This window comes from Curtobacterium sp. UNCCL17, from assembly GCF_000686685.1.
Lineage (GTDB): Bacteria > Actinomycetota > Actinomycetes > Actinomycetales > Microbacteriaceae > Curtobacterium > Curtobacterium flaccumfaciens.
Genome location: NZ_JMLI01000021.1, coordinates 1 through 56,480 on the forward strand (window position 1 = coordinate 1; position 56,480 = coordinate 56,480).

A 56,480-nucleotide genomic window follows, 5' to 3' on the forward strand; every position below is an offset into this window, starting at 1 on the left:
TGACCGTGTCGTCGTCCTCAGCGTTCACCGTGCGACCATCCGGAGCGATCCCGACCGCGCGGTCGGAGAACACGATGCTTCCGCGATCGATGTCGGCCTGCGTGAGGGCATGGTCCGGCACCGTGCACTCGACGCTGTCCGTCGGTGCGAGCTCGTCCTGCGGGCAGCTGACCCCTGCGCCCACCAGACCCGGCATCGTGACCGCCACGTCGTGCAGCGTGACGTTCCCGATGTTCGTTGCGGACAACCGCAGCTCGACCGGGAGGCCCGGAACCGGCATGTCAGTCGCTTCGAGAGTCGCAGATACTGAGGTCCCGATCGCCGGAGCGGACGCCGTGGTCGGCTGCGAAGCGGAGTCCGTGGCTTCGACCTCTGCGCCGAGGGGCGATCGTGCGGTAGCACCGACCTCGTCATCGATGTGCCCCCGGTCGATGTCCGCCTGGACGACACGACGGGACGGCGTGGCACAGTCCGTCGACGCGCCAGGGGCGAGGTCGTGAGCCTCGCAGACGACGACACCGTTGGTGCCCTCGACCTCGAGCCCGGTCACGGGGAGCGCCCCTGCATTGGTGACGCGCTGTGCGAACGCGATTCCTTCACCGAGATCGGCCACCGCGTCGCTGCTTCCGCTGAGGACGGGACGGTCCTCGACGACGAGCTCGTTCTGCTCGGGCAGGAACGTGATGCTCGCGGTCTCGGGCAGGTCGATCCCGGTGTGGTCGTTCACCGTGTCGGCACCGATCGAGTAGGTACCCGCCGTTGTCGACGTCACGTCGACCGTGACCGTGCAGGAAGCTGCCCCAGCGGCGAGCCCACCCGAGACAGTGACCGTCGAAGAGCCCCCGTCCGCCGCGACGTCGGCTTGTGCGCAGGTGGTCTCGGCACGCGGGTCGGCCGACAGCACGAGGTGGTCCGGCAACGTGTCCGAGAAGGACCAGCCCGACTTCGCACCGTTCTCGGACGTGTTCTGCACGGTGAACGTCAACCGTGCGGACTCGCCGACGAACGGAGTGGTCCCGTCGAATGCGTTCGCGAGACGCGGTGTGGCGTCGTACATCGTGACACCGTCGATCGCTCCGTCGTTCCCCGAGTAGTTCCCCTGCCGGTTCCGCATCGTCCAGCCGACCGCATCGTTCGAGACCAGCAGCGCTGCATCAGCAACGAAGTGCCCCCCGCGGACCTGGTGCCCACCGACCGAGTACGCCTTGGTCCCCGCAGTGGTGCACGGGTCGATCGCGGAATCGGTGACGGGACGCTCTCGCCCGCCGTCGACGAGGGAGAACACGAGCGACGGGTGGGCGAAACCGCTGCACGCCGACGCGGCGGCATCGACTCCGAAGGAGATGAACCGGTCGGTGCCGCCGATCGGAACGTCGCGCACTGACCCGACTTGCACACTCCCCGGCGTGGTGGACCGGTCCCAGGTCCAAGCGCTGACGGCGTGGTTCGTGCGTGGGTCCCCACCGTTGATCTGGCCGAGCACGTAGGCGAGTTCGCCCACACTCCCCTGGTCGCTGTGACAGGTCGGCGCGGTCGGCGCGACGAAGTTCGTGATGATGCCGTTGCACTGCGCCGCGCTGACCCACTCGGGGTCTGCGCGGTACTTGACACCGTTCAGCCCCACGTACTGGGTGAGGAGCATCGTGGAGGAACCGACTCCCTGCTCGAAGCCCTCGCTGAAGATCACCTTCGGAGCAGAGCCGCTCGCGGACTTCGCGCCGTCCGCAGCCGGTGGGACAGCTCCGGCTCGCGGCAGTTGCACCTCGGCATGCGCGCCGGCGGCGGTCAGCGACAGTCCGGCCGTGATGGTCGCAGCGACGGCCAACAACGCCGACCACCGTTTCCAGGCTCCAGCGCCCTGTGGCGATGTCATCGGTCTCCTTCAGGTCTTCGTCCGCGCATGCGCTCGGACGGGGGCTCGCGGACGATCGATGGATAGTCCATGCAACATTTTACATTCCTTATTGCAAGACGCAATTCCGCCGAGGCGGACCGCCCTGGTGACGATCGGGTGAACAGAACCGTTCCGCGGTGAACGACGGGAAAACTGCCGCGCGGGCGACCCTAGGGTTGCCCTGGGCGGGGCCAAAGCGGCTCTGATCAGGGTTTTCTGTGAATCGCTACAGGATGGGGTCATCGGTGCCGATGTCGGTTCGTGCCACGACGGCAGTGGTCGTCGGCGCGCTCGGAGCGCTCGTGGGGACCGCGATCGTCGCGCCGCACCTGGTCCCCTCGTCGGCGCCGCACACGGCGGCGGCCTCCGTGCAGGCCGGCACCGACGCCTGCGGTGCGGGGTGGCCGGCGAGTCCGGACCGCGCCCTTGCCGGCCCGCAGACGTTCCGGATCCACAATACGTCCGTCGCCGGGATCGAGGTGCAGCTGGTCGACCCCACGAGCGGCGCGGTCTACCTCGACGCAGAGGGGCTGGGGGCGGGCGCGACGCACGACTACGGCGTCCGACTCCCGCGCGGCCAGTACCGCTTCCGTTGCCTGCCCGCCGACGCGAACCCGAGCACCGGACCGGTCGTCCACCTGCGCGGTGCCGCCCACGTCAGCGACGAGACCCCGGGGATCGTCCCGGTCACCCGCGACGACCTGATCCCCGCTGCGAAGTCCTACGGCACCTGGATCGAGAGCCGCCTGCCGGCGCTGCTCGACGACGTGCGTGCGCTCGACGCCGACGTCCGTGCAGGCGACGTCCGGGCGGCGCAGCGGGACTGGCTGGTCGGTCACCGCGAGTACGAGCAGCTCGGAGCCGCCTACGGGGCGTTCGGCGACGACGACACCGCGATCGACGGCGTCCCCGCAGCCGGACGGACCGCGCTCGACGACCAGCACCTGGCCGGGTTCCACCGTGTCGAGGCACTGCTGTGGTCGGGCGGCCCCAGCAGCCGTGCCGTCGCGCCGGCCGACGCCCTGGTCGCCGCGGTCGCGCACCTGCGCCGGACGTTCCCCACCCAGCGGGTCGACCCGCTCGACGTCGGCCTGCGCGCGCACGAGATCCTCGAGAACGCGCTGCGCTTCGAGGCGACCGGGGCCACCGACGCCGGCAGCCACACGGCTCTGGCCACGATCGACGCGAACATCAGCGGGACGGAACACGCGCTCGAGCCGCTCCGGCCGATCCTGCGGAGCCGCTACCCGGGGTTGCCGGCCACCGATCGTGCGCTGGCGACCCTGCGCGCCGACGTCGGACGGCGCCGACGGACCGACGGCAGCTGGGACACCCTCGACGGTCTCGGCCGCACCGACCGCGAGCACCTCGACGCCGACCTCGACGCCGCACTCGAGCGGCTCGCTCCCGTCGCCGCCATCTGCGACCCGAGGAGGACCTCGTGACCGAACGACCGCAGCACCAGGGCCCGCAGGGGCACCAGATCCAGCAGGACCCCCGGCGCCGGCAGCACCCACGCGGGATGGACGCGGCGACGTACCGACGGATGGCCGATGCGCACGCCAGCCTCGGGCTGTCCGCCGACGGCAGCGCGTGCCCGGCCGGTGGTCCGGACGACCGGAAACCGTCGACCCCGGGAACCCGCGGGCTCGGCCGTCGCGCGTTCCTGACCAGCGCGGTCGGGGCCGGTGCCGGAGCCGCCGCGGCGGCAGCGAGCCTGACCGCCGGGGGCAGGATGGGCCTCCAGGCAGCAGCCGCGACCACCGGCGGTGCCGACGCGGCCTCGTACGCGTTCCACGGCGCCCACCAGGCCGGGATCACCACACCGGCGCAGCGACAGTCGGCGTTCCTGGCGTTCGACGTGACCGCGGCCAGCCGCGGGGACCTGGCCGGCCTGCTCCGGACGATCACCGAGCGGGCCCGTTTCCTCACCCGCGGCGGCACGCCCGCCGACGTCGGGATCACCGCGCCGCCGGCCGACTCCGGTGTGCTCGGACCGGAGGTCGCGGCCGACGGGCTCACCGTGACGGCGAGCGTGGGCGCCTCGCTGTTCGACCACCGGTACGGCCTCTCGGGGCAGCGCCCGGCGCGGTTGCGGACGATGGAGGACTTCCCGAACGACGACCTCGACCGGTCGGTCTCGGACGGCGACCTGCTGCTGCAGGTGTGCGCGCACAACACCGACACCGTCCTGCACGCCGTCCGCGACATCGCCCGGGCCACCCGCGGCGGCATGCAGGTGCGCTGGCGGCAGGACGGTTTCGCCTCGCCGCCGCGCCCCTCCGGCACACCGCGCAACCTGCTCGGGTTCAAGGACGGCACGGGCAACCCCTCCACCGCCGACCGAAGCGTGATGGACGACCTGGTCTGGACCCGCGGCGGACAGGACGGCGAACCCGACTGGGTCACCGGGGGCAGCTACCACGTCGTGCGGACCATCCGGATGTTCGTCGAGTTCTGGGACCGCGTCTCGCTGCACGAGCAGGAGAACATGATCGGCCGCCACCGCGACTCCGGTGCCCCGCTCACCCGCAGCGGCGAGTTCGACGACCCGCGGTACCAGGACGACCCGACCGGTGACGTGATCCAGATGGACGCGCACATCCGGTTGGCGAACCCGCGCACGGCCGAAGCCCGTGCGCAGCAGATGCTCCGACGCCCGTACAACTACGACAACGGCACCGACACGAACGGCGACCTCGACATGGGCCTGTTGTTCGCCTGTTTCCAGGCCGACCTGGAACGGCAGTTCGTCGCCGTGCAGAAGCGCCTGGTCGACGAGCCCCTCGTCGACTACGTGTCGCCGGTCGGTGGCGGCTACTTCTTCGCCCTGCCCGGGGTCCGCCACGCGGACGACTGGCTGGGCCGTCGACTGTTCGCACGCACCTGACCGGGCCCGCCGGCCCCACTGCTTCCCCATCCCCACCGTCCCGACCAGTGAGAGGTTCCTCGTGTTCCGACCTTCCGAACGACGCATCCAACAGGGCGCGCTCGCCATCATGGCCCTGGCGGCCGTCGCGGGGACGGCCATCGCCATCCCGCAGTCGGCGTCAGCCGCGGACAACTCCCTGCGGACCACCACCCCCGTCAAGCACGTCGTCGTGATGTACGACGAGAACGTGTCGTTCGACCACTACTTCGGCACCTACCCGAAGGCCGCGAACACCGACGGCACCCGTTTCACCGCGGTGCGTGGCACGCCGACGGTGAACACGCTCGCGTCCTCCGGCACCCTCACGAAGAACCCGAACGCCTACGCACCGTCACGGTTGACGCCCGCTCAGGCGCTCACCTGTGACCAGAACCACAACTACCTTCCCGAGCAGAAGGCCGTCGCCGGTGGCGCCATGGACAAGTTCGTCGAGAGCACCTCGGTGGACACCTGCACGGGCCTGTACGGATCGCCGGGCCTGACGATGGACTACTACGACGGCAACACGACCACCGGGCTGTGGAACTACGCCCAGAACTACGCGATGAGCGACAACGCCTGGGACACCGGCTTCGGCCCCTCCACCCCCGGAGCGCTCAACCTGATCAGCGGCAACACCCACGGCGGCACGGGCGTGGACTCGGTCACCGGCGCCACGGTGCCGATCTCGACCTCCGTCGTCGCGAAGGACGCCGCGGGCCAGGGCACCGTCACGGCCGACCCGGACCCCGCCTACGACGACTGCTCCGACAAGGACCGCACGTCGACGTCGAACCTGGTGAAGATGTCGGGCAAGAACATCGGCGACCTGCTCAACGCGAAGGGCGTCACCTGGGGCTGGTTCCAGGGCGGCTTCACCCCGACGACGGCGTACGCGGGCACCGGCACCCTCGCCAAGTGCGACGCCACCACGACGAACGTGGGCGGGTCGGTCAGCAACGACTACTCGCCGCACCACAACCCGTTCGCGTACTACGCGTCGACGTCGAACCCGCACCACCTCGCGCCGACGAGCGACCGCATGATCGGCTCCACCGACCGGGCGAACCACCAGTACGACCTGTCCTCGTTCGACACGGCCCTCGCCGAGCACCGGATGCCAGCCGTGTCGTTCCTCAAGGCCCCCGAAGCCCAGGACGGGCACGCCGCCTACTCCGACCCGCTCGACGAGCAGAAGTTCCTGACGTCGAAGATCAACGAGATCGAGCGGTCGCCGGAGTGGTCGAGCACGGCCATCGTCATCAACTACGACGACTCGGACGGCTGGTACGACCACGTCGCGCCCACCATCCTGAACGGCTCGACGGACTCTTCGAACGACACCAAGGTCTGCACCTCGGCCGCGACCAAGGTCGGTGTCGCCGGCGGGTACCTCGACCGGTGCGGCCCCTCGCAGCGGCTGCCGTACCTGGTCATCTCGCCGTTCGCCAAGCAGAACCACGTCGACCACACCGCCATCGAGCAGACCTCGACCACGAAGTTCATCGAGGACAACTGGTCGACCGGGCGGATCGGTGACCAGTCGTTCGACGCTCGGGCGGGGTCCCTCCGGGGCATGTTCGACTTCACGCACCCGCAGCACCGCGAGGTGCTCCTGAACACGACGACGGGTGCGGTCTCGCGGATCGTGTCGACGGCCGTCACTCCGAAGCCGACCCCCAAGCCCACGACGAAGCCGCACGCGGGGACCGGCAGTGGGACGGGCTCCAGCGCGGGATCCGGGGGCGGGGCCGGTACGGGTTCGGGTGCGGGTACCGGCAGCGGCACGGGTGGCGGGGCGGCGCCGGCCTCGAGCGCCTCGGCCGGAGCCGCGGGCGCGGGGCAGACCGTTGCCGCCGACCCGTCCGCGACCGATCCGTCCGCGAAGCGCCTGGCCTTCACCGGCGTGCAGCTCACCGGGGTCACGATCGCCGCGATCGTGTTCCTGATGGCCGGCGTCGCACTGGTCGTCATCCGTCGTCGACAGCTCCGCCGTCGGGCCGACTGACACGGAGCGTCGGGCCGACTGACACGCAGCGTCGGGCCGACCGACACGGAACCGAACGGTGCCCCGGAGCGTCCTGTGCTCCGGGGCACCGTCGCGTCCACGCGCTGCCGCCCAGCGCCCGTCGGTGCAGCGCCCGTCGGTGCAGCGTCCGTCGTCGCCGCGTCCGTCATCGCGCCGTGCGTCGGATCCGTTCCCTCAGACCACGTCGGCCCGGAGGCGCGGCTCGCCTCCCGGCACCACGACCGCCCGCATCGGCGGCACCGTCCGCCACCGCTTCGCGAGCCGACGGGGCCGGTCGTCGTACCAGGCGATGACCCCGCCGGCCACGATGCCGAAGGCGAGCACCCCGAACGAGAACAGCCCGATCAGACCGAGCAGGGTCAGCTTCCCGAAGTCGCCCGGGTCGGTGGTCGCCGTGAACCCGATCGACCCGAAGTCCCAGAAGGCATGCAGCAGCACCGGGGCGAGCAGCGACCCGGTCAGCCGACGCGCGACGTACAGCGTCGACCCGAACGACGCCGCGAACACGACCTGGACCAGCGTCGGCCCGATGCCGGCACCGGCGAGCGCGTTGAGCAGGTGCAGCAGCCCGAACAGCGCGCACGACAGGGCCCACACCCCCATCTCCGGCAGGCGCCGCCGCAGCCCCACGAGCAGGGTGCCGCGGGCCATCAGCTCCTCGAAGACCCCGACGAACAGCACCCCGACGGCGAGCAGCAGGAAGTAGTGCGCGGGCAGCGCCGTCCAGTCGATCAGGGGCAGCCGGACGACGCACACCACCAGCACGAGGATCGGCGCGACCATCGTCCACCGGAGTCGCGTCCGGACCGGGTCGACCGTGGCTATCCGCCACCAGCCGAGCGCCGTGACGAACAGGGCGAGTGCCGCGACGGCGATGCCCTCGGGGATGACGAGGGCGTGCACGACGCTGTCGACCGTCTGCCCGAGGGTCGCGTAGTCGTCGCTCGGCCGTGACCGCCAGGCGCTGATCGCCGCGAACACCACGATCGGCGCGAGCCCGAGCAGCAGCGACGGGGGCACCGGCCAGCGGCGGCGAGGGGCTCGGACTGGGGCGGTGGTGGTCATCTGCTGGTTGTACCAGGCGGGACGTACGATTGGCGGTATGCGCCTGCCCTCCCTGTCCACCATGGCAGAGGACTACGTCAAGCTCATCTGGAAGGCCAGCGAGCGCGGCGGACCCGGCTTGGCGACGCGCGACATCGCGGCGTCCCTGAAGGTGTCGGCGTCGACGGTGTCGGGCAACCTCAAGAAGCTCGACCGCGACGGCCTGATCGAGCACACCCCGTACTACGGCGTCGTGCTCACCCCGCTCGGGCAGCAGGTCGCGGTGGCGATGGTCCGGCGGCACCGGCTGATCGAGACGTTCCTGGTGGAGCGGCTCGGCTACTCGTGGGACGAGGTCCACACCGAGGCCGAGGCCCTGGAGCACGCCGTGTCGGAGCAGTTCCTCGACCGGGTCGACGCGGACCTCGGCCACCCGACGCACGACCCCCACGGCGACCCGATCCCCGGTGCGGACGGCATCGTGCCGGACTCCCCCGGCACCCTCCTCGGTGCGATCGAGCCGGGAGCGTGCGGCACCGTCGACCGTGTCTCGGACGACGACCCCTCGCTGCTGCGGTACTTCGACGAGCTCGGGGTGGGGCTGGGCACGCACCTGCGGGTCGAGCGGGTGCGGGACTACGCCGGCGTCATCGCGGTGTCGCGGCGGGCCACCGACGGCTCAGAGTCCCTGGTCGACCTTCCTGCCGCGGCGGCGTCGTCCATCTGGCTCGCGCCCGACGGCGACTGACCGCGCTGCGAGGGCTGGCCGGCTGGCGTGCGCGGGCTGGCCGGTCACGACACCCCGCTCACGTCCGCCGACTGGTCACGCTCCGTCGCCCGGGAGCCCCGCAGGCAACGGTTCGCGACCACCCGGCGCCCCGCCCACGGGGTGTCGTGACCGCACCGCGGCCCGCGAACGCGCGTGGCGTCGGACGGGAGGCCCGGCGCCCCGCCGCCACGCGCCTCCCGTCCGGCGCCCCACCGGTCAAAACACCCCGCTCACGTCCGTCGACTGGTCACGTTCTGCCGCCCGGGAGCCCCGCAGGCGACGGTTCGCGACCACCCGGCGCCCAGCGCACGGGGTGTCATGACCGCACCGCGGCCCGCGAACGCGCGTGGCGTCGGACGGGAGGCCCGTTGCCCCGCCGCCACGCGCCTCCCGTCCGGCGCCCCACCGGTCACGACACCTCGCTCACCTTCCCCCACCGGTCACGAACTGTCGCCCGGGAGCCTCGCAACCGACGGTTCGCGACCGCTCGGGACCCCACCCACGGGGTGTCGTGACCGCGCGACGCGCCCACCCCACGACCGTGACGGCGACGCATCGTGACCACCCGGCGCTCCCGGCCGGGCGCGCCCGCCGGCCCTACCCCTTGACGGACCGCGTCCGGCCGAGGGCGACCTCGCGCCGGGCGCGTTCGAGGGCGAGCGCAGATGCGGCGTCCGGGTCGTGCAGCAGTCGTTCGGTCTCGCGCACGTGCTCCCGGACGGCCTCGGTCCCCCGCTCGGCGGCCGAGGCGAGGACGGGTCCGACGGTGTCCTCGCCGAGGCCCACCAGGGCACGGGACAGGCTGAGCCGACGCTCGCGGTCGCCGATGCCGAGCTGCACCGCGAGGGTCCGCGCGAGCGACGCCCGCTCGTCGTCCGGCACCAGTGCGACGGCCGTCCGCCAGGCCGCGCGGAGCACCTCGTCGTCGTGGTCCTCGAGCAGCGGCCGTACCGCGGGCCACGCGTCCGGGTCACCGATCTTCGACAGGGTGTGGAGCGCCTGGCTGCGGGCCTGCGGCTCGGGGCGCTCGAGCTCGGGCAGCACGCGGGCCACGACGTCGTCGGCGGGGTGCCGGGTGAGTGCCCACGTCAGCATGTCGCGGACGAAGAAGTCCGACTCGACGGCGCACTGCGCGACGAGCACCTCGAGGTCCGCGGGGTCCGGGGTGGTCCCCGCGGCCATCACGGCCTGCAGCCGGGCGGAGGATCGCGGGTCGGCGAGGGCGTCGGTGAGCGTGGTCATCCCTCCATCGAAGCCCCTCGCGCCGGGGCCGTGTCAAGCATCGGGGCATAGCGTCGGGAGACGTGCGGTCCGCTCCCACCGCACCCACGACCACGAAAGGACCTCCGCATGCCCCGCACCGGTACCAGTGACCTGCACGTGTTCCCCCTCGCCCTCGGCGGCAACGTCTTCGGGTGGACGGCGGACGAGTCGACCTCGCACCAGGTCCTCGACGCCTACACCGCGGCCGGTGGCGACTTCATCGACACCGCGGACGTCTACTCGGCCTGGGCGCCGGGCAACTCGGGCGGTGAGTCCGAGCGGGTCATCGGTTCGTGGCTCCGTGCCTCGGGCAAGCGGGACGACGTCGTCATCGCGACGAAGGGCTCGCAGCACCCGGAGTTCCAGGGCCTCGCCGCGGACACCGTTGCCGCCGCCGCCCGCGCCAGCCTCGAGCGCCTCGGCACCGACCGGATCGACCTGTACTACGCCCACTTCGACGACCAGTCGACCCCGCTCGAGGAGACCGTCCGCGCCTTCGACCAACTCGTGCAGGACGGCCTGGTCCGCTACACCGCGATCTCGAACTACTCGAAGGACCGCGCCGCGGAGTGGATCCGCATCGCGACGGAGAACGGCCTTGCCCAGCCCGTCGCCATCCAGCCGCACTACAACCTGGTCACCCGCCAGCCGTACGAGGCGGAGATCGCGCCGCTCGCGCACGAGCACGGACTCGGCGTCGTGCCGTACTTCTCGCTCGCGGCGGGGTTCCTGACCGGCAAGTACCGCTCGAAGGACGACTTCGCCGGCAAGGACCGTGAGGGCCAGGTGTCCGGGTACTTCACCGACGAGGGGCTCGCCGTCGTGGACGCGCTGTCCTCGATCGCCGACGCGCACGGCTCCGAGATCGCCACCGTCGCACTCGCCTGGCTGCAGGCGCAGCCCGACGTCGTCGCGCCGATCGCGAGCGCCCGGAACACCGAGCAGCTGCCGGCACTGCTGGCCTCGGCGGAACTCGAGCTCAGCGACGACGAGCTGCAGACGCTGTCCGACGTGTCGGCGAAGGTGCCCGCGAGCGCCTGACACCCGCGCGCTGTCGAGCGACGCCGGCGGTCGCGGGCGGACGCAGACGCGGACGCGGACGCGAAACGACGATGTCGCTGTCGTACGACGTCGACATCGTCGTTCCGCGTCGGACCCCCCGCCCGCGCCCGCGCCCCCGAGCGACCCGCGCCTACGCCCCCGGCGCCAACGACCCGGTCAGCGGCTGCCCCGACGAGCGCGTCACGAAGCACGAGATGAACCGGTCACCCTGGTCCCACGTCGCCTGGTCCGGCGCGTAGGAACCCTGCACCTGCACGTCGCCCACGGCAGTGGCGGCCGAGGCGTTCAGCGCCGCGTCGGACTGGCACTGGTCGGCCGCCTGGGTCGCGAGGGCCTCGGTACCCGGGTAGGTGTCGCCCTGGACCGGGAGTCGTGCGGTGAGCTGCCCGATGTGCGGCGTCGCGCAGTCCACCACCGTGAAGGTCTGCGACCACGCGTTCGTGAACGGCGACAGGCACTCCCCGCCGGCCAGGTCGGTCCACGGGTGCTCGCCGGGCAACGCCGGCGTCGTGGCGAACTGCAGCGTGGCGGCGGGCGCGGCGGCCTCGCTCGACTGCGAGGCCGCCGCTGACGGCGCAGCGCTCGGTGTCGCCGGCGCCGAAGCGGCCGCCGGCGACTTCGTCGGCACGGCCTGGTCGGCGATGTTGTTGCCGAGGATCCACTTCGACAGCAGGAACACCAGCACGATGAGCACGAGGATCAGCGCGATCGACCCGTAGATCAGCAGCTGCTTGCCGCGCTTGCCCTCGTTCCGCAGCCGCGCGAAGCCCTCGTTGATGAAGTTGTCGCGTTCGCCGGACGGCCGGTCCGGACCGCCGGCGGGCCGTCCGGCCGCAGCGGGCGCGGGGGCAGCAGGAGCGGCGGCAGCAGCAGGCACGGCAGCCGACGGCATCATCCGCGTCCCGGTGTCCTCGGGGTCGTAGCCGGTGCCACCGAGCTGCCCGACCGCCTCGGTGCCGAACAGGTCCTTGATGGCGCTCGTGTCACTGGTCTCGCGGCCGTCCCACTCGGACTGGTCCAGGTCGTCCGGCGCCGCGGCGGGCAGGGACTCCGGCTGCGGACCGGTGTCGTTCCCACGCAGTCCCAGAACGGCGTCGAGGTCCTGCCCCACCGACGGCGGCAGGTGCGCCGGGTACTCCTGTGCACCGGTGGGTTCGACCAGCGGAGGTGCCACGGTCGGCGGAACGGTCGCGTCGGGCTCGGACCACCAGGGGGTCCCGGCCGCCGGCATCGCGGTGGTCGGGGCGTCGGCCTGGAGGCCCTCGGTCGCGTCCGGCACGTCGTCTCCGGCGGGCCGACGGGGTGCGTCCACTGCCTCGGTCGCCTCCGACGGAGCACCAGCGGCAGCGGCAGCACCAGCGGTATCGGCATCCGGCACGGCAGCCGGAGCAGCCGTGTCCGACACGGGCGCTGCCGGGACCGCCGGGGGCACCACCGTCGGCACGGGGACCGCCGGCGGCACCGGGTAGGTCCACGGTGCCTGCGGCAGCCCGGAGGCCGGGGTGTCGACCTCGCCGGCGACGACCTCTTCCTCGTCGTCGGACTCGTCGGCGAGCGACCAGGACCCGGCGGACAGCGCCGTGGTGTCGAACGAGTCGGTGGTCAGCGTCGCCGGGACCTCGCCGGGCTCGTCGTCACCGATCGCCCAGTCGAACGGCCGGTCGTGCGCGCCGGTCTGCGTGGGGACCGGCCCGGTGCTGGTGATGCGCAGCAGGTCGGTGAAGGTCGGTGGTTCCTCGGTCGGGGGCAGCACGTTCTCGACGCCGAGGGGCTGGGGTGCAGCGGGAGCAGCGGGCGGCACGGACTCCGGGTGGTTCCCGGTCGCGCGGCCGAGCCAGTCGACGTCGGCGCGGCCCTCACCGAACGGGTCGACGCGGCGACGCTCGTCCTCGATGGCCTTCGACGCGGCGGCACGTTCGTCCCGGTGGGTCTGCGCCGTCGGCAGCACGATCGACGACGGGTGCGGCGCGGTGGAGTCCGGCGGGGCGTCGGCGGCGGCGGGGATCCGGTCGTGCAGTGTGGAGCGTTCGTGCTCGACGACGGCGTCGGGGTTCTCGGAGGGTGCGAGCAACTCGGGCGGCATCGAGATGGCCTGCGTCGCGCCGTCGTCGAGCGCCGGGGCAGCAGGCTCGGGCGCCACAGGAGCAGCAGCCTCAGCCTCAGCCTCAGCCTCAGCCTCAGCCTCAGCCTCGGCCTCAGCAGGCTCCGCCTCGCCCTCGGCCACGAAGGGCTCCGGCAGCGGCGCGCCCGTCTCGCGGGCGGTGCGCTCCGCCTCGCGGCGCTCCCGTCGCGACGGCCAGTCCTCCTCGCCGCGCGGAGCACCGAAGATGTCCGCAGCGCTGCGGAGACCGTGGAACGGAGCGTCCGAGCCGGACGCACGCCGAGCCTCCAGGCCGTCGTCCCCGTCTGCCGGGCCGGCGGTGCCGTCGGGTTCGCGTGCGTCGTCCGGACGCTCCTCGGTCACGCGGTCAGCCCCAGATCAGCCAACCCGATGGCCGCGAAGTACGGGTAGCCGGCCGCCTCGATCGTCTCCTTGGCACCGGTGTCCCGGTCGACGACCACCGCGACGGCGGCGACGATCGCGCCCTCGCGCTCGAGCGCCTCGGCCGCCTTGAGCGGCGAGCCGCCGGTGGTGGAGGTGTCCTCGAGCACGACGACGCGCTTGCCCTTGAGGTCCGGCCCCTCGACCTGCTTGCCGCGGCCGTGGTCCTTCGGCTCCTTGCGGACGACGAAGGCGTCGTAGGTCAGCCCCTGGGCGGCGGCCTGGTGCAGGACGGCGCTGGCGATGGGGTCGGCGCCCATGGTGAGGCCGCCGACGGCGGAGACGTCCGGCACCTGCTGCACGAGCTCGGTCATGACCTGCCCGATCAGCGGCGCGACGCGGTGGTCCAGGCTGACCTTCCGCAGGTCGATGTAGTACGTCGCCTTCTTCCCGCTGGTCAGGGTGAAGTCGCCGTGGAACACCGCTTCGGAGGAGATGTACTGGATCAACTGTTCGCGCGCGTCGGTCACAGCCCACAAGGGTAGTCGGTCGGACCCGCAACGCGCTCCCCCAGCCTGTGGGCCGCGGGGTGCCGGCACCGAGGCGGCCTCGGTACGCTCCGGGGCATGTCCCGAGCACCGCGCCGCCCCGCCGTGGAGCCGGCTCCGTCCGGCGACCGGCGGCCCGGTGAGGTCGCCGTCACGATCGGACGGGAGGCCCTGGGCGGCCTGGTCGCGCTGGCCCTGGCCGTCGTCGCCCTGCGCCACGTCATCGCGACGGAGCGGGTCGCGTTGCTCTGGTACGACGGCGACTCGGTACTGCTGCCGCTCGTCCAGCGCTCGCTGCAGGCCGGCCAACCGTTCGAGTGGGCCATGTCGCCCGCGCTGTTCTTCTTCCCCGAGCTGCCCGTGTACCTGTTCTGCTCGCTGGTGACCGCCACGCCGCAGCAGGCCCTGGCGCTGAACGGGGCGCTCGTGCTCCTCGCCATCTACGCCCTGGTGCGGGCGGCCGCGAACGAGCTGATGCCGTCCGCCGGGCGCCCCGCCCGGATCGCGGTGTCGGCCGGGGCGCTCGGTCTGGTCACCCTGCTGGTGCTGACCGAGTCGTCGGCGACGGCCACGTCGCTCGAGCTGGCGTCCCTGCTGCTCACCACGACCTACTACTACGGCGCCGTGCTGGCGATGCTCGGCACCGCGGTGCTCGTGCTGCGGGCGGTGCGCCTCGGCCGGGCGTCGGTGCCCCTGCTCGTGGCGCTCGGACTCGTCGCCGCGTGCACGACCGCGTCGAACCCGCTGTACGTGCCGTGGTCCGCCGCTCCCGTCGTCGTCACCCTCGGGCTCCTCGTGCTGGCGCGGCGAGTGCCGTGGCGTCCGGCCGCGCTGCTCGCCGGTGCCGTCACGGTCGGATCGGTCGTCGGGTACCTGGTGCGGATCCCGCTCCGGCCGTTCGTCTCCCTCGACCCGGCGACGTACGTGCAGCCGTCGCGGGCCGGGGAGACCCTGCGGTTCTTCGCGGCGCTGACCGACGATCGGGCGGGCACGGCACCGGGCGATCTCGGGCTCCTGCTGCTGTTCGCCGGGGTGCTCGTCACCGTCGGCGGCACGGTCTGGGCCTGGCGGGTCCGCACCGCACGCACCGTGCTGGTCGCGACCCTGCTGCCCCTGGTGACCGTCGTCGCCGTGTCCGTCGGGGTCGTCGTCGCCGGGTCCGAGACCCCGCGCTACCTGCAGCCGATCGTGACCGCACCGCTGCTCGCACTCGTCGCCGTGGCCGAGCTCACCCGCACCGCGGTCCGCCGCACCCGCGTGCACCGCCCGCACCGCGGGGTCCGGGCCGGGGTGGCGGTCGCGATGGCCGCCGTGCTCGCGACCGGGATCGCCGTGGCCCCCGGTACCGCCCACGCCGTGGCGACCGCGCGGTACCCGGCGGCGGCGTGCCTGGACCGCTGGGCCGACGGACGCCAGGTGACCGGCGTCGGGCAGTTCTGGACCGTCCGGCCCCTCGCCACCTACGCGTCGAGGAACATCGGGCTGCTGCAGGTCCGGGACACCTTCGAGACGTACCCCTGGCTCGTCGACCTCGGGGCCTACCGTGACGCCGACCCGAGCTTCGTGGTGGTCGGGTCGCACGACCTCTGGACCACCGCGGTCGAGGACTCCCTCGGGCCCCCGGCGACGATCACCCACTGCACCGGGTTCGACGTCTACGACTACGCCGGCACCGCGGGGCAGGCCATCCTGCGGCGCGACGTCGTCGGGAGCGCCGACGTCATCCGACGCGACCGCGGCTTCTGATGCACTGCTGAAGTTGTCCACAGCGGCGCGTTGCCGTCCGATGCTCGCTGTACGGATGTATAGGCTCGTGCTCGATGTCTCGCCCCACCAGCCCCCGCGCCCACCGTGTCCCCGTGCGCCTGCGCCTCGCCGTCACCGGTCTGGCGCTCGCGGGCCTCGTCGGCACGGTCATCGCCGACGTTCCGGCCGCGCAGGCGGTGACCTACCCCACGTGGGACGAAGTGGAGTCCGCCCGCGGCAAGGAATCCGCGAAGCAGGGGCAGATCACCGAGATCCGGGGCATCATCAGCGAGCTCGACGCCAAGGTCGACGCTGCCGAGGCCAAGGCCAAGAAGCTCGGTGACGTGTTCTACAAGGCGCAGCGCAAGGCCCAGACCGCGGCCGAGAAGGAACAGCAGCTCCGCGCCGACGCGAAGGAGCACGCGAAGGTCGCCGACCAGAGCGCCGCGCAGGCCGGGCAGTTCGCCGCGCAGATGTCCCGCTCCGGGGGTGCCGACGTCACCACCTCGGTGATCACCCAGGGCGAAGACGCCAGTGATCTGCTGTACAACCTCGGTGCGCTGAGCAAGCTCTCCGAGCAGGCCGAGCGTGTCCAGGCCGCCGCGAGCGCCGACGCCGCCGTCGCCAGCTCGCTCGAGGCGCAGGCCGACCGCGCCGCCGAAGCGCTGGGCGACCTCGCTGCCGAGGCCGAAGACCGTATGCAGGAAGCCCAGGCGGCATCCGACGCCGTGCAGGCCGCCTACGACGAGCAGCAGTCCAACAAGGCCCGACTCGACGCCCAGCTCGCGACCCTGACCTCCGGCCGCGTCCGGACCGAAGCCGAGTTCGCCAAGGGTGAGCGCATCCGCAAGGCGGCGGAGGAGAAGGCTGCGCGCGAAGCGGCACAGCGCGCGGCCGCGGCGGCGGCGGCGGCGGCGGCGGCAGCAGCAGCAGCCGCGAACTCCGGCGGGGGCTCGTCGTCGGGTGGCGGCTCGACCGGGAGCAGCGGCTCGGGCGGCGGCGGTTCCGTCGGCGCGGGCTCCGGGACCGGCTGGGTCCGCCCGGCCAGCGGCTACGTCATCAGCCCCTACGGGTACCGCGTGCACCCGATCACCGGCGTCGTCACCATGCACGAGGGCACCGACCTGGCGAGCGGCTGCTCCACGCCCATCGTCGCGGCCTCGGCCGGCACCGTCGACTACGTCGGCTGGTACGGCGGGTACGGCAACTACGTCCGGATCAGCCACGGCAACGGCGTGCAGACCGCCTACGGGCACATCGTCAACGGTGGCTTCCGGGTCGCCCAGGGCCAGCGAGTCGCGGCGGGACAGCTCATCGCGCTCGTCGGCTCCACCGGGGCGTCGACCGGCTGCCACAGCCACGTCGAGGTGCACATCAACGGCGCCACCACCGACCCGGTGCCCTTCATGGGTGCACGCGGAGTTGCCTTCTAGCCAGCCCGCTCACCAGACCGCCGTCCACTCCCAGTGGGCGGCGGTTTGTTGTTTCCCACAAGCGCATCGTTGTCATTTCGTACTGCACCGCTGAAATGCTACGTTTCCCCCATCGACCAGTTCGGATGGTGGGGGGACGATGGGGATCGAGTTCGACGACGCAGCCGCGTCGCGGTTGGCCGACTGCGCAGCCGAGGTGGCGCTCTCGCTGCGTGCCAGCGCCCAACCACGACGGAACAACGCCGAGGCCGCACTGCACGACTTCGACGGCGCCTACTCGCGGCTGTTCGAGGCCGCTCGGGTGACGGAGTCACGAGACCGAACCCGGTTGGCGACGGCGCTCGATTCCCTGGTCGAACAGGTCCGGACCGTGCAGCGGCAGGCGGACACCGAACGCGAGCGGTTGGCGGACGTCGCCGCGTGGCGGCAGCGCGAAGCCGACCGTGACCTGGTGCGCGCCGGTGGCGGGCTCCCGCTGCAACCCGTGCTCGACTGGAGCAGCTCGGTGTTCGACCCTGAACCATCGGGCAGGCCGCAGCGACCTTCTCCGGTGTCCGCGGTGTTCAGCGCGCGCTCCCGGCAGCGCACCGGTGGCCGGTCCGGAGGAAGGAGCGGGGCAGATCCCGCTCGGCTGCGGAAGTTCGCTGCGGTGGCCCGGGTGCAGGACTCCTCGACGGAGCAGGATCTCGTGCGTGTGCGCAACGCGTGGACTGTGTTCCGCAACCGTTGCAGCTGGGTCCCGGTCGACGGGGCGTCCTTGCCAGGCGGTTTCGCGGACTACCTTGCCGAGAACGCCGACGACGCGTCGTGGATCGATCGGATCGCGAGCGCGTTCAGCGCCGCTGGCGGCGGTTCCCTCGCGAACGCTGCGCTCGACGTCGCCGGTACCTCCAGACTGCCACTCGGGCTGCAGCGGCTGCTCGATCCCTCCCTGACCCCGGCTGAGGTCGCAGCGGCCTGGGCCGCGCTCGGCTTCACCGACGCCGACGTCCGGGCGTTGCCCCTGTCCACGCAGCTGCAGTTCGCAGGACTCGACGGCGTCCCGGCAGCGCAGCGCAACATCGCGTCCAGGGCCGTCCTCTCGGCCGCGGTACGAGACCCGGAGCGGCTGTACCGGCTGATGGGGCTGCCGTACACCTACGGTGCGGTGAGCCTGGACGAGTTCCGGAAGCAGGTCATTGCGCTTCGGGACGGGCTTGATCGTGCTGATCAGCTTGCGGCTGGCCTCAAGGCACCATCGGTATCGGTCGCACAGCTCGTCGGTTTCGGCCTGTCGAACGGAGCGCTCGTCGCCGCAGTCGTCCTCGGCGACCTGGACACCGCGTCGAACGTGACGGTCAACGTCCCCGGCGCGACAACTGGCGTCGAGAGCATGGACGAAAAGGTCCGGGCCGCCAACAGCCTCCTGACCGCCGCGGGCAGAAAGGGAACCGGCGAAGATTCCTTCGCGATCGTGTCCTGGATCGGGTACCGCGCACCGGGTGCCGTCGAGGTCCCCAGCCAGGCGCGTGCGACCGCTGGCGGGGCGAACCTCGCCTCGTTCCTCGACGGCATCCACGACAGCCGCGGTAGCGCGCCGCGGTCGCTGACCGTCCTCGGGCACTCCTACGGGTCCACCACCGCGGCCGAAGCGCTCGCGCAGACTCGGTACCGGGTCGGCTCGCTCGTCACGTACGGCTCCGTCGGATTCACCGACACCACGACTCCCGAGCATCTCAACGTTGACCACGTGTACGCGACCGAGGGGTCCGCTGACCACACAGCGATCCTCGGCCGGATCGGACGCACCGATCCACGCGACCTTCCGGACGTCGAAACGTTCGGCGCTGATGATTCCCCTGGCGGCAGCGCCGTCACCGGACACGACATGTACCCGGACAGCGGCGTCGGCTATCTCTCCCGCGACGCCACGTCGCAGCAGACCATCGCCAAGATCATCGCGACGGGGAAGCCATGATGAACACCATGCAATCGACGCTCCGCACCATGACGATGGCAGTCCTGACCCTGGGACTGCTGACCGGGTGCGCAGCAGGAGGAACCCAGATGCCCACCGACGCAGCCGGCCTCACCCAGCACGAGGTCGCCGAGATGTCCCTGCACCAAGAGTTCGACGCCTACCGCGACCGCTACGAACACATGCAGCGGCTCCTGAAAGCCGCGCAACTCCAAGTCCACGACGGCGAATGGGAATGGGACAGCGGCGACGTCGTCCCGCAGATCGGCGGCGACGGCGTAGCCCCGTTGCACGGTTCGGACACGAAGAACAGCTACGACATGCGGAGCGGGCGGCTCTGGTCCCCGCCCGGCGCCACCGGCCAACAACGGGACCTGCAACCGATGATCGACTACTTCACCGAGCAGGGGTGGGACAACGAGCAACGCACGGCCGCCGGCGACCACGAGGTCTGGGCCACCACCGGTGACGGCTGGCAGATCATCTACTCGGCACAGACGAACGGCCGGTACACGCTCGAGGTCTACAGCGAACCCTTTTGGACGAACGACGCACGCGCTCTCTCGACGGCCATCTACGGACGCTCGACCGTCAAGTTCCCTGATCAGTCCCTCCCCGGCGTCTACCCAAACTTCCCACAGTGGGACGACCCCATCGTCAACAAGCCGAAGATCTGAACCGATGCTCCGAACCATCACGACGGCAGTCCTGACTCTGGGACTGCTGACCGGGTGCGCAGCAGGAGGAACCGAGATGCCCACCGACGCAGCTGGCCAGACCCAGGACGAAGTCGCGGAGATGTCTCTCCACCAGGAGTACGACGCTTACCGCGACCACTACGAACACATGCAGCGGCTCCTGGAAGCCGCGCAACTCCAGGTCCACGAAGGCGAATGGGAGTGGAGTGGCGGCGACCGTGTCCCGTTGATCGGCGGCGACGGCGTCGCAGCTCTGCCCGGGTCCGACACGAAGAACAGTTACGACATGCGCAGTGGACGGCTCTGGTCCCCGCCCGGCGCGACCGGCCAGGAGCGCGACCTGCAACCGATGATCGACTACTTCACGGACCAGGGGTGGGCCATCGAGCAACGCGACATCACCGGCGACCACGAGGTCTGGGGGTTCACCGGGGACGGCTGGCAGCTCATCTACACAGCGCAGACGAACGGGAGGTACTCACTCGAGATCTACAGCGAACCTTTCTGGACCAACGATGCAGATGCACTCTCCGAGGCAGTCGGAGGACGAAACGACGCGGCCTACCCCGATCGCTCCCTCCCGGGCGTCTACCCCGCGTTCCCGTCCTGGGAATCTCCGATCGTCAGCCCACCCAAGATCTGATGCTCCGCACCATCACGACGGCAGCTCTGGCCCTTGGACTGCTGGCGGGATGCGCGGTCGGAGGAGACCAGATGCCCACCGACGCAGCCGGCCTCACCCAGCACGAGGTCGCCGAGATGTCCCTGCACCAAGAGTTCGACGCCTACCGCGACCACTACGAACACATGCAGCAACTCCTGCGGGACGCACAACTCCAGGTCCACGACGGCGAATGGGAATGGGACAGTGGCGACGACATCCCACAGATCGGCGGCGACGGCGTTGCCCCGTTACCGGGTTCGGACACGAAGAACAGCTACGACATGCGGAGCGGGCGGCTCTGGTCCCCGCCCGGCGCCAGCGGCCAACAGCGGGACCTCCAACCGATGATCGACTACTTCACCGAGCAGGGCTGGGACATCGAGCAACGCACGGTCACCGGCGACCACGAGGTCTGGGCCACCACCGGCGACGGCTGGCAGATCATCTACTCGGCGCAGACGAACGGCCGGTACACGCTCGAGGTCTACAGCGAACCCTTCTGGACCAACGACGCACACAAGCTCCGGCGAGCGGTGGCAGGACGCTCCCAGGCCGACTTCCCTGATCGGTCTCTCCCCGGCATCTACCCGGACTTCCCCCAATGGGACGACCCCATCATCAACCAGCCGAAGATCTGATCGGATCGAGCACCACGACGGCTCCGCTTCAGCTCGTCGCAGGTCCCACGTCGTCCACGTCGATGTTCCACAGCGCCCGGTACCACGCTGTCCGCTCCGGGTCGTCCGGCAGCCCGTACGCCCGGTGGAACAACGGCTCCCACCCGGGTCCGTAGTTCCAGCCGAGGGCCATCGTCGCCACCGCGATGTCGGCCCAGCGGTCCGCGACGCCCATCGCATCCAGGTCGACGTGCCCGCTCCACCGCCGATCCGCACCGATCAACGTGTTCGGCGTGCACGGGTCACCGTGACAGACGACGATGCGGTCGGCAGGCGGCTCCGAACCGAGACCGCCCGGGCCGCGGCCGGCGTCGGCGTCGACGTCGACGACCGCCGAACGCGCGCGATCGAGCCGGTCCGCGGTCGCCCACGTGAACGGACAGTCGTCGACGGGCAACGAGTCGTGCAGCGCGCGCAGCCCCTCGCCCACCGCGACCACCGCGGTCCGGGGTTCGTCGTGCCAGCGCGGGTCGACGGCGCTCCACCCGGGCACGGCGCGGGTGTGCAGCCAGACGCCGTCGTCGTCGGTGCCGTGGTCGAGCACCTCGGGGACCCGGGCGTACCGGGACGCCCACGTCAGCCGCGCGGCCTCGCCGCTGATCCACGACCCGTAGGCGTGCGGCAGGACCTTCACGAACTCCTCGGCCTGCGCATCCGGTCCGATGCGGAACGTCATCCCGCCGATCTGGTTGTGCCAGACGAGCGCGACCTCACGCCCTCGCGCGACCTCGGTGACGATGCGCGGCACCGGGACCGTCTCGCCCGGCCGGGGCAGTCCACCGATCGAGCGCACCACGGTGATGCTCAGTGCACGCGGTCCGGGCGGGAGGACCCCGACCCACCGCGGGCGATCTCGAGCAGCACGGGCAGGCGTTCGCCGAGCAGGGCGTCCAGGTCGGCGACGACGGCCTCGACCCGTTCGGTGATCTCGCGCGGCGCGGCCCCTCGGCGCGGACGGACCCGCACCCGGATCGCGCGGCCTCCGCGGACCCGGTAGACATCGACGGCGAGCGACCCGACCTGCGGCATGTCGCCGATGGCCGAGGAGAGCGCGTGCTGCACGGCGGTGGACTCGATGCGCACCGAGCCGGCGACGCCGTCGGCCGAACCGTCGCTGTCCACGATGGTGCCCTCGCGGCCACCACCGAGGGTCGTCAGCACGACGAGGGCGAGCACACCGAGCACGACGCCACCGCCGAGCACGCAGGTCCACGCGAACACCGAGTCGTCACGCGATGCCCCGGTGCCGAGTCCGGCGAGGGCATCGCCGACCGTGCGCCACCACGAGGCGACGAGGGGCAGGCCCTGGGCGGTCTGCACCAGGATCGCCGCCACCCCGGCGACGAGCAGGACGAGCCCGAGCACGACGAGCGCCGTCCGGCCGAGCCCACGGTTCGTGGCGTTCATCCGTCCACCCGCCCGGTCGGCTGCACCCGGACCCGCGCGGCCAGCGGCGGCTGCGCGTCGATGGCGGCGAACTCCCGCTCGACGGCCTCGGTCGCGGCGACCGCGGGGACGTCCACCCCGGCTGCGGGCCGGAGCACGACGTCGACCGTGCGGCGGCCGACGGTGCCCACGGCGGCGTCGGCGCCCAGACGGGTCGCGGAGCGGGCGGCGCGGGCCGCAGCGGAGGCCAGGACCTCGTCGTCGACGACCACTGCGAGCCGGTCGGACGACATCACGTGCCGCGGACGGCGCTGGGGCAGGATCCCCTGCAGCAGCAGGACGAGCCCGATCAGGGCCACGACGGCGCCGATGCCGATCACGACGGTGGTCTCGAGGCCGTCCGGGGCCGCGAGCGCGGCGTCGACCACGGCACGGGGGTCGACGCCCAGGACGTTCTGGTCGAGCAGGACGAGCGCACCGGCGAAGACCGCCGCGGCGGCGAGCAGCAGTGCGATGAGCATCGCGACGAGGACTGCGGCAGAGCGGGAGACGTGGGTCTCGCGGCGCAGCAGGCGACGGTAGGTGGCGCGGTGGTCGTCCTGCGAGGGGCCGGCGGGGACGACCGGCTCGGCGCTCCCGACGGCGGGGGCGGCGGTCACCGGACCCTCCGCGGGGTGTCCACGACCGACGAGGCGAAGGTCACGGTCACGCGGGCGACCTGTCGGCCGGTGATGGTGCGGAAGCGCTCGGCGATCGTGCCGCGAGCCCGGTGCGCCGCGGCGACGACCGGTTCGTCGGGGAGTGCGTGCGAGCCCAGCACCGGCAGGGCGAGCGGGGCGGTGATCTCGACCGCCAGGGCGCCGCGACCATCGTCGGCGACCCGGGCACGGACCTCCCGGAAGGCCACGCGCAGTGCTTCGGCGGCGACCGCCTGAGCGGTGTGCACCAGCGCCGACGTGCCGATGCGGTCGGAGCCGCGGAGCCGGACGCCGCTGTCGCCGGTCGTGGCGACGGCGGCGTCGCTCACGACGAGCTCCGGCGTCCGCGCAGCACGTCGAGCAGGCGGCGGAAGTCGACGTCGCCCGTGACGATGCGGGCGACCAGAGCGCCGACCGCCATGCAGACGGCGACGACCACGAACGCCCAGAACCCGAGCGTCACGGCGACGATCGCGAGCAGGGCGCCGGTGCCCATCCCGACGACGGTGGCGTTCACCGGACTCGACCGTCCCGGGTGTCGAGATCGTCCGCGACGCCGTTGAGCGCCGGGATGTTCACGTCGTTGATGGCGATGTTGACCTCGGTGACCTCGAGGCCGACGAGTTCGGTGACGGCGTTCGTCACGGCGGCGCGGACCGCGGAGGCGACCTCCATCATCGGCGTCGGGTAGTCGACGACGATGGTCAGGTCGACCGCGACCTGGGTCTCACCGACCTCGACGCGGACGCCCTGGCCGAGCGCGCTCGAGCCGATGGCGTCGCGGATGGCACCGAACGCCCGCGAGGCGTTGCCGCCGAGCGCGAAGACACCGGGGACGTCGCGGGCGGCGATGCCCGCGACCTTCGCGACGACCGTGTCGTCGATGATGGTCCTGCCCTTGGCGGTGACCTGCGTCGTGGTGGTGCCGGCGGGCTGGGTGCTCCCGGCCCCGGTGCCGGGCGTGGCCCCGGTCGTGGTCCCGTCGACGCGGTTCGTCGTCGATGCCATTGCTGCCTCCGTGCGATCGATTGCTGGCCTCCAGCGAACACCATCGTGCCGTACGCCGCACAGGCGGCGCACGTGCCGTACGCCGCACAGGCGACGCACGCCGGACGCCGCACAGGCGACGCACGTGCCGCACGCCGCACAAGCGACGCACGCGCCGACCTCGTCGTCAGTCGGCACCGGTAGGTTCTTGTTCCATGCGCGTCGCGACCTGGAACGTGAACTCCGTCCGCACCCGAGTGGGTCGGATCGTCGACTGGCTGGTGCGTGAGGACATCGACGTCCTCGGCATGCAGGAGATCAAGTGCAAGCCGGAGCAGTTCCCGGTCGAGCAGTTCGAGGCCGCGGGGTACCACGTCGAGGCGCACGGTCTGAACCAGTGGAACGGCGTCGCGTTCGCCAGCCGGCTGCCGATGGAGGACGTCACCCGCGACTTCCCCGGCCAGCCCGGGTTCCTGAAGGGCCACGAGGGGCCGGACCTGCCGGTCGAGGCCCGCGCGATCGGCGTCACGGTCGACGGCGTGCGGCTCTGGAGCCTCTACGTGCCGAACGGCCGCGAGCTCGGCGACCCGCACTACACGTACAAGCTCGACTGGCTCGCCCAGCTGGCCGACCGCACCTCGGAGTGGATCCAGGCGTCGCCGGAGACCCCGCTCGCGCTGATGGGCGACTGGAACGTCGCACCGCTCGACCAGGACGTCTGGGACATGCGGGTCTTCGAGGGGTCGACCCACGTCAGCGACCCCGAGCGGGCCGCGTTCCGCGAGTTCGAGGCGCGGGGTCTGCAGGACGTCGTCCGCCCGATCGTGCCCGACGGCTACACCTACTGGGACTACAAACAGCTGCGGTTCCCGCGCAACGAGGGCATGCGCATCGACTTCGTCCTCGGTTCGCAGGCCTTCGCGGACGTCGTCACCGACGCCTCGATCCACCGGAACGAGCGCAAGGGCGACGCCCCGAGCGACCACGTGCCCGTGGTGGTCGACCTCGACCTGGACACGTCGCTCGACGACGACCGACCGATGATCTTCTGATCGGGGTCGGGTCCCCCGGCCCGGAGCGACGACGCACGTCCGGCTCTGTTACGCCCGGCGTCCGCCGTGATTGAGCCGTCCGTCACGCCGACGTAGGTTTCCTGCACCGAACCCCTTCGAGAGCAGGTGAAGCCATGTCCCGCACGACGATCCTTCCCATCCAGCGCCTCATGGCGACCGCGGCCCCCGGTGCGTGGCGCGACGGCATCGTCGTCGAGACCCGCGCAGCCGACGCCGTGGTGCTGTTCCTCGACGGGAGCATCACGCAGCTGCGGGTGGCGGACGCCGACGGCGTCCTGTCGGTCGGCGAGCCGGTCGCCCACCACCCGGTCGCAGAGATCCTCAGCGCCGGCGGTCGACAGACCACCGCACGCGTCGCGTAGCGCAGGCGGAGCGGTTCAGGCGGAGCGGTTCAGGCCGCCATCGAGTCGAGCATCGCCTGGCACTTCGACACCATCTCGTCGCAGGCCATGGCGCAGTACCGGCACGACTCGTCCATGTCCTGGTGCTGGCGGCACTCGGCGGCACATGCGGTGCCCATCGCGACGACGGCCATGAGCATCGCCTGCATCGCGGCGGTGTCCATCCCCATCGGACGCATCATCATCCGCATGCCGGTGTCGGCGAGCATCGCGGTGTTCGAGCACATCGCGGCGCAGGTCGCCATCTCGCCGCCCATCCGCATGTCGGCCGCGGAGCACATCGTCGCCGCCATCGACGCGGCGTTCATCGCCATCATCGTGTCCTGCATCATGTCCATGTCCATGTCCATCTCCATGGGCATGTCCGTCATCGACATGTTCTTCATCATCGCCATCGTGTCCATCGCCGGTCTCCTCGTCGTGGTCATCGGTCACGGGGCGGTCCGCCCCGCGTGCCCGCCAGGGTACGCGCGTGCCGTCCGCGCTTCGTGAGCAGAACGGGTCGGGTCGGCGGACGCGACCCGACCTCTGCTGCTCACCATCCGCGGTGGTCGCCACCACGGCCGGACGGGAGGCCCGGTTCGGCCCCGCCACGGGCCTCCCGTCCGCCGCGTCGCGCGACCACGGCGCGCTACGGGTGCAGCAGGGCGGCGATCGCGACGAGCACGGGCACCGAGCCGAGCGTCGAGATGAGCACGACGTCGCGCGCCACCGGGACCGCTGCCCCGTACCGCTGCGCGTAGTTGAAGACGTTCTGCGCCGCCGGCAGGGCGCCGAGGGTGGTGAGCACGAAGACCTCCTGGTCGCCGAGCCCGAACACGAAGCGTGCGAACACGAACGCCACGGCCGGCATCACCACGAGCTTGATCGACGACGCGACGATGACGTCGGTGCGGATCGCCGGGTCCCGCAGCGGGGTCGCACCGTGCAGGCTCATCCCGAACGACAGCAGCACGACGGGCACCGCGGCCGCGCCGACGAGCGAGAACGGCTCGAGCACCGGGTCGGGCAGCGTGGTCCCCGTCGCCGAGCACACGAGCCCGACGAGCGAGGCGATGATGATCGGGTTCCGGAACGGCCCCGCGATCCGCCGACCCCACCCGCCGCCTCCCGCGGTCGCAGCGTCGAGGATCGTCAGCGCGATCGGGGCCATCACGACGAGCTGCAGCAGGATCACGGGCACGACCGCGGTCGCCTGGCCGAGCACGTACACGGCCACCGGCAGTCCGATGTTGTTCGCGTTGACGTAGCTGGACGCCAAGGCGCCGACGGTGGTCGTGGTGACGGGGCGGCGCAGCACGAGACGGAACACGGCGGCGGCACCGAGGGCGACCACGGCGGCACTCAGCAGCGAGACCCAGAGCATCGACGACAGCAGCGACGCGATGTCGGCGGTCGCGATGGTGTGGAACAGCAGGCACGGCATCAGCACGAAGAACGCGAGCCGACTCATCACGAACTGCGCGTGCGGGCCCAGCAGACCGATGCGTCCGACGACGTACCCACCGGCGATGATCGCGCCGATGATCGCGAAGCCGGTCAACACGCCACCCATCCCGTCCATCCTGGCACCTGCCGGCGGTGATGTGACGTCACTCAGGTCGGAAATGCGTACGCATCGAATACCGTTGAGCGCATCATGACCTCGACGAACGCCGACACCCTCACCCGGTCCACCGACTCCAGCCAGCCGCTCGTGCCGCTGCTCGAGGAGCGCTGGAGCCCGCGCTCCTACGACGAGACCGCGACGATCTCGGACGACCAGCTCGACGCCGTCCTCGAGGCCGCTCGCTGGGCCCCCTCGGCCATGAACTTCCAGCCCCGACGCTTCATCGCCGGCCGCCGTGGCACCGAGACGTTCCGGAAGATCAACGAGAACCTGCTCGGCTTCAACGCCGCCTGGGCCTTCCGCGCCAGCGCCCTCGTCGTCGGCGTGCTCGAGACCGTGACCGCCGACGGTGAGGAGCGCCCCTTCGCGCAGTACGACCTCGGCCAGTCGCTCGCCGCCCTGACCGTGCAGGCGCACGCCGAGGGGCTGCACGTGCACCAGATGGCGGGCATCGACGCCGCCGGGCTCCGCGCCGCGTTCGACCTGCCCGAGCGGTTCCTGCCGTACACGGTCACGGCCGTCGGCACCGTCGCGCACCCGTCGCAGCTCGACGACAAGGCCGCCGAGCGCGAGGTCGCCCCCCGCACCCGCATCCCCCTCGACGAGGTCGTCCTCGTCAAGGAGTGAGCACCGGCGGCATCGCCGCCCGCGATCGCCACGACGGCCGTGTCCCTGCGAGGGCGCGGCCGTCGGCGTACCATGACGTGACATGGATCAGCACCAGGACGACGCCCCGCCGGAGATGAACTTCTACACCCGGAAGTGGGTGCGACCCGAGGACCTCAACGCCAACGGCACCCTGTTCGGCGGCAGCCTGCTCCGCTGGATCGACGAGGAAGCCGCGGTCTACGCGATCATCCAGCTCGGCAACGGCAAGGTCGTCACGAAGTACATGTCGGAGATCAACTTCCTGTCCTCGGCCAAGGAGGGCGACATCGTCGAGATCGGCCTCGTCGCCACCCGGTTCGGCCGGTCGTCGCTGACCATGCGGGCCGAGGCGCGCAACCTCTTCACGCACCGCAGCATCCTGACGATCGACGAGGTCGTCTTCGTGAACCTCGACGAGGACGGCAACCCCGCCCCGCACGGCTACACGGACATCACCTACGCCCGCGACCGGGTCCCCGCCACGCACCGCGCGTGACCCCGCAGACATCGCGCAGCACCCGGGCACCCGGGTGGTCGCACCCTGCGGGTGGTCGGCGGGCTCTGGCAGGATCGGTGGCATGACCACGCCCCGCCTCGTCGCCTTCGACCTGGACGACACGCTCGCCCCGTCGAAGTCCTCCCTCGACCCCCGCATGCTCGAGACCTTCGCGTCCCTGCTCGAGGTCGTGCCGGTCGCGGTCATCTCCGGCGGCAACTTCACCCAGTTCGAGCAGCAACTGGTCACCCCGCTCCGGCAGCGCGAGGGCCTGACGCTCGACGCCCTGCACCTCCTGCCGACCTGCGGCACCCGGTACTACCGCTGGGAGGACCAGGACTGGGCACTGCAGTACGCCGAGGACCTCACCGACGAGCAGAAGGACCGCGCCCTCGCCGCGGTCGAGGCCCGTGCGAAGGAAGCCGGGTACTGGGAGTCCGAGACCTGGGGCGCCATCCTCGAGGACCGCGGGTCGCAGATCACGTTCTCCGCCCTCGGCCAGTCGGCCCCGGTGGACGTCAAGAAGCAGTGGGACCCGACCGGCGAGAAGAAGGACCACCTGCGCCGTCTGGTGCAGCAGGACCTGCCCGACCTCGAGGTCCGCTCGGGCGGCTCCACGAGCATCGACATCACCCGCAAGGGCATCGACAAGGCCTACGGCATGCAGCGTCTCGCCGAGATCACCGGCATCGCGCTCGACGACATGCTCTTCGTCGGCGACCGGCTCGACCCCGAGGGCAACGACTACCCGGTCAAGGGGCTCGGCGTCCCCTGCCACGCGGTCGAGGGCTGGGAGGACACCGACGCGTTCCTGACGGAGCTCATCCCCACCCTGCGCTGAGCGCGCGGCGGACGGGAGGCCCGTGGCGGGCCCGCACCGCGCCTCCTGTCAGTCCGCGGTCGCGTCCAGAGCCGCGAACGCGACCGATGCAGCCGGGCACTCAGCCCAGGCTGCGGACGGCCTCGACGAACGCACGGATCTTCGCGGGGTCCTTGACGCCGCGCTCGGACTCGACGCCGCTCGACACGTCGACGCCGTCGGGGTCGAGCGCCTCGACCGCGGCGACCACGTTGGCCGGGGTCAGCCCACCGGCGAGGATCCAGGCCTCGTCCACGCCGTCGATCGTGGCCGGGTCGACGAGCCGACCGCTGCCGGGCACGGCGGCGTCGAGCAGCAGCAGGTCGTGGTCGAACGCGGCGCGCTGTTCGGGCGTCTCGCGCAGGTAGTCCTCGGCCGCGATGGCGCGGATGGTGAAGAAGCCGGCATCGCGCGCGCGGGCGAAGTCGGACGCCGACTCGCCACCGTGCAGCTGCAGGGTGGTGAGCCCGACCTCGGAGGCGATGCCCACGATCTCGTCGATCTTCTGGTCACGGAAGACCCCGACGGCGTCGATGCCGTCCGGCACCCGCTCGACCAGTTCCTTCGCCAGGTCGGCGGTGACGGTCCGGGGGCTGCCCGCCGCGAAGACGAACCCGACGGCGTCGGCACCCGCGTCGATGGCGGCGTCCACGGTGTCGGGCGTCGACAGGCCACAGATCTTGATCCAGCGCTGGTCGGTCATGCTGTCCATCCTGCCAGGGCGCTCCGGTGCTCGGAGCACGGAGCCGCCGAGCGGGTCAGTGCAGGGCACCCGCGACGTAGGCGGCCACGCAGGCCGCGGTGACGCCGAAGGCCGCGAAGGACCCGACCAGGACGTTCCGCCGGCGCCAGCGACGCACCGCGGAGAACGTGCCGCGCTTGGCGTGCCGGTGCGCGGCGCGGTGCATGCGGTGGTCGCGCTGGTGCTTCACGCGTTCCGGGCCGAGCGGCACCGGGCCGGTGATCTGGGTGGACCCGCCGCGCAGCGCGTTGGCGATGGCGACCGCCGTGGGCCGGCGCTCCGGGTCGCGGGCGGTCATCCGGCTGAGCAGCTCGCGCCACTCGTCGGCGACGTCGTCCGGGATGTCGGGATCGCGACGGAGCCGGGCGAGTGCGGCCTCGATCAGGGTGCCCGAGTACTCCTGCTTGCCGGTCAGCGCCTCGAGCAGGACGAGCCCGAGCGAGTACACGTCGGTGGCGAAGCTGATCGGTTCGCCAGCGACCTGCTCCGGGCTGAGGTAGGCGGCGGTGCCGATGACCGTGCCGTCGTTCGTCAGGCGGGAGCCGTCGACGAAGTGGGCGACGCCGAAGTCGGTGAGCTTGACCGTGCGCGCGAACCCGGACGAGCCCTCGTCGCTGATCAGGATGTTGGCGGGCTTCACGTCGCGGTGCACGATGCCGCGGGAGTGCACGTAGGCCAGGGCGTCGGCGAGCTGCGCACCGAGGTCGGCCACCTCGTAGTTGTGCAGGGCGCCCTCGGACAGGCGGCGGAGCAGCGTCGTGTCGGCGATGAGCTCCATCACGATGAACCGGTGCGGGCCGTCCTCGAACTCGTGGGTGCCGGCGTCGTACAGCGGGATGAGCCCCGGGTGGGAGAGCATGCTGAGCAGCCGGATCTCGCGCTCCTGGCGGACGCGGTCGGCGGTCGTCATCTTGTCCGGGGTCGCGAAGAGCTTCACGGCCACGGCCCGGTACGTGTGCTCGTCACGGGCTTCGTAGACGGATCCCATGCCGCCGGTGCCGATGAGCTTCACGAGCCGGTACCGCGCAGAGAGGACGGTGTCCGCCCGCGCGCTGTCCAGCAGGGTCATGGTGTCCGTCGTCCCGTCCGGAGCCCGTGGTTCCGCGGCCGCTGCCGACGTGTGGACTCAAGGGAAACGGTACGCGTCCGACTCTCGATCCGCATGGCCGTTACGACATCGTGATCGCCGTACTCCCCCGGGTTTCCGGGGATCGACGGGGTACAGTCCGACCTCCACCAGGACGAGGAATCGCGCAAGGAGGACAGCATGGCGTTGTCGAAGGGTGACGAGGTGCACTGGAACACCTCGCAGGGCAGGACGACCGGCACGCTCGTACGCAAGCGGACGAGCGACTTCGAGTTCGACGGGCAGCACTTCAGGCCGACCGACGACGACCCGTACTGGATCGTCGAGTCGGAGAAGAGCGGCAAGCAGGCCGCCCACAAGGAGTCGGCGCTGACGAAGGCCTGAGGCTCAGTCGCGGGCGGGCTCGGCGCGACGACGACCCCGGGCACCGCCCACGGCAGTGCTGCCGGCGGCGTCGTCGTGGTCGTCGGGGCCGCCCGTGCGCCGCTCGGCGCGCACACGGCGGATCCGGCGCACGACGAAGGTCACCACGACCGCGGCGATCGCCACGTAGAGCACGCGGTCGATCCACTCGGTGTAGGCCTCGACCTGGTCGTACTGCGACCCGAACGCGGCACCGAGCAGCACGAGCGCGCTGTTCCAGATGCCGCTCGCGATGATCGTGAACACCGAGAACGTGCCGAGGTGCATGCGGTCGGCGCCGGCCGGCAACGAGATGAGGCTGCGGACGATCGGGACGAACCGGCCGAAGAAGACCGCGCTCTTGCCGTGCCGGTGGAACCAGCCGGCTGCCTTGCGGAAGTCGTCCTCGTCGACGAGGGGCAGCTTGCCGAACCACCGTGTGGTGCGTTCGAACCCGATCTTCGCGCCGAGCCAGTACAGCACCAGCGCCCCGAGGTACGAGCCGAGCGTCGCCAGCACCAGGACGAGCACGAGGTTCATCTGGCCGGCGCCCGCGAGGAACCCGGCCAGCGGCAGGATGACCTCGGACGGGATGGGCGGGAACACCGTCTCGACGAAGAGCATCAGCCCGACGCCCCACTCCCCCAGGGCGTCGATCAGCTGGAGCACCAGGCCGGAGAGTCCCCCGAGGTCCGACGGAGCGGTGGAGTCGCCACTGGCGACGGTCATGGCACGGGCGGTCACGGCAGTCGTCATGCCCTCAGCATTCCTGAACGCCCTGTCAGGACCCGGCGCGCTCCCTGGGTGTCAGCCGAGTCCCATGTGGACGGATCGGACGTGCGCGAGCGACCGGGCGAGCGCACCCCGGGCCACGGCGTCCCGCCCGACGGTCGACGGGGTGAACGCCACCGGGTGCCGGAGCCGCGGCGTGACGATCTCGTCGAGCGCGGCGCAGAACACCTCCGCCGCCGGCAGGACCTCGCCACCGACGACGACGACCTCGGGGTCGATCGTCGTCACGAGCTGCACGACGCCGGGTGCCACGTCGGCCGCGAACGCACGAACGGTCTCGACGGCCGACACCGAGCCCTGGGCGGCCGCGGCGAAGACGGACTCGAGGTCCGTGTCGGACGGGATCCGGGCCTCCAGGCGGGCGGGTGCGGCGGGCCAGCCGGTCGAGGCGATGCCGCCCATCTCACCGGCGGCACCGCGCGCACCGCGCGCCAACGAGCCGTCGACCACCAGGGCGGCACCGATCTGCCGACCCATGACCAGGTACAGGCCGTCCCGGACGCCGTGGAACCGACCCCACCGGGCCTCGGCTGTGGCGGCCAGCTTGGCGTCGTTGTCGAAGAAGGTGGCGACCCCGGGGAAGAGGTCCTGGATCCGGCCGGGCACCCGTCGCTCGACCCACTCGGGCACCGCGACCGTGTAGTCGATCGCCCCGTCACGGTCGACGACCGCCGGGACGCCGAACGTGGCACCGAGCACCGGGGCTCCACCGGCGGGGCCGCCGACCGCGCCACCGACGGGCGACGTCAGCCGACGGACCACGTCCTGCACGCTCGACCAGGCCTGTTCGGCGTCGGCGAGGTCGGTGTAGCGCTCCTCGACGCGGGCGAGCGTGACGCCGCGCAGGTCCGCCCGCACGCCGACGATGCCGTGCAGGCCGAGGTCCACGCCGAGCACGGAGCCGGCCGACGCGTCCGCCGCGAAGCGCTTGGCCCGACGACCGGCCTTGTTCGGGGTCGCGATCGCCTCGGCCTCGGTCACCCAGCCCTGGTCGACCAGGTCGGCGAGCGCCGCCTCGACCGTGGGGCGGGAGAGTCCGACCGTGCGGCCGAGCTCGGTGACCGTGCGGGAGACGTCGTCGCGCAGGAGCTCGTCGAGGATGGCCCGCGAGTTCATCTGCCGCAGGACGCCGGGGGTCGTCCCCACGACACCGGGGGTCGCCACCACGACGCCCGCGACGCCAGGGGTCGTTGACACGGTCTGCTCCACGGTCATAGCCTCCACATTACGAAAGATCATTGAGGAATGGTGGCTCCGACATGCTCGTCCCACGACCGCGCCGCACCGCTCCCGGTGTCGGGGCCTTCGAGATCACCCCGTCGACCCGGATCGCCGCCGACCCGGCGAGCGAGTCCGTCCGACTGTACCTGCAGCAGACCCTGCGGGGATCGACCGGGCTGCCGGTGCGGGACGCCCTCGACGACGCGGCACCCGGGGCCGGCACGATCGCGCTGCGCGTCGCCGACGACCCGTCCCTGCCCGCGGGTCCGACGACGCCGGAGGGCGACCGGGTGGAGTCGTTCCGCCTCACGGTGACGCCCGACGGCATCGACGTCGTCGGCGGTTCGCCCGCCGGGGTCTTCTACGGCGTGCAGGCCCTGCTGCAGCTGCTGCCCCCGGACGTGTACCGCAGCGGCCGGGTCGCGACCGGCCCGTGGTCCGTCCCCGCCGTGGTCGTCGAGGACGCCCCGGCCTTCGCCTGGCGCGGCGTGATGCTCGACGTCGCCCGCCACTTCCGCACGAAGCACGAGGTCATGCGGGTCGTCGACCAGCTCGCCGCGCACCGGATCAACCGCCTGCACTTCCACCTCACCGAGGACCAGGGGTGGCGCATCGAGATCCGGAAGCACCCGCGCCTGACCGAGGTCGGCTCCTGGCGTCGGGAGTCCCAGGTCGGCGCGCACGTCCCCGGGCCCGACGGCACACTCGTCGTCGCCGGGTTCGACGGCCGCCCGCACGGCGGGTACTACACGCAGGACGACATCCGCGAGATCGTGGCGTACGCGGCCGACCGGTTCGTCACCGTCGTCCCCGAGATCGAGACCCCCGGGCACGTCCGTGCGGCGCTGGCGGCCTACCCGTCGCTCGGCGTCACGGGTGAGCCCGTCGAGGTGTGGACGGAGTGGGGCATCGCCGACGACGTCCTGAACGCCGAGGACGCCACGATCGACTTCTTCAAGGACGTCCTCGACGAGGTCATCGCGCTCTTCCCCTCCGGCTACATCGGCATCGGCGGTGACGAGTGCCCGAAGGTGCAGTGGGAGACCGACCCGCGCACCCAGGAGCGCATCCGCGAGCTCGGGCTGCGGGACGAGGAACAGCTGCAGGCCTGGATCATCGGGCAGCTCGCCGCACACGTCGAGTCGCACGGCCGGCGGGCGTTCGGGTGGGACGAGATCCTCGAGGGCGGCACGCTCGACCCCTCGGCGACCGTGGTCTCCTGGCGCGGGCTGACCGGCGCACGCACCGCCGCCCGCCGCGGGCACGACGTCATCTCGTCGCCGGACGACCAGGTGTACCTCGACTACCGCCAGAGCGACCTGCCGACCGAGCCGATCCCGGTCTCGATCGTGCTCACCGTCGACGACGTCTTCGCCTTCGACCCGGTGCCGTCCGGACTCACCGAGGCCGAGCGCGCCCACGTCATCGGCGGCCAGGGCAACATGTGGACGGAGCACGTCGACTCCGCCCGTCGGCTCGACTACCAGCTCTTCCCCCGCGTCGCCGCCCTCGCCGAGGCACTGTGGTCGGCGGACGTCACCGGGCCGCGCGACCTCGCCGAGTTCCGCGGACGCCTGGCCGAGCACACCGCCCGGCTCGAGGCCATGGGCATCGAGTACCGGCACGAGGCCGGGCCGTTCCCGTGGGAGCAGCGACCGGGCGTCCCGGGGCGCCCGCACTCGCGTGAGGAGCGTGCGGCGTACATCGACGCGGTGACGGCGAACATCGCCGAGTAGCGCGCGTCGAGCGGTCGCGACACCCCGCTCGGTTCCGCCGAGCGGTCAGGTTCCGACGTGTGGGCGCCACGCCAGCGACGTGACGTGACCGCTCGACGCGCGGCCGGCGGTGCGTCGCGACCGCACGACGGACGGGAGGCCCGGTGCCAGCTGGCACCGGGCCTCCCGTCTTCCCTGGGGTCGCGTCGACTACGCGGCGACCGGTGCGCGCTGGCCCACCGTCTCGCCCGCCACCGCAGCTTCACTAGCCGCAGCGGCCTCGTCGACGGGGCGACGACGGACCCACTTCTTCAGGGCGACGAGCACCAGCGCGGACACCACGGTCCCCGCCAGGATCGCGACGACGAACATCAGGACGTCACCGATCGCGAAGAAGACGAAGATCCCGCCGTGCGGCGCTCGCGAGGTCACGCCGGCAGCCATCGAGATCGCACCCGTGATCGCGGCACCGACCATCGACGCCGGGATGACGCGCAGCGGGTCGGCAGCGGCGAACGGGATCGCACCCTCGGAGATGAAGGACGCACCGAGCAGCCACGCGGCCTTGCCGTTCTCGCGCTCCGGCTTCGTGAAGCCCTTGCGGTAGAGCACGGTCGAGGCGAGTGCGAGTGCGAGCGGCGGCACCATGCCGGCCGCCATGACGGCGGCCATGATCTCGAACGGCACCACGTTCGTGGCGGTCCCGGCACCGAGCCCGGCGACGGCGAACGCGTACGCCACCTTGTTGACCGGACCACCGAGGTCGAACGCCATCATCAGGCCGAGGATGATCCCGAGCAGCACGGCCGAGGCACCGGAGAGCGAGTTGAGCCAGGCGGTGAGTTCGGTCATGACCCAGGCGATCGGGCCGCCGAGCACCAGGAGCATGAGGCCCGAGGCGATGATCGACGCGAACAGCGGGATGATCACGACCGGCATCAGGCCGCGCAGCCAGCGCCAGGTCGGGATGCGCCCGATCCAGTACGCGGCGGCACCGGCGATGAGGCCACCGACCAGACCGCCGAGGAACCCGGCGTTCATGAACACGGCGATGGACCCGGCCACGAAGCCCGGTGCGATACCGGGACGGTCGGCGATGGCGTACGCGATGTACCCGGCGAGTGCTGCGACCAGGAACCCGAGCGACACGGACCCGATCTGGAACGCGGCGGCGCCGAGGTAGTAGCCGAGGCCCTCCGGCGGCAGGTTCAGCAGGGTGTAGTTGGTGAGCGTGAACACGGCGTTGTTCTGGCCCGAGTCACCGTGGGTCAGCGCGATGCCGTACCCGGACAGCAGGAAGCCGAGCGCGATGAGGAGCCCGCCGCCGGCGACGAACGGGATCATGTAGCTGACGCCCGTGAGCAGCCAGCGCTTGAGCGACTGGCCGAAGTGCTCGTTCTTGGCGGTGGACTCGCCCTCGACGGCGGCGCCGCCCTGCACGCGTGCGGCGTGCGGGTCCTCCGAGGCGCGGATGGCCTCGGCGATCATTTTGTCGGGCTCGTCGACACCGCGCTTCACGGGTCCGGACACCAGCGGCTTGCCGGCGAACCGACCGCGGTCGCGGACGTCGACGTCGACCGCGAACACCACGGCGTCGGCCCGGGCGATGAGCGCCGGGTCGAGGGGTTCGACCTGCGAGGACCCCTGCGTCTCGATGTGCATCTCGGCACCGGCGCGCTGGGCTGCGGCGACGAGGGCGTCGGCCGCCATGTAGGTGTGCGCGATCCCGGTCGGGCAGGCGGTGACGCCGACGAAGACCTTGCGGCCCGCCTCCGGCGCGGTGGCCGGTTCGGAGGCACTGCTCGCCTTCCCGACGCCCGCCTCGGCAACTTCGCCACTCACCTCGTCGTCGACCAACCGGACGATCTCGTCGGCCGTGGTCGCGGCGCGCAGCGCGGCCGTGAAGTCCTCACGGATGAGCGCGCGGGCCAGGGTCGAGAGGACCGTCAGGTGGTCCTTGTCCGCCCCCTCGGGCACGGCGATCATGAAGACGATGTCGGCGTCGCCGTCCGGAGCACCGAAGGGCACCTTCCGGGCCAGGCGCGAGAACGCCAGCGTCGGCTCGGACACCGACGCCGAACGGGCGTGCGGGATGGCGATGCCGCCGGGGACGCCCGTGCCGACGCTCGCCTCGCGCTTGATGGCGTCGTCGGCGAGCGTGGTGCCGTCGGCGGCGCGGCCGGTCGCGGCGACGCGGTCGGCGAGCACCCGGATCACGTCGGTCGACGTGGCGCCGAGGTCCTCGTCGAGGCCGACGAGCTGTGCGCTGATGAGGCGCGGACTCGAGTCTGCGGACATGTGCTTGCTCCTTCGCAATGGCGCTGATCGCGCGGTGGTGCAGGTGTTCGTGGGGTGATCGGGTGGGGAGGGGATCAGGCGGGTTCGGGGGCCGGGTGCGTTTCGAGCACCCGGACGGAGACCGCCGTCGGGTCGGTGTGGTCGAGTGCCGGCACGTCGCTGCCGGGCAGGGCTGCGGCCGCGGCACCGGTGGCGACGGCCTGCGCGAGACGCTGCTCGGGCGACGCTCCCGCGACCTCGGCGAGCAGGTAGCCGGCGAGCGAGGAGTCCCCCGCGCCGACCGTCGACCGGGCGACGATCTTCGGTGCGGCGGCGGCAAACGCGCCCTCGTCGGAGACCAGCACGGCACCGGCGCTGCCCAGGGTGAGCAGGACCGTGCCGACGTTCCTCCGCCGCAGCCGTTGGGCCCCGGCCACCGCGGCGTCGAGGTCGCGCTCGTACTCCTCGGGGTCGCCGCCGACGACCTCCGCGAGTTCCTCGGCGTTCGGCTTCACCAGGTCGATCCGTTCCCCCGACTGCAGCAGCGCGGTGAACGGCACCCCGGACGAGTCGACGGCGATCCGGACGTCCGCACCGTGGCGGGCACGGACGGCCCGGACGAGCACGGCGAGCGCGTCGTCGGGCAGACCGGGCGGCAGCGACCCGGCGACCACGACCCAGCGGGCGGCGGGACCGGTGGCGGTCGCAGCGGCGGTGTCGGCGACCAGGGCGGCGAGGTCGTCGAGGCGACCGGCGAGCGACGGGCCGGGTTCGTTGAGCTTCGTGGTGGTGCCGGTCGGCTCGGTCACGGTGACGTTCGACCGGAGCGGCGCCCCGATCGGCAGCGCTGCGGTGGGGATGCCGCGCGTCGCCAGGCCGAGCAGGACCGGGTCGAGCTCGTCGCCCGGCAGGACGGCGACGGTGTCCCCGCCGCTCGCGACGACCACGCGGGAGACGTTGACGCCTTTGCCGCCGGGTTCCGCGGTGGACCGGGTCGCACGCTGGACCGCGCCGCGCTGCAGTTCGCCGGCGAGCTCGATCGTGCGGTCGAGGGACGGGTTCGGGGTGACCGTGACGATGCGGACGTTCATGCGACGACGACCTCGACGTCGGAGCCGGCGAGCGCCTCGGCCAGGTCGGCGGGCGGCTGCTGGTCGGTGACGAGCGTGTCGATCTCGTCCAGGCGCGCGAACCGCATCAGGGCCTCCACGCCGTGCTTGGCGGCGTCGGCGAGCACCACGGCCCGTCGGGCGGCGAGCACGTAGGCGCCCTTCACGGCGGCCTCGTACTCGTCCGGGGTGCTCAGGCCGAAGCCGGCGGACAAGCCGTTCGTGCCGATGAACGCCACGTCGGGCCGGAGGGCGCCGATCTGCTCGACGGTGGCCGTGCCGACCGCGGCGCTCGTGACGCCGCGCACGCGGCCGCCGAGCAGGTGCAGTTCGAGGTGCTCGCTGTGCTGCAGGGTGGCGGCGATCGGCACCGAGTTCGTGATGACGGTGATCGTCGAGCCGGCGACCTCGGGCTCCCAGCGGGCGAGTTCGGAGGCGACTGCGGCGCACGTGGTGCCGGCGTCGAGGGCGATCGAGCCGGTGAACGTCGGCGGGACCAGGCGCATCGCGGCCCGGGCGATCGCGGACTTCGCGGAGCCGTGCTGGCCCTCCCGCTCGGCGACGCTGAGCTCGACGACGCTCGAGCGCCCGACGGGGACCGCTCCCCCGTGCACCCGGCGCAGGACCCCGGCGGTCTCGAGCAGGTCGAGGTCGCGGCGCACGGTCTCGGTGGTGACGTCGAAGTGCTCGGCAAGCCCGGCGACCGACACGCGACCGGCGGACTGCAGCTCGGCGGCGATGGCGGTGTGCCGCTCGGTTGCGTACATGCCCGAACTCCTTCGTTCCGTTGGGTATCGAGCACTGTACGTCCGAAACCCACAAGAACGCAACCATTCCGTCACGCAACCAACACGTCCACAGGTGCAGGCCGTGCGCTGCAGCGGTCACAACACGTCGCAACCCGGAGGCCGAGGGGTCACGAAGTGTCGGCTGCAATGGCGCCAGCCGACACTCCTTGACCGCTCGCAGGCATGCACGCGGGGTGTTGCGACCTCGCGACACGACGCAGGTGTCGGTCGTCCGACGTGCTACCCCTTCACGGCACCGGCCGTCATGCCCGTGACCAGTCGGCGCTGCACGATGAGGAAGAACACCACGACGGGGATCGAGAACAGCACGCTCGCCGCCATCAGCCCGCCGAAGTCCGTGCCCTTGTTCGTCGAGAACCCGGCGAGCCAGACCGGCAGCGTGTACATCCCCTGGTCCTTGAGCATCACGTACGCGATCAGGTAGTCGTTCCACGCCGCGATGAACGCGAACACGCTCGTGGCGATGACCCCGGGCATGACGAGTGGGAACAGCACGCTCCACAGGATCCGGAAGGTGCCGGCGCCGTCCACCTTCGCCGCCTCCTCGATCTCGACGGGGACGGCCACGAAGAAGCCACGCATCACCCAGATCGAGAACGGCAGCACGCTCGCCACGTACGCCAGGATCAGCCCGACGTAGCTGTTCAGCAGCCCGAGGGTCTGGAACGACAGGAACAGTGGGATGAGCAGTGCACCCGACGGGATCATCTGCACGAACAGGATCGCGACCAGGATCGCCCGCCGTCCCCGGAACCGGAACCGCGACAGTGCCGCCGATGCCAGGAACCCGACGACGATCGACAGCAGTACGGCCGCCACCACGACGATCGTGGAGTTCCGCAGGTAGACCAGGAAGCCCTCCTGCGTGAGCGCCCGCGTGAAGTTGTCGAGCGTCGGGTGCAGCGGCGCCCAGATCGGGGTCATCGTGGTGACCTCGTCGGCGGGCTTGAAGGCGGTGTTCACCATCCAGTAGATCGGGAACACCCAGACCAGGCAGAACAGCACGGCGATGGTGTTCGCGAGGACGCGCGGCTTGCGCTTGCGCACCCGCACGGGGCCCGGCGCGGACGCCTCGCTCGTACGGGGCGCCGTTCTCGAGACGGTCACAGGTCCTCCTCGCCGCTGCGGACGAGCCGGCGGATGTAGTAGCTGGTGAGCACCCCGAGGATCAGGGTCGAGATCACGGCGATCGCCGCGCCCTGCCCGTAGGCGTTGGACACGAACGACTGCACGAAGGTCCAGATGCCGAGCGTCAGCGTGGCCTCCTCCGGTCCGCCGCGGGTGAGCAGCCAGATCTGGTTGAAGACGTTGAAGTCCCAGATCACCGACAGGATCGACACGAGCAGCAGCGTCGGCGCGAGTGCCGGCAGCGTGATCGCGCGGTACATCGTCCACACCGAGGCCCCGTCGAGCGCACCGGCCTCGTAGTACTCCGGCGCGATCTGGGACTGCGCGGCGTACAGCGTCAGCGCCACGAACGGCACCGCCTGCCAGATGACGAGCGTCAGCACGATCGTGTACGCCTGCCCCGGGTGCGACGCCCAGTTGTCCTGCGTGTGGTCCCCGAACACCCGCAGCTGCGTGATGAGCCAGTTGAGCACGCCGTAGAACGGCTGGAAGAGCCACTGCCAGACCAGGCTCGAGGCCACGTTCGGCATCGCCCAGGCCAGCACGAGCACGACGCTGACGATCGTGCGCATCGCGACCCCGAGGCGGGTGAGCAGCTGCGCCACCCCCATGCCGATGACGATCGTGCCCAGGACCATCGCGCCCGTCACGAGCACGGTGCGCAGGATGACCGGCCAGAACGAGGCGTCGGTCAGGACGTCCGTGTAGTTCGTCAGCCCGGTGAACCCGGCCTGCCCGGTGAAGATCGCCCGCAGCCCGTAGTCCTGGAACGAGATGACGACGAGCCGGACGAGCGGGTAGACGACGAGGGCCAGGAGCAGCAGTGCCGCCGGGGCCAGCAGGACGAGCGGCGCCCGCGACCCGACCGGCGACCGACGACCCGCGCCGCGCCCACCCCGACGGGTCCCCCGCGACGACCCCTGAACCGGCCCGTCGGCCCGCCGGCCCCGGGCCCACCGGCCCCCGGTACGAGAGCCGCCGGCGCCCCGCCCGCCGGTGACCGGCGCGGACTGCTCCGCGTCGGTCACCGGCTCCGCAGTGGACGTCATCGCCTACGGCTGCGCGTTCAGCGCGGTCGTGAGGTGCTTCGAGAAGCCCTCGGCGGCCTGCTCCGGCGACTTCCGGCCGGTCGCGACGTCGGCGAACATCGACTGGAACGAGGCGTCGCCCTCGATGGTGGCCCAGCCCGGGGTGGCCGGGGTCGGTCGGCTCGTGCCGGCCGCCTCGAAGTAGGGCTTGTGCAGCTCGTCGACGTCGCCGGCGACCGCGTCGAGCAGCTCGGTGGAGTTCGGCTCCCAGCCGTCGACCCCGAACACCTGGTCCTGCTGGAACTCCTTCGAGGTCAGGATCTTCAGGTAGTACAGCGCGAGCTCCTGGTTCTTCGCCTTGGCCGGGATCCCCAGGTCGGAGCCGCCGAGGAACACCGGCTGCGTCTTCCCCGCCGTGGACGACGGCATCGGGAACGTGCCGATGCGGTCGGCGAGCTCCGGCTTCGCCGTGGTGATCGAGCCGATCTCCCAGGCGGACCCGAGGAACGCCGAGGTGTTGCCCTGTGCGAAGACGTCGCTCTGCGAGGGCTTGTCGGTGTTGATGTCCTGGGTGGACTTCGCCGAGTACGCGTTCTGGAAGTCCTTCCAGGCGGTCAGCCCCTCGACCGCGTCCGCGGAGTCGAGCGTGCCGGTCCACTTGCCGTCCTTGTCCGTCGCGATCTCGCCGCCGGCGTCCCAGACCCACTGCAGCCCGCCGTACCAGTACTGACCGGGCATGTAGAAGGCGGAGAAGTCACTGGCCGGGTTGGCGGCCTTGACCTTGTCGAGGTCGGCGGTGAGCTCGTCGTAGGTGGTCGGCACGTCGGTCACGCCGGCGTCCTTCCAGACCTTCTTGTCGTAGACCACGGCCCGGTTGCCGGCGAACAGCGGTGCCCCGTAGAGCTTGCCGTCGACGGTGGCGGGGCCCTCGAGCCCGGTGAGCCAGGTCTGGCCGTCCTTGAGCTCGTCGCGGTACGGCGTCAGGTCGGTCAACCCGCCGGCGGCCGCGTAGACCGGCACCTGCGTGTTGCCGAGGTCGACGACGTCGGGGGCGTCGCTCTGCGCGAGCGCCGTGGTGAGCTTGGTGGTGATCCCGTCCCACTGCTGGGTCTGGATCTTCACCTTCGCCCCGGTGTCGGCGGTGAACTGCTTGCCGGCGGCGTCGAGCACCTTGTCGCTCAGGTCGCCGTTCATCATCCAGACGGTGATGGTCTTGCCCTTGCCATCGGGTGTGCCGATGGACTTCGTGCCGCCGTCGGAAGCGGCGTTGCTCCCGGCGGAGCACCCGGTGAGGGCGAGCGCGCCTGCGAGGGCGAGCGCACCGAGTGCGGCGAAACGCGTTCGTGTCACGATGACTCCCTTGGTCCGACCTTTATGAAAGGACGTTGCGTATTCGCAATAGAAGACCCTGCACGGCCCCTTGTCAACCGTTGGATCGGTCCCTGTGACCGCTTTCGATCCGCGTGTTTCCGGGGCATCACGGATGTCGAACAGATCGACGCAGATGCTTGACCAGGTGGTCATGACCAGGCATGATCTGCGACTCGCGTCCGGTGGGGAGAAGCGACCGCCTGGAGGCCCGGTGCCGGTCCGCCGGACCGGCACCGGGCCTCCCGTGCGTGCGTCCACCGCACGCGTCAGACGGCCGCCAGGGCGGACGTCGGCGGGATCCGCGCCGCGCGTGCCGCCGGGTAGAGCCCGGAGACCCCGCCGATGACGACCGTGGCACCGAGTCCCCCGACGACGGCCCAGACCGGCAGCGCGACCGGCCAGCCCTGCGTGACGGCGAAGACGACCGTCACCGCGGCGCCGAGCACGACGCCGGCCAGCCCGCCGAGGAACGACAGCAGCAACGACTCGACCAGGAACTGGTCGCGGATGTTCCGACGACGGGCCCCCAGCGCACGACGGACGCCCACCTCGGCACGGCGTTCCAGGACGGTGATCACCATCGTGTTCGCCACCCCGATGCCGCCGACGAGCAGCGCCACCCCGCCGATGCCGACCAACAGCCCGGTGAAGGAGTCGTCCGTGGCGTCCTTCGCGGCCAACGCGTCCGACGGCCGTGTCACGCCGACGTCCTGCGGTGCCCCGGGTCGGACCGCACCGGCGAGCAGGTCCCTGGACCGTTCGACGTGCTCCGGGTCGACACGCGTGTAGACCGCGGTCGGGGCCCCGTCGAAGCCCAGCTGTCCGGCGAACCCGCGGGGTACGAACACCCGCGAGTCGAGGTCTTCGGCAAGCGCGACGGGTTCGAGCACCCCGACCACCTGCACCCAGCGACCGCCGATCCAGACCCGACTGTCCGGGTGCAGGTCGTCGAAGCCGAGGACCGCGGCCGCCCGTGCTCCCAGCACGACCTGCGGCGGCGCCCCGGCGGCGTCGTCGATCCACCGTCCGGCTGCGAGCTGGCCGCCGAGGACCCGTGGCACGTCGCCCCACGCGGCGAGCACCCCGAGGCCCTTCGTCTCGGGCGCCGGGACGTGGTCGTTCCGGTACACACCGGTGTCGGGCACGGTGCCGACGGCCGCGGCCGACTCGACGTCGTCCTGCCGCAGCACCGACTCGAGTGCGGTGGACGGCAACGGGACCGGTTCGCCGAGGCCCTGCGCCTGGGTGAGGGTGAGCACGTTCGTTCCGAGCGTGTCGAGCACCTGGTCGACCTTCGCCTTGCTCGACGACGAGATCCCGACGACCGCGAGCATCGCCGCGATGCCGAAGGCGATGCCGAGCGCCGACAGCACGACGCGACCCGGACGGGTCCGCAACCCGAAGACGCCGAGGCGGAGCAGGTCGACCGCGCCCACGGACCGACGCCGGCTCACCGGGCGACCTCGTCGACGACGGGCGTGACCTCGTGCTCGATCCGGCCGTCGCGCATCCGGACCTGCCGGGGCAGCGACGCCGCCAGGTCGAGGTCGTGCGTGATGACCACGACCGTCGTGCCCGCCGCGTTGAGCTCGCGCAGGAGCTCGACCACCGCGGCACCGGACGCCGAGTCGAGCGCACCCGTCGGTTCGTCGGCGAGCAGGATCGTCGGGTCGCCCACGACGGCCCGCGCGATGGCGACGCGTTGGCGCTCCCCACCGGAGAGCTGGTGCGGTCGGTGGTCCACCCGGTGCGCCAGGCCCACGCGGCCCAGGGCCTCGACTGCCAGTCGGTGCCGCTCGCGCCGGGGCACGCCCTGGTAGAGCAGGCCATCGGCGACGTTCTCGGTGGCGGTCGCGCCGGCCTGCAGGTGGAAGTGCTGGAAGACGAACCCGATGTGGTCGGCACGGAGTCCGGACAAGGCGTCGTCGGACATCGTCGCGACGTCGTTGCCGGCGATCGTCACCGTGCCGGACGTGGGACGGTCCAGGGTCCCGACGACGTTGAGCATCGTCGACTTGCCCGACCCCGACGGGCCGACGACCGCGACGAGTTCACCCGCGGTGACCTCGAGCGACACCCCGCGCAGGGCTCCGACGTCGCCGTAGGTCTTCGTGACCTCACGGAGCGACAGGACGGAGTCGGGTGGCAGTACGGCGGCGGGTGGCAGCACGGCGGCAGGTGGCAGCACGGCGCTCATCCGGGCACCACCACGCGGTCGCCGGCGGCCAGGTCGCCCGTGACCGCGATCCGTCCGTCCGCGCTGAAGCCGGGCTCGACCCGGACCCGCTCCGTCGTGCCGTCCCGCCGCACGACGTCGACGGCGTACCGGCCACCGGCGCCCGCGACGAGTGCGGCGACCGGCACGGACAGGACGTCGTGCTCGGTGGCGCCCTTCGCGTCGACCTGCGCGGACGCTGCCGCGGGCAGCGTCCGCTTCCCCGGGTCGAACGACACCGAGACGTCGACGGACGTGCCGCCGTCCTCGCTCGTCGTCGGCTGCACGTCGACGACGGATCCGGGCATGGCTGCCCCGGCGCCGTTCACCCGGACCTCGACGTCGGTGCCGACCGCGAGCCGCTCGGCGTCGCGCTGGGGCACGGTCGCCGCGACGACGCGCCGGGTGCTCGTGACCTGCAGGACGTCGGCCGCCGCACCCGCGCCGGCCGCTGCACCAGCGCCACCGGCACCCGCTCCCGCGCCCGCACCCGCTCCGCCGGCGATCCGCTCCCCGAGCCGACCGTCGACCGAGGCGACCCGCACCGCACCGTCGACGAAGGCGACGTCGTCCGCCGTCAGCACCGCGGTCACCTCGTGTCCGCGGTCCCGCTGCCACTGCCGGACGGCCCGCTCGGTCCGTGGACCGAACCGGTCGTCCACGGACACGTCGTACCCGAGCGCGGCCAGGTTCTCGTTGAGCTGCCGCACGTCGGAGCCCTGCAGCCCCCGTTCCAGGTCACGCCAGAGCGGCACGGTGTGCCGTACATCGACCGGACGTCCCGCTCGTCGACGGCGTACAGGGCCCCGTCGCGTTCGATGACGTCGCCGGCGCGGGGCAGCCAGGTGATCGTGCCGGCGGCGGCACCGGGGACCCCCGTCGCTGCGCCGTACCCGAGCGTCCCGGCGAACACCTTCGAGTCGGTCAGGTCGCCGCGCGTGACCGTGGCGGTGGCTCCGGTCGACGCGGTCCCGCCGCGCGACCCGCTGCTGGCCGAGGCTCCCGGACCACTCGGCACCGTGGCGAGGGCCCACGTCCCGGCCCCCGCGGCCACCGCCGCGACGAGGCACACCGACACGATCGTCCGGCGTCGAGCGCGCCGGTGGCTCACGACCCGGCTCCGCCCTGGACGGCCTCGAAGGCCGCGTCGGTGCAGGTGCCGGCGGCCTCGTCGAACGCCTCCTGGTCGTCGGGCTGGAACCGGTTCTGCGCCTCCTGGTCGTCCGGGAAGTCCGGGAACCCCTGCTCCCGCAGGCACTCCGCGGTCTTCCGGGCGATCTCCTCGCTGCCCGGCATCGGCTGCGCGGCCTGCGCGTCGCCGGCGGCTGCGGAGTCGTCGAGGCAGCCCTTGAGGTCCCTCTGGTACTGCTCGGGATCGACGCCGTCGGGTGCACTGAGCTGCATCGACCCGCCACCCGTACCGGGGTCGGGCATGTCGTACCCGTGGTCGCGCATGCACTCGGCCAGGGCGACGCCGGGCGCCGCACTCCCGGCTGCCGTCGTCGTGTCGTCGTCCGGTGCCGTGTCCGAGCAGCCGACGAGCAGCAGGGGCAGCAGGACGACGGCCGCGGCTGCGCTCATCAGGGACCGGGTGCGACGGGTGGTCGTCTTCGTGGTGTGGTTCATGCCTCCAGCACACCGGAACGGCTGTTTCGCCCCGCGTGCTCGTCGGGTTGCACCGGCGAAACACGGACCCGGACGAGCAGCCCGCCCGTCGGCCGTGCGGTGATCGACAGGTGCCACCCGTGCGCGTGCACGATGGCGGCCACGATCGACAGACCCAGACCGCTGTGCTGCCGGAGTCCGGCGTCCGCCCCGCCGCGGCGGAACGGCTCGACGAGCAGCCCCGCCTCGTCCGCCGGGACCACCGGCCCATCGTTCTCGACGACGAAGCCGTCCGGCTCCGTGGTCACCAGGACGGCGCCGCCGGGTTCGTTGTACTCGACGGCGTTGCCGACCAGGTTGCCGAGCAGCTGCCGAAGCAGCGTCGGCTCCCCCGGTGCGACCAGGCCGGGAGGCCCGGTGCGGCGCTCATGGGTCAGCGTCACCTCCGCCTCGGCCGCGTCCCGGGCCGCACCCGCGACGACCTCGGCGGTCACCTCGTCGAGGTCGACCGCGCGCGTCGCACCCGCCAGGCCGCGATCGGCCTCGGCGAGCACGAGCAACGACTCGACCAACCGTTCGGTCCGGCGGTTCTGCTCCAGCAGCTCCGCCCGGACCGCTCGGACGTCCGCGGGGTCGGCGTCGTCGTGCAGACCGATCTGCACCGCCGCGCGCTGCACCGCGAGGGGCGTCCGGAGTTCGTGTGACGCCTGGGCGACGAACCGACGCTGGCTCTCGAACGCGGTCTCCAGGCGGGCCAACAGATCGTCGACGGTGCGCGAGAGGCGCCGGAGCTCGTCGTCCGGACCGTCCAGCGCGATGCGCTCGTGCAGGTTCGACGCCGAGATGCGGTTCGTGGTCGCGGTGATCCGGTCGATGGGCCGGAGGACCCGGCGGCTGACGAGCCAGCCGATGCCCCCGGCCGCGAGCCCGGCACCCGCGATCCCGATCGCGGACCACTGCCACTGCTGCACGGCCACGAGCCGGATCACCGCCACCGCACCGTCATCGTCTCCGCCCACCTCGATCGGTTCTGGAGCGGTCGTGGCACCCGGCGATCCGGACGGCGGGCGCTGCACGGCCGCGGTGTCGAGGCCGGCACCGACACCGGCCAGCGACATCGTGTTCGTGAAGAGGACGACCCCGGTCGCCAGTGCCATGGCCGCGAGCGCGAACGTCAGGGCCGTCCGGGTCCGGATGCTCCGGCCCCGGGCCCACCGACTCACAGCGAGTAGCCCTGGCCGGGCACCGTCCGGATCGGGTCGGGGTCCCCGAGCTTCCGGCGGAGCTTCGACATCGTCACGCGGACCGCGGCGGTGAACGGGTCGGTGTTCACGTCCCAGACCTTCTCGAGCAGGTGCTCGGCGGACACGATCCGACCGTCCGCGCGGAGCAGCGTCTCGAGCACCCCGAGTTCCTTCGAGGTCAGGTCGAGCGGGCGACCGTCGCGCGTGGCCATCCGCCGGTTCGTGTCGACGACGAACCCCGCACGCTCGAGCACCGGGGCGACGGGTGCGACGCTCCGTCGACCGAGCGCGCGGACCCGGGCGACGAGTTCCGGGTACTCGAACGGCTTGGTCAGGTAGTCGTCGGCACCGAGCTCGAGCCCGTGCACACGGTCGCTCAACGTCGTCGCGGCGGTGAGCAGGAGGATCCGCGTGAGTGCGCCGCGCGCGGTGAGCCGCCGTGCGACCTCGTCGCCGTGCAGCCCGGGGACGTCACGGTCGAGCACGACGACGTCGTAGTCGTGCACCGCCAGCAGCTCGTCGGCGTCGTCGCCGCGGTAGGCGACGTCCACCGCCATGTCCTGTCGGGTCAGGCCCGTCGCGACCAGGTCGGCGAGGGCCCGTTCGTCGTCCACCACGAGTACGCGCATCGATACATCACACGTGACGTACCTTTGCCGGACCTGTGAAGCGGATCAGGCGTCGAACGGCACCTCGCCGTGTTCGCTGACGCCGGCACGCTGTCGGTAGGACAGGTGCCCACCGAGGTACCCGCCGACACTGACGACGGCGAGACCCGCGAAGCCGAGCAGCTTGCCGGCGCCGTGGTTGCCGCGCTTCCGCTGCAGCCACGACAGCCCGTACAACGACAGGCCGGTCCAGTTCACGGCCTGGTGCACCCATCCGGTGCGGAGCTGCTCGCGGTTCAGCTCGGACCAGTCGACGTAGCCGGCGACCGAGGCGCTGCTCGCCGAGACGACCCCGACGCCGACCAGGGTCTTGGCGGCCTTCGCGTTGCCCTTCCCGCCGAGCAGGTCGAGCACCGCGGCGGAGATCCAGGCACCGAGGGGCACCTGCACCATGAGCGGGTGGATCGGGTGGCCGAACGGCACGCCGTGCAGCAGCTGGCGCAGGGCCTTCGGCTTGGCGAGGGCATTCACGACGGCACGGTCGATGTCGACGGCCTTGTCGAGCACGCTCGCGTGCTCGACGGCGTCGGTGAGGCGACGGATCGCGCGGATCTCAGGCATGCCGTGGACGGTAGACGAACGGCCCGTCACCGGTCCCAGGAACCGGTGACGGGCCTCCCGTCCGTCTCGGTGGGCTACTCCTCGACGATCTCGGCCAGCTCGAAGGGCTCGACCGTCAGGCCGTCCCCGTCCGCCGCGACGTCCACCCGCACGGTGTCGCCGTCGCGGACGTCACCGGACAGGATGGCGCGTGCCAACCGGTCGTCGATCTGCCGCTGCATCAGGCGACGCAGGGGCCGCGCGCCGTACAGCGGGTCGTACCCGCGCTCCGCCAGCCAGCCGCGCGCCTCGGGGGTGACGGCGAGCTCGAGCCGACGGTCGGTCAGACGGCGGGCCAGCCGGTCGACGTAGAGCGACACGATCTGCCCGAGGTCGTCGGCCGTCAGGGCCTGGAACACCACGATGTCGTCGAGACGGTTGATGAACTCCGGTCGGAACGCCTGCTGCACGAGCTCACGGACCGCCTCTTCCCGCTGCACGTCGCTCAGGGACAGGTCGGTCATGAACTGCGACCCCAGGTTCGACGTCAGCACGAGGATCGTGTTCCGGAAGTCGACCGTGCGCCCCTGGCCGTCGGTCAGTCGCCCGTCGTCGAGCACCTGCAGCAGCACGTCGAACACCTCGGGGTGCGCCTTCTCGATCTCGTCGAGCAGGATCACCGAGTACGGACGGCGGCGGACCGCCTCGGTGAGCTGCCCACCGGCCTCGTACCCGACGTACCCGGGCGGGGCACCGATCAGGCGGGCCACGGAGTGCTTCTCGCCGTACTCGCTCATGTCGATGCGGACGAGGGCCTTCTCGTCGTCGAACAGGAACTCGGCGAGCGCCTTGGCCAGCTCGGTCTTGCCGACGCCGGTCGGGCCGAGGAACAGGAACGAACCGGTCGGGCGGTCCGGGTCGGAGATGCCGGCGCGGGTGCGACGGACGGCCTCGGACACGGTGGTCACGGCGGTGCGCTGCCCGATGATGCGGCGGCCGAGCTCGCTCTCGAGGTGCAGGAGCTTCTCGGTCTCACCCTGCAGCAGTCGGCCGAGCGGGATGCCCGTCCACTGCGCGATGACCGCGGCGATGTCCTCGTCGGTGACGCTGTCGTTCACCATCCGGTCGGCGCTCTCGGCTTGTTCGGCGGCGGCGAGCTCGGCCTCGATGCGGGGCTTCTCGCCGTACTCCAGTCGGGAGACGAGTTCGTAGTCGGCCTCGCGCTGGGCTCGCTGCGACCGCATGTTCAGGTCGTCGAGCTGCTGCTTGAGCTCACCGATGCGGTTCAGGCTCGCGCGCTCGGCCTGCCAGCGCTGCTCGAGCTCGGCCAGCCGTTCCTCGCGCGTGTGCAACTCGTTGCGCAGGGTCTCGAGGCGGGCCTTCGAGGCGTCGTCCTTCTCCTGCTTGAGCGCGAACTCCTCGACCCGCAGCCGGTCGACGTTCCGCTTCAGCTCGTCGATCTCGACCGGGCTGGAGTCGATCTCCATGCGGAGTCGGCTCGCGGCCTCGTCGATCAGGTCGATGGCCTTGTCGGGCAACTGGCGGCCAGAGATGTACCGGTTCGACAGGCTCGCGGCCGCAACCAGTGCGGAGTCGTTGATCGTCACCTTGTGGTGTGCCTCGTAGCGCTCCTTGAGCCCGCGGAGGATCGCCACGGCGTCCTCGACGCTGGGCTCACCCACGTAGACCTGCTGGAAGCGACGCTCGAGCGCGGCGTCCTTCTCGATGTACTCGCGGTACTCGTCGAGGGTCGTCGCGCCGATGAGCCGGAGCTCACCGCGGGCGAGCATCGGCTTGAGCATGTTCGACGCCGCGACGGAGCCCTCGCCGCCCCCGGCACCCATCAGGGTGTGGAGCTCGTCGATGAACGTGATGACCTGCCCGTCGGAGTCGTTGATCTCCTTGAGCACGGCCTTGAGCCGCTCCTCGAACTCGCCGCGGTACTTGGCGCCGGCGATCAGGGCGGAGATGTCGAGCGAGATGAGTCGCTTGTCCTTGAGGGAGTCGGCGACGTCGCCGGCGACGATGCGCTGCGCGAGCCCCTCGACGACGGCGGTCTTGCCGACGCCGGGCTCGCCGATGAGCACGGGGTTGTTCTTGGTGCGGCGCGTCAGCACCTGGGAGACGCGTCGGATCTCGGAGTCACGTCCGATCACAGGGTCGAGCTTGCCGCTGCGGGCGATCGCCGTGAGGTCGATGCCGTACTGCTCGAGGGCGGTCTTCTGTCGTTCTTGGGAGTCAGGAGCGCCCTGGAGGTTCGCCATGCGTTCCGTCCTTTCGTTGCGGTGGTCCTGGAGTTGAGTCTACTCCACTCAACTTACGTGCGGTCGGGGACATTCCGGATCCCGACGGCGCTGACGACGGCACCGGCCGCCAGCAGGAGCGCCATCACCACCATGGCCCGGTGCAGCCCGTCGACGCTCACCTCGCCGCCGAGCACCACACCGGCCAGTGCCACCGTGACGAGGCCGGCGATCCGAGCGACCGCGTTGTTCACGGCCGAACCCGACCCGGCCTCGGACTGCGGCACCGACCCGAGCACCGCGCTCGTCAGGGGTGTGACCATCAGGGCGATGCCCACGCCGATCAGCACCAGACCGGGGAACACCGACCACCAGTAACCGGTCGGGTCGTCGCCGGCGAGCAGCAGCAGGAGCGCCCCGACCGCGCCCACGGCCGGCCCGGCGGCCATGAACCACCGCGGGCCGAACCGACCCGCCGCGGACCCCACGGCGGTGGACAGCGCGAGCAGCATGATCGTCGGCGGCAGCGTCGCGAGTCCGGCGAGCCAGGCCGGGTACCGCCAGACCTCCTGCAGGAACAGCGTGACGACGAAGAACACCATGCCGAGCGCGCCGTAGATCGACAGGGTCGCGAGGTTGCCGACCGTGAAGTTCCGCGCCCGGAACAACTCGAGCGGGACGAGCGGCGACCCCGTCGTCCGGGTCACCCGCAGTTCCCACGGCACGAAGGCCACGAGTGCGGCCGCACCGAGCACGAGCGCGCCGACCACCACGGGCGCACCCCACCCCAGCCGCTCCTGTTCGATGAGGCCCAGCACGACACCGCCGACCCCGACCACGGCGAGCACGGCCCCGACGACGTCGATGCGTGGGCGCACCGCCGGGTGCACGTCGCCGGTGATGCGCAGGACCAGCGGGATCGTGACGGCGATCGGCACCGCGGTGAGCACGAAGACCCACCGCCACCCGATGCCGTCGACCACCAACCCACCGACCACGGGGCCGAGGATCGTGGCCGCGCTCGACCATGCCGTCCACGTGCCGATCGCCTTCGCCTGCGCCGCCCCGCGGAACGCCGCGACGATGAGGGCGAGTGCACTCGGCATGACGAGTGCCCCGCCGACGCCCTGCAGCGCCCGGGCGACGATGAGCACCTCGCCGGTCGGGGCGATCGCGCACACGACGGAGGCGATCCCGAAGACCACGAGCCCCCACGTGATGATCCGGACCCGGCCGAACAGGTCGGACAGGCTGCCGGCGACCAGGATGAGCGAGCCGAGGGTGACCAGGTACGCGTCGACGACCCACTGCTGCACGACGAGTCCGCCGCCGAGCTCCTGCCGGATCGCGGGGAGCGCGACGTTCACGACGCTCGAGTCGAGCCCGACGACGAACGACGCCAGGATCGCCACCACCAGGACGATCCGCCGGTCGTCCCGGAGCGGCGCGACTCCGTGCGGCACGGGGGCCGGGACGGGAACGGGAGCGGTCATGTGCTCATCCTGCGGCACGGGGTGCCCGGCGGTCGATCCCGCACGACGAAGCCCCCGCGACCGATGTGGTCGCGGGGGCTGCCGACAGGACGGGGCTGGGTGTCCTAACGCCGGGAGTCGGTGTTCGGCTGCGCGCTCGGCCCCGGGTTCAGGACCGGACCGGCGGCGGGCTCGGCGGGAGCGTTCTGGACGGTGCTGTTGTGCACCGTGCCGTCCGGCGCCGTGCCGTTGGCCTGGGCCTTCTTCTCGTCGTCGGACATCTCCTTCTTGAAGATGTTGATCGACTGGCCGAGGCCCTTGGCGAGCGCCGGGAGCTTGGTCGCGCCGAACAGCAGGATGACGATCCCGAGGATGATCAGCAGGTGAATGCCGCCGAGGTTTCCGAGCATCATGACTCCTTGTTGTGGAACTGGTCGCCGTCCGGTGATCGTCGTCGACCCACGCGGCGGAAGTCCGTGTGCGTCCATCGTAACTCCCCCGCCCCTGGATGCCCAGGCCGGGCCCCGGAACGGACACCGTTCGTACAGGGAAGCGCAGCGCTCAGTACGCGCCGCGGGACCGCAGCACCGACGGGACGGTGCGGGCGAGGATCACGAGGTCGTGCAGGAACGACCAGTTCTCGACGTAGTGCAGGTCGAGCCGGACCCCTTCGGCCCAGTCGAGGTCCGAGCGGCCACTGACCTGCCACAGGCCCGTGATCCCCGGGGTCACGAGGAGTCGGCGGTCCGCGAAGTCCTCGTACAGCGCGACCTCGCGCGGCAGGGCAGGCCGAGGGCCGACCAGGCTCATCGAACCGGTGAGCACGTTCCACAGCTGCGGCAGTTCGTCGAGCGAGGTCCGTCGCAGGAACGCGCCGACCCGGGTCACCCGCGGGTCGTCCTTCATCTTGAACAGCGGACCGGCGCCCTCGTTCTCGGACTGCAGGGCAGCCATGCGCGCCTCGGCGTCGATGCCCATCGTCCGGAACTTCAGGATCGGGAACTCCGCACCGCCGCGACCGACGCGGACCTGCCGGAAGAAGACCGGCCCGCCGTCGTCGGCGCGGATCGCCAGCGCGACCACGGCGAGGACCGGGGCGAGCAGCGTCAGGCCGAGCGCGGCGCCGACGACGTCGAGTGCCCGCTTGCCCGCGCGGCGGCGGTAGTCGGGCGTCTCGACGTGCATGAGCGGCAACCCGTCCACGGGGCGCTCGTGCACCCGCCCGGCGGCGATGTCGGCCAGGGGAGAGGACACGACGAGCTCGACGCCGTGCTCCTCGAGCTGCCACCCGAGTCGACGGAGGCGCGCGTGCCCACCACGGACAGCGCCCGCGACGACGACGGCCGACACACCCTCGGCCCGGGCGTGCGCGAGCACGTCCTCGATGCCGCCGACGACCGGAGCCGTGGCCGCCCCCAGGTCGACCTCGGCCCCGACCGGAGCACAGTCCGTCACGACGGCACGCACTCGGTAGCCGGCACTCGGTGCGGCGGCGATCCGCGCGCCCACGTAGCGGACGTCCTCGGCGTCGCCGACGATCAGGACGTCCTGCAGGTGCTCACCCCTGGCGCGGCTGCGGGCGAGCACCGTCCGGACCCCCTTGCGGCCGAGCGCCAGGAAGACGAGTCCCAACGGGAAGGCGATCGCGACGTACCCGCGAGCCAGGTCGAGCTGCGCTGCGTACGCCACGACCGCGACACCGGCGACCGCGACCAGGCTCGCGGTGACCAGGCGGCGGTACTCGTCGCCGCCGATGCCGGCGATCCGGGGGTCGCGGGTGCGGAACACCGAGAGCAGGAGCATCCAGACCACGACGATGGCGGGGGCCACGACGAACTCGAGCCAGCCGGACCGCGGTCGGACGGACGCGAGTTCCCAGGGGAACCGCACGACGTGGGCGATGACGAACGCGGCGAGCAGCAGCACGAGGTCGAGCAGCGCCACCGCGGGGACGAACCCTCGGCGGGCCCCCGCCGGAGCGACCGTGCGGTGCGACGCCGTGGACCCAGCAGCCCCGGCAGGGGAGGACACGGGGACGATCGGGTGCAGCGCGGTCGAGTGCAGCGCGGTCGAGTGCAGCACGGTCGGCACCGCTCCGGTGGTTGGGCGCATGGCGAGCGACATGTGGGACCTCCTGTCGACCGGTCGACGAGGAGGTCGATCGGACGCCGGAGTCGCTCAGGTCACGACAACGAGCGGCGCAACGTCAAATATATCACCGTGCTGTTCTGCATATCAACGAGCGAGGGCGCGGTCCAGACTCCACAGGACCGGCTCCGACCGCAGCGCCGGTACATCCGCTTCGGTCACACCGCCGAGCCGGAACACCACCCGTTCTCCGGGCAGCAGCGTCATGAACCCGCGGTCGACCGTGCCGCCGGCCGCGACCCGGTCCGGCTGCACCAGCAGGTCGCGCACGAGCGAATCGGCCTCGACCGTCAGGTCCAGACCGCCGTCGACCACCGCGAACGAGGTCCGGTAGCGGGCGGGCTCCCAACGGATGGCAGCGTCGGGGCCGGGGGTCCAGACCGCACGGCGCCAGTCCATGTCCGCGACGATGAGCTCGTTCGCCGGGTCGTCGACGACACCGACCGACTCGGGCAGCGACACCACCGCGACTCCGGCAGCGGACAACCGGACCGGCAGGGACACCTCGGCCAGGATCGTGCCGGCCGTGGTGATCCGGCGCACCCGCACCACACTGTCGTGCCCGGTGCGGGTCGACCGGACGGCCACCTCGACGGGCGAGGACCCGAACGCGCCGGGCGAGACACCCAGCGAGAGCGTGTCCGCGAGCTCGCCCAGGTCGGCCGTCTCGCCGACCGCAGACGATCCACCCGGGTGATCCGTGCCTCCAGTCCGCTCCGCACCCGACGCACCAGCGGCACCCGCCGCACCCGGCGTCACCGACACCGTCGACACCGTCGACACCGGACGGATCGTCAGCAGCACGTCGTCGTACAGGCGGCGCAGCTCGTGCGCGAGCGGCTTCAGCCGCCCTGCCGAGTCGATCGCCGACCACGACGACACCGGCCACAGGTCGTTCAGCTGCCACACCACGACACCCGTGTTGCGCGGCCAGTGCGTGCGCCAGTGCTCGATGCCGGTCGCGATCGCCCGGGCCTGCTGGAGCTGCGTCAGGTAGTGCCACGCGTCGAACGCGGCCGGGTCGACCGCGCCGAAGCGCGGCTCGAGTCCGCGTGCCAGCTTGGCCATCCCGTCCGCGGCCTTCTGGTGGTGGACCACACCGGGCGAGTCGACCCGGAGCGGCGAGTCCGTGAGCGCCTCACGCAGCGTGCGCCAGGCGGGCGGCGCCTGCCAGCCGAACTCGGACACGAACCGCGGCACCGACTCGCGGTAGGCGGTGTCGGGCAGCCGGTTCCAGACGTCCCACGAATGGTGCGTCTCGTGGTCGACCTCGTTCGCGGGCAGCGACTCGGAGCCGGACCACGGCGACGCGACCGTGTAGAAGCGCGAC

The 56,480-nt window shown here is 71.8% G+C and carries 54 protein-coding genes (1 of these 54 running past the window's edge); 19 read left to right on the forward strand and 35 right to left on the reverse strand.

What is annotated here, in order from left to right; translation table 11 throughout:
- Positions 1-1,873, reverse strand: a 1,873-nt coding sequence (locus tag BR70_RS22045; protein ID WP_442854625.1) for a DUF7933 domain-containing protein, incomplete at its 3' end; no start/stop codon positions are given.
- Positions 1,874-2,145: 272 nt separating this feature from the next.
- Between BR70_RS22045 and BR70_RS0102865 the strand changes: the two genes are divergently transcribed.
- From BR70_RS0102865 to BR70_RS19205, 3 genes are all read left to right on the forward strand, one after another.
- A complete protein-coding gene (locus tag BR70_RS0102865; RefSeq protein ID WP_027464844.1) occupies positions 2,146-3,339 on the forward strand; it encodes an EfeM/EfeO family lipoprotein in 1,194 nt (397 codons plus the stop codon).
- Entirely contained in the window at positions 3,336-4,784 is a 1,449-nt protein-coding gene (efeB, locus tag BR70_RS0102870; RefSeq protein WP_231495628.1) for an iron uptake transporter deferrochelatase/peroxidase subunit, read from the forward strand. Before BR70_RS0102865 ends, efeB begins: the two co-directional genes overlap by 4 nt.
- A gap of 61 nt (positions 4,785-4,845) precedes the next feature.
- Positions 4,846-6,813, forward strand: coding sequence for a phospholipase C (locus BR70_RS19205; RefSeq protein ID WP_231495629.1), 1,968 nt, complete (start codon positions 4,846-4,848; stop codon positions 6,811-6,813).
- A gap of 195 nt (positions 6,814-7,008) precedes the next feature.
- Here BR70_RS19205 and BR70_RS22050 read toward each other — a convergent pair whose 3' ends face one another.
- Positions 7,009-7,899 carry a CPBP family intramembrane glutamic endopeptidase gene (locus BR70_RS22050; protein WP_197019607.1) on the reverse strand — a complete coding sequence of 297 codons (891 nt, stop codon included), beginning with the start codon at positions 7,897-7,899 and terminating at the stop codon, positions 7,009-7,011.
- Positions 7,900-7,936: 37 nt separating this feature from the next.
- Between BR70_RS22050 and BR70_RS0102885 the strand changes: the two genes are divergently transcribed.
- Positions 7,937-8,626, forward strand: a complete 690-nt coding sequence (locus BR70_RS0102885; RefSeq protein WP_027464846.1) for a metal-dependent transcriptional regulator — start codon at positions 7,937-7,939, stop codon at positions 8,624-8,626.
- A 618-nt stretch (positions 8,627-9,244) separates the two neighbouring features.
- Here the strand turns inward: BR70_RS0102885 and BR70_RS0102890 are convergent.
- Positions 9,245-9,889 (reverse strand): HEAT repeat domain-containing protein, encoded by a 645-nt coding sequence (locus BR70_RS0102890; RefSeq protein WP_027464847.1) that lies wholly within the window; start codon positions 9,887-9,889, stop codon positions 9,245-9,247.
- 108 nt (positions 9,890-9,997) lie between these two features.
- Here BR70_RS0102890 and BR70_RS0102895 point away from each other — a divergent pair, with 108 nt between their 5' ends.
- Positions 9,998-10,951, forward strand: coding sequence for an aldo/keto reductase (locus BR70_RS0102895; RefSeq protein WP_027464848.1), 954 nt, complete (start codon positions 9,998-10,000; stop codon positions 10,949-10,951).
- Positions 10,952-11,102: 151 nt separating this feature from the next.
- Here BR70_RS0102895 and BR70_RS0102900 read toward each other — a convergent pair whose 3' ends face one another.
- Both BR70_RS0102900 and pyrE read right to left on the reverse strand, forming a co-directional pair.
- Positions 11,103-13,436: a septum formation family protein gene (locus BR70_RS0102900; protein ID WP_027464849.1), complete on the reverse strand. Its 2,334-nt coding sequence runs from the start codon at positions 13,434-13,436 to the stop codon at positions 11,103-11,105.
- The gene (gene pyrE / locus BR70_RS0102905) at positions 13,433-13,984 is read right to left on the reverse strand and encodes an orotate phosphoribosyltransferase (RefSeq protein WP_027464850.1); all 552 of its coding nucleotides are present in this window, start codon (positions 13,982-13,984) and stop codon (positions 13,433-13,435) included. The genes BR70_RS0102900 and pyrE overlap by 4 nt, the downstream gene beginning before the upstream one ends.
- Before the next feature lie 96 nt (positions 13,985-14,080).
- Between pyrE and BR70_RS0102910 the strand changes: the two genes are divergently transcribed.
- The 6 genes from BR70_RS0102910 (at position 14,081) to BR70_RS0102935 (ending at position 21,138) form a co-directional block, all read left to right on the forward strand.
- Positions 14,081-15,748: a hypothetical protein gene (locus tag BR70_RS0102910; RefSeq protein WP_155896747.1), complete on the forward strand. Its 1,668-nt coding sequence runs from the start codon at positions 14,081-14,083 to the stop codon at positions 15,746-15,748.
- A gap of 74 nt (positions 15,749-15,822) precedes the next feature.
- On the forward strand, positions 15,823-17,181 hold the full coding sequence (locus BR70_RS19215; RefSeq protein WP_155896748.1) for a M23 family metallopeptidase: 1,359 nt from the start codon (positions 15,823-15,825) through the stop codon (positions 17,179-17,181).
- Between the two features lie 139 nt (positions 17,182-17,320).
- Positions 17,321-19,138 (forward strand): alpha/beta hydrolase, encoded by a 1,818-nt coding sequence (locus BR70_RS0102920; protein WP_027464852.1) that lies wholly within the window; start codon positions 17,321-17,323, stop codon positions 19,136-19,138.
- 29 nt (positions 19,139-19,167) lie between these two features.
- Positions 19,168-19,815, forward strand: a complete 648-nt coding sequence (locus tag BR70_RS0102925; protein WP_155896749.1) for a hypothetical protein — start codon at positions 19,168-19,170, stop codon at positions 19,813-19,815.
- 4 nt (positions 19,816-19,819) lie between these two features.
- A complete protein-coding gene (locus tag BR70_RS0102930; protein ID WP_155896750.1) occupies positions 19,820-20,479 on the forward strand; it encodes a hypothetical protein in 660 nt (219 codons plus the stop codon).
- Positions 20,480-20,550: 71 nt separating this feature from the next.
- Positions 20,551-21,138, forward strand: coding sequence for a hypothetical protein (locus tag BR70_RS0102935; protein WP_027464855.1), 588 nt, complete (start codon positions 20,551-20,553; stop codon positions 21,136-21,138).
- 28 nt (positions 21,139-21,166) lie between these two features.
- Here BR70_RS0102935 and BR70_RS0102940 read toward each other — a convergent pair whose 3' ends face one another.
- From BR70_RS0102940 to BR70_RS0102965, 6 genes are read right to left on the reverse strand one after another with little or no spacing between them, the layout of a single operon-like run.
- Positions 21,167-21,970, reverse strand: coding sequence for an aminoglycoside 3'-phosphotransferase (locus BR70_RS0102940; RefSeq protein WP_331279958.1), 804 nt, complete (start codon positions 21,968-21,970; stop codon positions 21,167-21,169).
- Positions 21,971-21,981: 11 nt separating this feature from the next.
- Entirely contained in the window at positions 21,982-22,584 is a 603-nt protein-coding gene (locus tag BR70_RS0102945; protein ID WP_027464857.1) for a hypothetical protein, read from the reverse strand.
- Complete coding sequence (locus BR70_RS19220; protein ID WP_051596577.1) at positions 22,581-23,222, reverse strand: hypothetical protein; 642 nt, start codon at positions 23,220-23,222, stop codon at positions 22,581-22,583. Before BR70_RS19220 ends, BR70_RS0102945 begins: the two co-directional genes overlap by 4 nt.
- Complete coding sequence (locus tag BR70_RS0102955) at positions 23,219-23,590, reverse strand: hypothetical protein (protein WP_027464858.1); 372 nt, start codon at positions 23,588-23,590, stop codon at positions 23,219-23,221. The genes BR70_RS19220 and BR70_RS0102955 overlap by 4 nt, the downstream gene beginning before the upstream one ends.
- Positions 23,587-23,778, reverse strand: coding sequence for a DUF2273 domain-containing protein (locus BR70_RS0102960; RefSeq protein WP_027464859.1), 192 nt, complete (start codon positions 23,776-23,778; stop codon positions 23,587-23,589). The genes BR70_RS0102955 and BR70_RS0102960 overlap by 4 nt, the downstream gene beginning before the upstream one ends.
- Complete coding sequence (locus tag BR70_RS0102965) at positions 23,775-24,269, reverse strand: Asp23/Gls24 family envelope stress response protein (protein WP_027464860.1); 495 nt, start codon at positions 24,267-24,269, stop codon at positions 23,775-23,777. Before BR70_RS0102965 ends, BR70_RS0102960 begins: the two co-directional genes overlap by 4 nt.
- Before the next feature lie 194 nt (positions 24,270-24,463).
- On the opposite strand from BR70_RS0102965, the gene BR70_RS0102975 reads away from it, so the two are divergent.
- Together BR70_RS0102975 and BR70_RS0102980 are read left to right on the forward strand one after the other, a co-directional pair.
- Positions 24,464-25,300 carry an exodeoxyribonuclease III gene (locus tag BR70_RS0102975; RefSeq protein WP_027464861.1) on the forward strand — a complete coding sequence of 279 codons (837 nt, stop codon included), beginning with the start codon at positions 24,464-24,466 and terminating at the stop codon, positions 25,298-25,300.
- Positions 25,301-25,434: 134 nt separating this feature from the next.
- Positions 25,435-25,683: a hypothetical protein gene (locus BR70_RS0102980; RefSeq protein WP_027464862.1), complete on the forward strand. Its 249-nt coding sequence runs from the start codon at positions 25,435-25,437 to the stop codon at positions 25,681-25,683.
- A 29-nt stretch (positions 25,684-25,712) separates the two neighbouring features.
- On the opposite strand, the gene BR70_RS0102985 is transcribed toward BR70_RS0102980, so the two are convergent.
- A complete protein-coding gene (locus BR70_RS0102985) occupies positions 25,713-26,066 on the reverse strand; it encodes a four-helix bundle copper-binding protein (protein WP_231495630.1) in 354 nt (117 codons plus the stop codon).
- On the opposite strand from BR70_RS0102985, the gene BR70_RS23530 reads away from it, so the two are divergent.
- The gene (locus BR70_RS23530) at positions 26,065-26,214 is read left to right on the forward strand and encodes a hypothetical protein (protein WP_173032071.1); all 150 of its coding nucleotides are present in this window, start codon (positions 26,065-26,067) and stop codon (positions 26,212-26,214) included. The two genes, BR70_RS0102985 and BR70_RS23530, sit on opposite strands and share 2 nt — an antisense overlap.
- 139 nt (positions 26,215-26,353) lie before the next feature.
- On the opposite strand, the gene BR70_RS0102990 is transcribed toward BR70_RS23530, so the two are convergent.
- On the reverse strand, positions 26,354-27,277 hold the full coding sequence (locus tag BR70_RS0102990; protein ID WP_027464864.1) for an AEC family transporter: 924 nt from the start codon (positions 27,275-27,277) through the stop codon (positions 26,354-26,356).
- A gap of 84 nt (positions 27,278-27,361) precedes the next feature.
- On the opposite strand from BR70_RS0102990, the gene BR70_RS0102995 reads away from it, so the two are divergent.
- The 3 genes from BR70_RS0102995 (at position 27,362) to BR70_RS0103005 (ending at position 29,316) form a co-directional block, all read left to right on the forward strand.
- A complete protein-coding gene (locus BR70_RS0102995; RefSeq protein WP_027464865.1) occupies positions 27,362-27,958 on the forward strand; it encodes a nitroreductase family protein in 597 nt (198 codons plus the stop codon).
- 82 nt (positions 27,959-28,040) lie between these two features.
- Positions 28,041-28,475, forward strand: a complete 435-nt coding sequence (locus BR70_RS0103000; RefSeq protein WP_081827206.1) for an acyl-CoA thioesterase — start codon at positions 28,041-28,043, stop codon at positions 28,473-28,475.
- An 82-nt stretch (positions 28,476-28,557) separates the two neighbouring features.
- Complete coding sequence (locus BR70_RS0103005) at positions 28,558-29,316, forward strand: HAD-IIB family hydrolase (protein WP_027464867.1); 759 nt, start codon at positions 28,558-28,560, stop codon at positions 29,314-29,316.
- Positions 29,317-29,416: 100 nt separating this feature from the next.
- Here BR70_RS0103005 and BR70_RS0103010 read toward each other — a convergent pair whose 3' ends face one another.
- Together BR70_RS0103010 and BR70_RS19225 are read right to left on the reverse strand one after the other, a co-directional pair.
- Positions 29,417-30,037 (reverse strand): phosphoribosylanthranilate isomerase, encoded by a 621-nt coding sequence (locus tag BR70_RS0103010; protein WP_027464868.1) that lies wholly within the window; start codon positions 30,035-30,037, stop codon positions 29,417-29,419.
- 55 nt (positions 30,038-30,092) lie between these two features.
- Positions 30,093-31,145 (reverse strand): serine/threonine-protein kinase, encoded by a 1,053-nt coding sequence (locus BR70_RS19225; RefSeq protein ID WP_051596578.1) that lies wholly within the window; start codon positions 31,143-31,145, stop codon positions 30,093-30,095.
- Between the two features lie 198 nt (positions 31,146-31,343).
- Between BR70_RS19225 and BR70_RS0103020 the strand changes: the two genes are divergently transcribed.
- Complete coding sequence (locus BR70_RS0103020) at positions 31,344-31,547, forward strand: hypervirulence associated TUDOR domain-containing protein (RefSeq protein WP_027464869.1); 204 nt, start codon at positions 31,344-31,346, stop codon at positions 31,545-31,547.
- A gap of 3 nt (positions 31,548-31,550) precedes the next feature.
- Here BR70_RS0103020 and BR70_RS0103025 read toward each other — a convergent pair whose 3' ends face one another.
- Together BR70_RS0103025 and BR70_RS0103030 are read right to left on the reverse strand one after the other, a co-directional pair.
- Positions 31,551-32,321 carry a DedA family protein gene (locus tag BR70_RS0103025; RefSeq protein WP_442854626.1) on the reverse strand — a complete coding sequence of 257 codons (771 nt, stop codon included), beginning with the start codon at positions 32,319-32,321 and terminating at the stop codon, positions 31,551-31,553.
- Positions 32,322-32,372: 51 nt separating this feature from the next.
- Positions 32,373-33,554, reverse strand: coding sequence for an ROK family transcriptional regulator (locus BR70_RS0103030; protein ID WP_197019608.1), 1,182 nt, complete (start codon positions 33,552-33,554; stop codon positions 32,373-32,375).
- A 62-nt stretch (positions 33,555-33,616) separates the two neighbouring features.
- Here BR70_RS0103030 and BR70_RS0103035 point away from each other — a divergent pair, with 62 nt between their 5' ends.
- Entirely contained in the window at positions 33,617-35,314 is a 1,698-nt protein-coding gene (locus BR70_RS0103035) for a beta-N-acetylhexosaminidase (RefSeq protein ID WP_027464872.1), read from the forward strand.
- Between the two features lie 189 nt (positions 35,315-35,503).
- Here BR70_RS0103035 and BR70_RS0103040 read toward each other — a convergent pair whose 3' ends face one another.
- The 18 genes from BR70_RS0103040 to BR70_RS19270 form a co-directional block, all read right to left on the reverse strand.
- Complete coding sequence (locus BR70_RS0103040; protein ID WP_027464873.1) at positions 35,504-37,591, reverse strand: PTS fructose transporter subunit IIABC; 2,088 nt, start codon at positions 37,589-37,591, stop codon at positions 35,504-35,506.
- A 74-nt stretch (positions 37,592-37,665) separates the two neighbouring features.
- Positions 37,666-38,661: a 1-phosphofructokinase family hexose kinase gene (locus BR70_RS0103045; protein ID WP_027464874.1), complete on the reverse strand. Its 996-nt coding sequence runs from the start codon at positions 38,659-38,661 to the stop codon at positions 37,666-37,668.
- Positions 38,658-39,446, reverse strand: a complete 789-nt coding sequence (locus BR70_RS0103050; RefSeq protein WP_027464875.1) for a DeoR/GlpR family DNA-binding transcription regulator — start codon at positions 39,444-39,446, stop codon at positions 38,658-38,660. Before BR70_RS0103050 ends, BR70_RS0103045 begins: the two co-directional genes overlap by 4 nt.
- A 261-nt stretch (positions 39,447-39,707) precedes the next feature.
- On the reverse strand, positions 39,708-40,595 hold the full coding sequence (locus BR70_RS0103055; protein WP_231495631.1) for a carbohydrate ABC transporter permease: 888 nt from the start codon (positions 40,593-40,595) through the stop codon (positions 39,708-39,710).
- Positions 40,592-41,665: a carbohydrate ABC transporter permease gene (locus BR70_RS19230; protein WP_081827208.1), complete on the reverse strand. Its 1,074-nt coding sequence runs from the start codon at positions 41,663-41,665 to the stop codon at positions 40,592-40,594. The genes BR70_RS0103055 and BR70_RS19230 overlap by 4 nt, the downstream gene beginning before the upstream one ends.
- A 3-nt stretch (positions 41,666-41,668) precedes the next feature.
- Positions 41,669-42,994 (reverse strand): sugar ABC transporter substrate-binding protein, encoded by a 1,326-nt coding sequence (locus BR70_RS19235; protein WP_035807929.1) that lies wholly within the window; start codon positions 42,992-42,994, stop codon positions 41,669-41,671.
- 287 nt (positions 42,995-43,281) lie between these two features.
- Positions 43,282-44,469 (reverse strand): ABC transporter permease, encoded by a 1,188-nt coding sequence (locus tag BR70_RS0103070; protein ID WP_027464877.1) that lies wholly within the window; start codon positions 44,467-44,469, stop codon positions 43,282-43,284.
- Positions 44,466-45,212 (reverse strand): ABC transporter ATP-binding protein, encoded by a 747-nt coding sequence (locus tag BR70_RS0103075; protein WP_231495632.1) that lies wholly within the window; start codon positions 45,210-45,212, stop codon positions 44,466-44,468. The genes BR70_RS0103070 and BR70_RS0103075 overlap by 4 nt, the downstream gene beginning before the upstream one ends.
- Positions 45,209-45,985, reverse strand: coding sequence for a peptidoglycan-binding protein (locus tag BR70_RS23535; protein WP_197019609.1), 777 nt, complete (start codon positions 45,983-45,985; stop codon positions 45,209-45,211). Before BR70_RS23535 ends, BR70_RS0103075 begins: the two co-directional genes overlap by 4 nt.
- A 352-nt stretch (positions 45,986-46,337) precedes the next feature.
- The gene (locus BR70_RS23540; RefSeq protein ID WP_051596579.1) at positions 46,338-46,856 is read right to left on the reverse strand and encodes a hypothetical protein; all 519 of its coding nucleotides are present in this window, start codon (positions 46,854-46,856) and stop codon (positions 46,338-46,340) included.
- A complete protein-coding gene (locus BR70_RS0103095; protein ID WP_027464881.1) occupies positions 46,853-48,058 on the reverse strand; it encodes a sensor histidine kinase in 1,206 nt (401 codons plus the stop codon). The genes BR70_RS23540 and BR70_RS0103095 overlap by 4 nt, the downstream gene beginning before the upstream one ends.
- Positions 48,055-48,708 carry a response regulator transcription factor gene (locus BR70_RS0103100; protein WP_027464882.1) on the reverse strand — a complete coding sequence of 218 codons (654 nt, stop codon included), beginning with the start codon at positions 48,706-48,708 and terminating at the stop codon, positions 48,055-48,057. The genes BR70_RS0103095 and BR70_RS0103100 overlap by 4 nt, the downstream gene beginning before the upstream one ends.
- 45 nt (positions 48,709-48,753) lie before the next feature.
- Complete coding sequence (locus BR70_RS19255; RefSeq protein WP_051596580.1) at positions 48,754-49,308, reverse strand: DUF2231 domain-containing protein; 555 nt, start codon at positions 49,306-49,308, stop codon at positions 48,754-48,756.
- 74 nt (positions 49,309-49,382) lie between these two features.
- Positions 49,383-51,551: an ATP-dependent Clp protease ATP-binding subunit gene (locus tag BR70_RS19260; RefSeq protein WP_081827211.1), complete on the reverse strand. Its 2,169-nt coding sequence runs from the start codon at positions 51,549-51,551 to the stop codon at positions 49,383-49,385.
- A 53-nt stretch (positions 51,552-51,604) separates the two neighbouring features.
- Positions 51,605-53,023, reverse strand: a complete 1,419-nt coding sequence (locus BR70_RS0103115; protein WP_081827212.1) for an MFS transporter — start codon at positions 53,021-53,023, stop codon at positions 51,605-51,607.
- A gap of 104 nt (positions 53,024-53,127) precedes the next feature.
- Positions 53,128-53,412, reverse strand: coding sequence for a twin-arginine translocase TatA/TatE family subunit (gene tatA / locus BR70_RS0103120; RefSeq protein WP_027464884.1), 285 nt, complete (start codon positions 53,410-53,412; stop codon positions 53,128-53,130).
- 151 nt (positions 53,413-53,563) lie between these two features.
- Positions 53,564-55,126, reverse strand: coding sequence for a sugar transferase (locus tag BR70_RS19265; RefSeq protein ID WP_051596581.1), 1,563 nt, complete (start codon positions 55,124-55,126; stop codon positions 53,564-53,566).
- 111 nt (positions 55,127-55,237) lie between these two features.
- Positions 55,238-56,480: the end of a glycoside hydrolase family 2 protein gene (locus BR70_RS19270; RefSeq protein ID WP_051596582.1), read on the reverse strand. The gene runs 1,448 nt beyond the window's last position; only the last 1,243 of its 2,691 coding nucleotides appear in the window; the start codon falls outside the window, past its right edge; its stop codon occupies positions 55,238-55,240.

What these genes read in the sequence shown, in the direction of transcription:
- BR70_RS0102945 (WP_027464857.1), bottom strand. Translation starts at nt 22,584, where the DNA reads ATGAACGCCACGAACCGTGGGCTCGGCCGGACGGCGCTCGTCGTGCTC.
- BR70_RS0103020 (WP_027464869.1), top strand. Translation starts at nt 31,344, where the DNA reads ATGGCGTTGTCGAAGGGTGACGAGGTGCACTGGAACACCTCGCAGGGC.
- BR70_RS0102885 (WP_027464846.1), top strand. Translation starts at nt 7,937, where the DNA reads ATGCGCCTGCCCTCCCTGTCCACCATGGCAGAGGACTACGTCAAGCTC.
- BR70_RS19225 (WP_051596578.1), bottom strand. Translation starts at nt 31,145, where the DNA reads ATGACCCTGCTGGACAGCGCGCGGGCGGACACCGTCCTCTCTGCGCGG.
- tatA (WP_027464884.1), bottom strand. Translation starts at nt 53,412, where the DNA reads ATGCTCGGAAACCTCGGCGGCATTCACCTGCTGATCATCCTCGGGATC.
- BR70_RS19230 (WP_081827208.1), bottom strand. Translation starts at nt 41,665, where the DNA reads ATGACGTCCACTGCGGAGCCGGTGACCGACGCGGAGCAGTCCGCGCCG.
- BR70_RS0102975 (WP_027464861.1), top strand. Translation starts at nt 24,464, where the DNA reads ATGCGCGTCGCGACCTGGAACGTGAACTCCGTCCGCACCCGAGTGGGT.
- BR70_RS19265 (WP_051596581.1), bottom strand. Translation starts at nt 55,126, where the DNA reads ATGTCGCTCGCCATGCGCCCAACCACCGGAGCGGTGCCGACCGTGCTG.
- BR70_RS0103100 (WP_027464882.1), bottom strand. Translation starts at nt 48,708, where the DNA reads ATGCGCGTACTCGTGGTGGACGACGAACGGGCCCTCGCCGACCTGGTC.
- BR70_RS0103005 (WP_027464867.1), top strand. Translation starts at nt 28,558, where the DNA reads ATGACCACGCCCCGCCTCGTCGCCTTCGACCTGGACGACACGCTCGCC.
- BR70_RS0102910 (WP_155896747.1), top strand. Translation starts at nt 14,081, where the DNA reads ATGTCCCGAGCACCGCGCCGCCCCGCCGTGGAGCCGGCTCCGTCCGGC.
- BR70_RS0103035 (WP_027464872.1), top strand. Translation starts at nt 33,617, where the DNA reads ATGCTCGTCCCACGACCGCGCCGCACCGCTCCCGGTGTCGGGGCCTTC.
- BR70_RS0103115 (WP_081827212.1), bottom strand. Translation starts at nt 53,023, where the DNA reads ATGACCGCTCCCGTTCCCGTCCCGGCCCCCGTGCCGCACGGAGTCGCG.
- BR70_RS19260 (WP_081827211.1), bottom strand. Translation starts at nt 51,551, where the DNA reads ATGGCGAACCTCCAGGGCGCTCCTGACTCCCAAGAACGACAGAAGACC.
- BR70_RS0103010 (WP_027464868.1), bottom strand. Translation starts at nt 30,037, where the DNA reads ATGACCGACCAGCGCTGGATCAAGATCTGTGGCCTGTCGACGCCCGAC.
- BR70_RS0102980 (WP_027464862.1), top strand. Translation starts at nt 25,435, where the DNA reads ATGTCCCGCACGACGATCCTTCCCATCCAGCGCCTCATGGCGACCGCG.
- BR70_RS19255 (WP_051596580.1), bottom strand. Translation starts at nt 49,308, where the DNA reads ATGCCTGAGATCCGCGCGATCCGTCGCCTCACCGACGCCGTCGAGCAC.
- BR70_RS0103075 (WP_231495632.1), bottom strand. Translation starts at nt 45,212, where the DNA reads ATGAGCGCCGTGCTGCCACCTGCCGCCGTGCTGCCACCCGCCGCCGTA.
- BR70_RS0103050 (WP_027464875.1), bottom strand. Translation starts at nt 39,446, where the DNA reads ATGTACGCAACCGAGCGGCACACCGCCATCGCCGCCGAGCTGCAGTCC.
- BR70_RS23530 (WP_173032071.1), top strand. Translation starts at nt 26,065, where the DNA reads ATGTCCATCTCCATGGGCATGTCCGTCATCGACATGTTCTTCATCATC.
- BR70_RS0102925 (WP_155896749.1), top strand. Translation starts at nt 19,168, where the DNA reads ATGACGATGGCAGTCCTGACCCTGGGACTGCTGACCGGGTGCGCAGCA.
- BR70_RS0102865 (WP_027464844.1), top strand. Translation starts at nt 2,146, where the DNA reads ATGTCGGTTCGTGCCACGACGGCAGTGGTCGTCGGCGCGCTCGGAGCG.
- BR70_RS0102965 (WP_027464860.1), bottom strand. Translation starts at nt 24,269, where the DNA reads ATGGCATCGACGACGAACCGCGTCGACGGGACCACGACCGGGGCCACG.
- BR70_RS22050 (WP_197019607.1), bottom strand. Translation starts at nt 7,899, where the DNA reads ATGACCACCACCGCCCCAGTCCGAGCCCCTCGCCGCCGCTGGCCGGTG.
- BR70_RS0103045 (WP_027464874.1), bottom strand. Translation starts at nt 38,661, where the DNA reads ATGAACGTCCGCATCGTCACGGTCACCCCGAACCCGTCCCTCGACCGC.
- BR70_RS0102930 (WP_155896750.1), top strand. Translation starts at nt 19,820, where the DNA reads ATGCTCCGAACCATCACGACGGCAGTCCTGACTCTGGGACTGCTGACC.
- BR70_RS0102890 (WP_027464847.1), bottom strand. Translation starts at nt 9,889, where the DNA reads ATGACCACGCTCACCGACGCCCTCGCCGACCCGCGATCCTCCGCCCGG.
- BR70_RS0103000 (WP_081827206.1), top strand. Translation starts at nt 28,041, where the DNA reads ATGGATCAGCACCAGGACGACGCCCCGCCGGAGATGAACTTCTACACC.
- BR70_RS0103025 (WP_442854626.1), bottom strand. Translation starts at nt 32,321, where the DNA reads ATGACGACTGCCGTGACCGCCCGTGCCATGACCGTCGCCAGTGGCGAC.
- BR70_RS0102895 (WP_027464848.1), top strand. Translation starts at nt 9,998, where the DNA reads ATGCCCCGCACCGGTACCAGTGACCTGCACGTGTTCCCCCTCGCCCTC.
- BR70_RS0102990 (WP_027464864.1), bottom strand. Translation starts at nt 27,277, where the DNA reads ATGGGTGGCGTGTTGACCGGCTTCGCGATCATCGGCGCGATCATCGCC.
- BR70_RS0102920 (WP_027464852.1), top strand. Translation starts at nt 17,321, where the DNA reads ATGGGGATCGAGTTCGACGACGCAGCCGCGTCGCGGTTGGCCGACTGC.
- BR70_RS0102995 (WP_027464865.1), top strand. Translation starts at nt 27,362, where the DNA reads ATGACCTCGACGAACGCCGACACCCTCACCCGGTCCACCGACTCCAGC.
- BR70_RS0103040 (WP_027464873.1), bottom strand. Translation starts at nt 37,591, where the DNA reads ATGTCCGCAGACTCGAGTCCGCGCCTCATCAGCGCACAGCTCGTCGGC.
- BR70_RS0102985 (WP_231495630.1), bottom strand. Translation starts at nt 26,066, where the DNA reads ATGGACATGGACATGATGCAGGACACGATGATGGCGATGAACGCCGCG.
- BR70_RS0102935 (WP_027464855.1), top strand. Translation starts at nt 20,551, where the DNA reads ATGCCCACCGACGCAGCCGGCCTCACCCAGCACGAGGTCGCCGAGATG.
- BR70_RS23540 (WP_051596579.1), bottom strand. Translation starts at nt 46,856, where the DNA reads ATGAACCACACCACGAAGACGACCACCCGTCGCACCCGGTCCCTGATG.
- BR70_RS19215 (WP_155896748.1), top strand. Translation starts at nt 15,823, where the DNA reads ATGTCTCGCCCCACCAGCCCCCGCGCCCACCGTGTCCCCGTGCGCCTG.